Consider the following 55132-nt stretch of genomic DNA (forward strand, 5'->3'; position numbering starts at 1 on the left):
CCGCAGCCAATGAGGTGGTGCCCGGCGACCGGATCCGGGTGCGGCTGGAGGCAGCCGACCCTGCCCGCCGCCTGTTGCGCTTTGCCCGGATTGGATGAATCGGTTGCACAGCGCCGCCCCCCGCGCTAGTGGCGCGCTTCCCCTGCGGTTCGCCAAAGGGGATGGATGGCCCGATGGCGGAGTGGTTACGCACCGGACTGCAAATCCGTTTACGCCGGTTCGATTCCGGCTCGGGCCTCCACCAAACCATTTGATGGGCCGCTTTAGCTCAGTCGGTAGAGCACATCATTCGTAATGATGGGGTCACGTGTTCGAGTCACGTAAGCGGCACCACTTTTCAGCGATCGGCTTGCTTGTTGCCACGGCAGCGCAGCCCGCGCTGGCCACCGCACCTCAATCAGCAGACCTGCCCGAGGCGATTGTCGTCACTGGACGAGCGCTTGATGCGCCAGAAGGCCAGCGGGCCTATGCCGGGGATGAACTGACCCGCGAGGATGCGCGGAGCCTTGCTTCGGGCCGGATCGAGGACTTGCTGGCCCGCGCGCCTGGCGTGCAGCAGTTCCGCCGGTCGGACAGCCGCTCGGCCAACCCTTCTGCCCAGGGGATCACCCTGCGCGGGCTGGGGGGCAATGCTTCCAGTCGCACGCTGGTGCTGCTTGACGGCGTCCCGCTGGTCGATCCCTTTTTCGGTTATGTCCCGCTGTCGGCCCTCCCGCCGGAGCGGTTCGATTCGGTGCGCGTGCTGCGCGGCGGTGGGGCCGGGGCCTTTGCCGCCGGCGCGGTGGCCGGGACAATTGACCTTGCCAGTGCCGGTCCGGATGCGCTTGGACTGTTCTCTGCCGCCGCGCTGGTCAATGACCGGGGTGAGAGCGAGCTTTCGGCCAGCCTCGCCCCGCGCCTTGGCTCGGGGTTTGCCGTGCTTTCAGGCCGGTGGGACCGGGGGCAGGGCTTCTGGACCACGTCCGAGGCGCAGCGTGTGCCCGCCTCGGTCCGGGCGCGGTTCGATAGCTGGTCCACCGCGTTGCGCGCCGTCGCCCCATTGGGGCCGGAGCTGGAATTGCAAGCCCGCGCCAGCCTATTTGACGATAACCGCACGCTGCGCTTTGCCGGGGCCGATAGCGGCGCCAGCGGACAGGACGCCTCGCTGCGACTGGTCGGGCGGGGGGCCTGGCAGTTCGAGGCGCTGGGCTATGTCCAGGCGCGCGATTTTTCCAACGTGGTCATTTCCGCCACCAGTTTCCGCAAGACGCTGGACCAGCGGCGCACTCCGGCCACCGGCCTTGGTGCCAAGTTCGAACTGCGCCCGCCGCTTGGCGAAGCCCATGCCTTGCGACTGGGGATCGACTGGCGCCGCCAAAGCGGGGAAATGCAGGAAGAGGCCTATAGTGCTGTTACCGGCCTGGTCACCGCGCGGCGCAAGGCGGGCGGGGTCAACAGCGACCTGGGGCTCTATGCCGAACATGACTGGCGCTCTGGCCCGCTGCTGCTGACCCTGGCTGCGCGGGTCGATCGCTGGGAAGTGGCCCAAGGCTTTTTCCGCGAGGCTAACGGCGCCGGGACTGTCACCAGCAACCTCACCTTCGCGGCCCGTTCCGGCTGGCAGGAAAGCCTGCGCGGGGGGATCAGGGTGCAGGCCGCGCCGGGGCTGGCGCTGCGCGCGGCAGCCTATTCCGGCATGCGCCAGCCGACGCTTAACGAGCTCTACCGGCCCTTCACGGTTTTCCCCGTTACCACCCGTGCCAATGCCGCGCTGGCGAACGAGCGGCTCGAAGGATTCGAAGGCGGGCTGGACTGGTCGCCGCTGGACGATGTCACCCTGCGTCTCACTGCTTTCGACAACCGGGTGAAGGGGGCAATCGCCAATGTCACGATTGGCCCGAACCTGCGCGAACGGCGCAATGTCGATGCCGTTCGCTCGCGCGGGCTGGAAGCCGCGCTGGCGGTGACGGCGGGTCAGGTCAGTCTGGATACGGCGCTGTCGTGGCTGTCGGCGCGGGTGCAGGCCAGCGGGGCGTCGGCCGCGCTCAATGGCAAGCGCCCGGCGCAGGTGCCCCGGCTGAGCGCAATTGCAACCTTGGCCTGGCAGCCGGCCGAGCGGGCGCTCGTCGCGCTCAGCCTGAAGCACACCGGCGCGCAGTGGGAGGACGATCTCCAGACCGACCGGCTGGCGGCCGCCACCACGCTTGATGCTGTGGCCGAAGTGCCGCTTGGGCAGCGGCTCGCGCTGGTGTTGCGGGCCGAGAACCTGACCGATGCGCAGGTGATCACCCGCAACCAGGCCGGCTCGATCGACCTTGGCGCACCGCGCACCCTATGGGCCGGTTTCCGGATTTCCATGTAGGCGCGAATCGCCTAGGATCGGTTGCAAAGGACAACCGGAGGATAGCGATGGCCACCCAGATCAGGAACGCGCACGCCCGCAATCTCGATTGCAGCGAAGCCGAATGGCAGGCCCGCCAGGAACTGGCCGCTTGCTACCGCGTGTTCGATCACCTGGGCTGGAGCGAATCGATCTACAACCACATCTCGCTTAAGGTGCCGGGCGAGGAGGGAGCCTTTTTGATCAACCCCTATGGTCTGCTCTATTCCGAAGTCTGCGCCAGCAACCTCGTCAAGATCGACATCGACGGCAACACGCTGGATGGCAGCCCGTTCCCGGTGAACAAGGCGGGCTTCACCCAGCACGCCTATTTCCACCGCCATGTCGATTGGGCCCATGCGATCTGCCATACCCACACCACGGCGACGATGGCGGTGTGCAGCCTGGAAGGCGGGCTGCAGCCGGTGAATTTCTATGCCTGCAACTTCATCGGCAAGCTGGCCTATCACGATTTCGAAGGGGTCACTGTCCGCGCTGAAGAGGGCGAACGGCTGCTGCAGAACCTGGGTGACAAGCGCATCCTGATGCTGCGCAACCATGGTCCGGTGATCCTGGGTCGCTCGATCGGCGAGATCTTCATCCAGCACTGGTCGCTCCAGCGCGCCTGCGAGATCCAGCTGGCAACCATGGCGGCCGGTAAGCCGGTGCTGATCCCGGACGAGGTGGTGCAGGTTCACCAGCGCGACGTGGGGCAGGTCCGTCTGCCTGGCGGGCCGGGTAAGGCCGATTTCGACGCCTGGGTGCGGGTGATCGACCGGACCGACCGGAGCTGGCGCGACTAAGCCACCCATGTCGCGCCTGACCATCAACGAACGGCCGCTGGCCTTCGACATGGACCCGCAGACCCCGTTGCTGTGGGCGCTACGCGACGGCGCGAACCTGACCGGCACCAAATATGGCTGTGGGGCGGGCGATTGCGGAGCCTGCATGGTGCTGGTCGATGGCGAGGCGCTGCCCTCCTGCCTGATAACCCTGGCCGAGGCCGAAGGCCGGGTGGTGACCACGATCGAAGGGCTTTCGCCCGACCGTTCGCATCCCGTCCAGCAGGCCCTGGTGGCCGAGCAGGCGATCCAGTGCGGGTTCTGCACCCCCGGGATTGCGATTGCCGCCGCTGCCTTGCTGGCGCGCAATGCCGATCCCTCGCCCGAGGATATCAAGGCCGCCGTGCCCAACCTGTGCCGATGCGGGGTCTATCCGCGCCTGGTCCGGGCGATCCAGCGCGCCGGGCGGGTGATACGGCAGCTCGAAACCATCAGCGCCGCGCCTGCGCCAGGGCTGACCCCCGGCGATGCGGCTGCGGCCGTGCCTGCAATGAAAGCCCCCTGACCTAAGGATACTCCATGCTTGACCAGCCGCTGACCCTGCCCTGCGGGGCCGTATTGCCCAACCGCCTCAGCAAGGCGGCGATGACCGAGGGGCTGGCCGATCCGCTGGGCCGACCAACGGCGGAGCTGGAACGGCTCTATCGCGTCTGGGGTGCGGGCGGGGCGGGCATGCTGCTGTCGGGCAATGTCCAGGTCGATGGCGATCACCTGGAGCGGCCCGGCAATGTGATCCTCGACAAGCCGGCCGACGGGGCGATGATCGACGCGCTGCGCCGCTGGACCGGCGCGGCCAAGGCAGGTGGAGCGCAGTTCTGGGCGCAGATCAGCCATGCCGGGCGGCAGACGATGAAGCCGGTCAACCCGCAGCCCAAGGCGCCATCGGCGGTCAAGCTGGGCCTGCCCGGTGGCCAGTTCGGCGAACCCGTCGCCCTGACTGGAGACGAGATCCGCGACTTGATCGCCCGCTTTGCCAGCACGGCACAGTCCTGCCGCGAGGGCGGCTTCGATGGCGCCCAGATCCATGCCGCGCACGGTTACCTGATCTCGCAGTTCCTCAGCCCGCGATCGAACCAGCGGACCGACGAATGGGGCGGACCGCTTGAAAACCGCGCCCGCTTCCTGCGCGAAGTGGTGCGCGCCACCCGCGCCGCGGTGGGGCCGCAGTTCGCCCTGTCGGTCAAGCTCAACAGCGCCGATTTCCAGAAGGGCGGTTTCGCCTTCGAGGACAGCCAGACCGTGGCTGGCTGGCTGGCCGATGACGGGGTGGACCTGATCGAGATTTCCGGCGGCACCTATGAACAACCGCGCCTGCTGGGGATCGAGGGAATGGAGCCGGTCGAGCAGCCGGGCGTCAAGGCCAGCACACTCGCGCGGGAGGCCTATTTCGTCGACTTCGCCCTGGCGATGAAGGATGCGGTCAAGGTGCCGCTGATGGTCACCGGAGGCTTTCGTACCCGCGCGGCCATGGAGGAAGCGCTGGCGCGCGGCGCGGCCGACGTGATCGGTCTGGGCCGCCCGCTCTGCGTCGAGCCCGATGGCGCGGCGCGGATCCTCGCCGGGACGGAGAGCCTGCCGCGCGCCGAGAACGGCCTGGGCCTGTTTCCGGCCTGGCTATCGTTCCTGAAAAAGGTGCCGATGCTGCGCGCAGTAGACAGCTTTGCCGGGCAATACTGGTTTTATGCCCAGATCACCGCGCTTGGCAAAACCGGCCATACCGCGCCGGAACGCTCGGTCCTGGCCGCATTCCTTGAAGTGGAGCGCGGCAACAAGACCTGGCTGGCCGAGCGGACGAAGCTTACAGCTTGATCTTCAGCCCCAGCCGCGCGTTGAGCGGGGCGCCGAGGCTGATGTTGTGATCGGTATGGGCGCTGGGGAAGTAATCGGTGTCGGTCAGGTTCTCGACATTGACCTGTAGCTGGATGGCGTCCGAAACCTTGTAGAACAGCGCCGCGTCGATCCGGGTATAGCCCGGCATCCGCACGGCATTGCTGATCGTGGCGAACTGGTCGGACTGCTTGACCGCGCCCAACGCGATGCCCAGCCGGTCAGTCACGTCATAGCGGCCCCAGGCCGACAGCTGGTGGCGCGGCAGCTGCGCCAGGGTGCGACCAGCGGGCGCAGCAGTGGTGGTCGCAGTCACTTCACCGTCCTGCAAGGCATACCCAAGCGTCACCTGAAGGCCCTTGGCGAGGGTGCCGACCAGCGCCAGCTCCATCCCCTTGGTGCGGCTCTTGCCAGTCAGCACGGCCACGCCGGTGACCGGGCCGTTGGCGCGGGTGTTGGTGCGGTCAAGCTGGTAGAGCGCGGCGGTGAAGGCCAGGCGTTCGGTCACGTCCCACTTCACCCCGGCTTCGAGGTTGCGAAACTCTTCCGGCGCAAGCGTCGCGGTGGTGGCATCTAGGACCACGAACTGGTCACCCGATTGCGGCAGGAAGCTTCTCGCATAAGAGGCATAGAGCGAGACGTTCTCGCGCGGCTTGATGATCAGGCCGGCGCGCGGGCTCCACTTCGCATCGCTGCGGGTAGCGGTAAAACCGTTGATGCGGTTGGTCGAGGTGATCCGGAAATCGTCATACCGCAGGCCCAGCACCAGCTTGACCACTTCGCCGAGATCGATCTGGTCCTGGATATAGGCCGAGAGCGCGCGAACGTTGGAGGCCGATGAGCGGCTGATCGCCCCATAGCGGGCACCCGGCACAGTGATCTGTCGGCCCAGCGGAACGGTGATCCGGCTCGCGTTGGTCGGGCCGAACAGGGTGAGGGCGCGGGCATCATCGGTGTCCTGGTCGCTCGCCTCGAACCCGATCAGCAACTGGTGGTTCAGCCCGCCGGTTTCACCCTGCCACACCAGGTTAGCCTGTGCGGACCAATTCTGCCGCTTGTTGTAGTTTTCATAGCCTTCGAATTCGACCGTGGTCAGCGTTGCGGCGGCGCGGGGATAGATGTTGCCGTAGTACTTGTCGTAATCGCCGAACTGCACGGCGAGGTTGGCGTTGAGGCTGTCCGAGAACTCGTGGTCCACCTTCACGCGCGCGATATGCGCGGTCACGCTGGCGCGGTTGAGCGTGGTGTCACCGAAGAAGACCTCGTCAAAGCCGCGCAGCGGGCTGCCCGCGAACGAGGGGACGCCGCGATCGGTGATGCGCCGGTCCTCGACATATTCGTACGCCGCGACCAGCCGGGTCGCCTCGCCCAGCTTCCAGCCCAGCGTGGGGGCAATGCCCGTGAAATGGCCGTCGAACCGGTCGCGGTGGTTGTTCAGCGCCTCGTAAGTGGCATTGAGGCGCGCGGCGAAGCTTTCGCCGACGGGCTGATCGAGGTCAGCGGCAATCGACCAGCCGCCAAAACTGTCCACCCCGGCCGAAAAATCGGTCCGCGCCTTTTCGAACTCCGGTGCCTTGGGCACGCGGTTGATCACCCCGCCACCGCCGCCGCGCCCGAAGATCAGGGCATTGGCCCCCTTCAGCACCTCGACGCGGTCGGTATTGTAGAGCGGCCGATAATACTGGGCATCGTCGCGCAGCCCATCGAGGAAGAAATCGGCCGTGGTGTTCTGCCCGCGCAAGGTCACCTGGTCGCGGTGGCCTTCGCCCTGGCCCAGTACGACGCCGGGAACATAGCGCAGCGCCTCGCCCAGCGATTCGACGCCCTGATCGTCGATCTGTTCGCGGCTCAGCACGGTGACCGTCTGCGGCACGTCGATCAGCGGGGTTTCAGTCTTGGTCGCGGTACGGGTCTTCTCGATGTCATAGCCATCGGGACGACCATAGACGATGATCGCCGGGGCATCGGCTGCCTCGGCCGCCAGTTCCGCGCTGGCCGGGGCGCTGCCCAGCAGGGCAGGCGCGGCACAGGAAGCGAGGAAGGCAAGACGCTTGGCAGTAATGCTCACGAGATCCTCATTTTGAGAATGATTTGCAATAACGATTTTGGCGCTAATGCGAATCGGTCGCATTGACAAGCATCAAATTGCCGGGGAGGGCGATTTCGCTATGGCAGAGACGCAACTGCCCAGGAGGAACGACGATGAAGGCAACGATCTGGCACAACCCGGCTTGCGGCACCTCGCGCAAGACCCTGGCGATCCTGCAGGAAACCCCCGGGATAGACCTAACCGTGATCGAATACCTCGTCGATCCGCCGAGTGCCGACCAACTGGCCCGGCTTTATCGCACCGCCGGACTGACCCCGCAGCAGGGGCTGCGCCTGCGGGGCGCCGATGCCGAAGAGCGGGGCTTGCCCCAGGCTGACGATGCCACTGTGCTGGCGGCCATGGCGGCCGAGCCGAAACTGATCGAACGGCCGCTGGTGGAAACCGAAAAGGGCGTCAGGCTCTGCCGCCCGCAGGACAAGGTGCGGGAAATCCTCTAGCTTCCTGCCTGGCGGCGTCCCTCAAGGTCCTCGTCGCTGGCCATGCCCTTGAAGCCCACGACCAGCACGGCCAGGCACAACAGCTCGATCACGGCGAAGCCGATCCACGAGGAATGGCCATAGAGCCAGACCCCGACCGCCGGAGCGACGATATAGGCCGCACCGTTGACCGAGGCGACGATCCCGGCCGATTGCCCCTGTTCCGCCCGGCTCACGGCCAGCGAGGTTCCGGCGGTAAAGCCTGGCCGGAACAGGCCGAAGCCCAGGCAAGCGATTGCCGTGCCAATCGTGATGGCGTGCAGGTCCCCCGCCACGGCCAGCAGCGCCACGCCGACTGCGGCCAGCGCCACACCCCACAGGCTGGAGGCGCGCGGCCCCAGCTTCCACAGCGGGATGATACCCCATTGCGCCAGCAGGGTGGCGGTTGCCCCGGCCATCAGCACCAGGCCGGTTGGCCCGGCCCCCTCCATCGGGGTGGCGCGCAGGCCCAACCGGTCAAGCACCAGGAAGCCGACGATCCCCATGACCATGGCCTGGGCATGGCCACCCAGCAGGCCGGCCAGCAGCCAGGGCCGCAGGCGCGGATCGGTCCATTTCAGGTCAGGCACCTTTGATGGCAAGGCGCTCGCCTCGCCGTTATCGTCCGCTTCGTCGCGCAGCCGCGAGTCCGAATTGGCACTGAAGGGTGCGGCCATCACGTCGCCGCGCGCGGCATAGGCCGGGGCATCGTCTGGCAGGCGCCAGCGCAGTGCCACCAGCACCACCACCGCAATCAGGGTGAAGGCGAAAAAGGGGCTGACCAGGCCGAGGCCGGGCAGGATCAATAGCGGGGCAAGCGCCGGACCCAGCACGGTACCCAGGCCAAAGCTGGACGAGATCAGCGAGAGCGACCGAGTCCGCTCGGCCCGGCTGGTCCGGCTCGCGACATAGGCCTGGACCGCCGGCGGCGCGGCCGATCCGAACCCGCCATAAAGCGAGCGGCAGGCGGCAAACAGCAACAGCGTTGCCAGCGCGCCAAGATAGCCGTGCAGGCCCAGCCACAGCGCCACCCCGCACAGCCCAAAGCTGGTGATGAAGCCCATCAGCCCCAGCGCCATCATCGCCTTGCGGCCGCGCCGGTCGCTGCGCCGCGCCCAGAACGGGGCGCACAGCATCCACAGCAACGCCGACCAGGTGTAGGCCAGGCTGATCCAGAAATCCTCGACCTTCAGCGCGGTGCCGATCGAGGGCATGACCGATTGCATCGCCGTATTGCCCGCAGCCGTCACCAGCATCACCGTGAAGAGCAAGGCCACGCGCGCACGCGGCAGAGTGGCGGTGACCGGGCTGGTCGCGGGCGGATCGGGTTGCGACATGAAACCAGCCCCTAGGTCCGTCGCAACCGCCTTGCAATGGGCCGATAAATTTGTGAAAGGCAGCGTTGTATCCCGATAACACAGGATCGCATCCCCCGCATGACTTCCCCCGAGCTTGCCCGCGAGCCGCTCCCGGCCCGAATCAGGCGTCGAATCAAGCGTGCGCTTGGTCCGTGGGGGGTGTTCCTGCAGGGCTTCATCGAACACCCCGTGATGGTTGGTTCGATCATCCCGTCATCGCGTTTCACGATCCAGCGGATGCTGAAGCCGGTGAAGTGGGATGAATGCCGTCTGTTCGTCGAATATGGCCCCGGGGTTGGCACCTTCTGCCGCCCGGTGTTGCAGCGCCTGCCGCGCGACGGGCGGTTGATCGTGATCGATACCAACCCGCTCTATATCGATTACCTCAAGACCACGATCACCGACAGCCGGTTCATCCCGGTGCTGGGCTCGGCCGCCGATGTCGAAGAGATCGTCCGCGCCCACGGCTTCGATCATGCCGACTATGTCCTGTCGGGCCTGCCGTTTTCGACCCTGCCCGATGGAGTCGGCCCAGCGATTGCGGCGGCCACGCACCGGGTGCTGCGGCCGGGCGGGGCTTTCCTGGTCTATCAGTTCAGCGCCCGGGCGCGCGACTATATGGCCCGGCACTTCACCCGGATCGACCAGGATTTCGAACCGCTCAACGTCCTGCCCTGCAAGCTGTTCTGGGGCTGGAAAGATTGAGCGCGGGGCGGCGCGCGGCCGCCCCGGCGCCTCATCAGGCGAAAGTGGCTTCGACCTCGGCCACCGATTCCCCGCTGAGCTGGCGATGGATCGCGCCAATCAGGGCCATCAGGAAGATGCCCAGGGTCAGCCCGAACAGCACCATCGCCACGAAGAGCGAACCCATCGCCGCCATGCTTGGCACCGCGCCCGGTGCGCCGCCGCCGGCCGCCATGCTGGCCATCATCCCGCCTGCGGTTGCAGACAGGACAGTGAAGCCAACCAGGCCCATCACCACGCCAACGATCACGAACAGGGCCAGCAGGCGCAGCACGTGGCCGCGGGTCATGTCCCATGACCGGCGCAGTGCGGTAATCGGGTTGCGGTGATCCTCGATCGCGATGGCCGGCAGGGTCATCGACAGGCGCAGGGCCAGGTAGATCACGCCCGCCAGCATCGCCAAGCCGGCGATCACGCCTACAGCCGATGATTGGGTGCCCATCGCCGCTCCGCCAATGGCGATGCCGAACACCAGCGCGACGACGAAGCCCGCCACCAGTACCAGCACCAGCACCCCGAACAGCGGCAGGATCGCTCCGAGCCCGGCGGTCATCGCCGCCCCGACCGACGGTTCGTGGCGATCGGAGGTGAGGCGGCACATCGCCGCCTGCTGCCAGAAATTGATCGCGTAGATCGCCAGGTAAAGCAGGATCATCCCGCCCAGCGCGCCCGCGCCCGAGGAGATTGGGTCTCCGCCGCCCATCGCCATCGACCCGATCATGGCCATGCCGACCGTGCCCATGATCGCGAACAGGATCGCGTAATAGATCACGGTCAGGATCGCCATCGGCACGAATCGCGCCTTGAAGATCTCGAACGCGGTGGACAGGGCCTGTCCGACGCTGAACTTCTGCATGTGCTTGTCCTCCCCCCGGTGTTGCGGGGCCGGAGGTTCCGACCCCGACCTTGAAGCCTATTCGAAAGTGCTTGCCTCGGTGCTGGCCGATGGACCGGCCAGCTGGCGATGGGTCGCGGCGTAGACCGCAGTGAAATAGATCGTCATCACCGCCTGTAGCGCCGCGGCCACGAAGGCCCCTAGCGGGGCGCCGACCTGTTCGCCCAGGATGAGCCGCAGCCCCAGGTCGGCCAGCCCGCCCAGCAGCAGGACCGTGATCCAGAAACCCACGAACAGCAGGGCATAGAAGAGCAGCAGCCGACCGGCGTTGCCTTCGGTCAGCCGCCAGGACCGGGTCAGGGCGGCCAGCGGGTTGCGCTGTCCCTCGACCATCACCACCGGTGCCACCATCGAGATCCGCGTGACCCCATAGGCAAAGCCCATCATCGCCAGCACCACGGCCACCACCGTTGCCGCCGGTCCGGCCAGGCTGGCCGGGCCAATCAGGAGCATCGCCGCCAGGAAGAAGGCAAACCCGGCCAGGATCTGCGCCAGGATCGTGGGCAAAAGCCCCTTCACGCCCCGCTGCAACGCTTCGGCCACGGTCGGCCGGGTGCGATCGGTGAACAGCGCCAGCATGGTCAGGGTGCCGATCAGCTGGCACACCGCCATGGCGAGGAACCAGGGCGCGGCCTGGGTGTAATAGGCCCCCATCAGGTCCATCAGCGCGCGCGGATCGGCGCCCTCCGGCACTTCGGGCGGGGGTGCGAGCAGGGTGATTGCAAAGACCGGCAGGGCCAGGAACACCCCGGCCACAGCCCACAGGACCGCGCGATTGGCCCGCACGATCTCGGTGGCTTCGGTCCAGGCACGATTGCTGTCGAACCGCATCGGCAAGTCTCCCCTGTGTCAGGTGGCTGCCGAACCGGTCACGCCCCTGTGCAAGCCCCTTGATAACCACAGCAATTGCCGCCACGCAACGTGCCATGATTCCCGGTCTTGATCCAGCCATCGAATGGCGGCGCGATGAAGCGCAGGTGCCCTATCGCGCGGCGCTCGATTTCATGACCGAGCGCAATGCCGCGATCGCCGCCGGCACCGCGCCCGAGCTGGTCTGGCTGCTGGAGCATCCGCCGGTCTACACCGCCGGAACCAGCGCGGCGGCGGACGAACTGCTCGATCCGCGCTTCGAAGTGGTCGAGGCCGGGCGCGGCGGGCGCTATACCTATCACGGGCCGGGCCAGCGGGTCGGCTATGTCCTGCTCGACCTGAAGCGCCGGGCGCGCGACGTGCGCGGCTTCGTTCACGCGATGGAGGGCTGGGTGATCGCCACGCTGGCCGATTTCGGGGTCGAATCCTGGCGCAGCGAAGGCCGGATCGGCATCTGGACCCGCGACATCGACGGGCGCGAGGCCAAGATTGGCGCGATCGGTGTCCGCATCCGCCGCTGGGTGACGATGCACGGCTTTTCGGTCAACCTGAACCCGGACCTGTCGCACTTTGGCGGGATCGTCCCCTGCGGGATCGACGAATTCGGCGTCACCAGCCTTGCGCGGCTGGGCCATGCGGTGGATATGCCGACATGGGACGAGGCCCTGCTGAAGCGCGCGGGCGAATTCCTCGCCGCGTTGGAGCGGCCCTGTCCGCCGCAGGAGACCATGTGATGCGTCACGCCTTTCCGCTGCTTTCCCTGGCCCTGATGCTCGCCGCCTGCGGGGGCGCCAAGAAGGACGAAGGCGCGGGGACCGCCGCGGGCGAAATCCTGCCGGGTTCGGTCAGCGATGCCATGCTGCCGCTCGATACGGTCCGCAGCCAGGCCCCGCTGGCGCCGAAGGTGGAAAGCACCGGTGCGGCTGATGCGACCGAAGCCAGCGCTGCGGCGAGTGATGCCGCACCCACAGCCGAGGCGCCCGCAGCCGAGGCGCCGGCCACCACCCCGACTGAATGAGCGCCCCGGGCCGTTCAGGTAACGGACGGGTTTGCTGCACGAGTGGACACAGTGGACAGGGTACTGTGCGAAAACTCCACCCCCGGTGACATGGCTGTGAATCCGGATCTCGCCTGCGCCTGCCAACGATGAGAAAGACCGGGCGCGGGGCCCGGGCCTGCCCATCTCATATGCGCGGCAAGTAGGACAGCCGCTTCAGCCCGCGGCGCGCGGCGCGGGTGGTTCGCTGCTGCGGGCCAGCACCAGCCCGGCGGCGACCAGCGCCATGCCGATCAGGTCGGGCAGGGCGAGGACTTCGCCAAACCATAGCCAGCCCACCACGACGGCAATCGTCGGCTGGGTCAGCAGCGCCAGGCCGATCACCAGCGGCGGGAAATGGCGCAGGGCATAGACGAGCAGCCCCTGCCCGATCAGCTGGCTGGTGAAGGCCAGGGCAATGACCGGCGTCCAGTCGGTCGGCCAGAACGGCTCGCCCAGCGCCAGGGCAAAGCCTGCCATTACCGGGAGGCCAATGAGGCTGGACCAGAACAGCAATGCCCAGCCGCCCAGCACGGCCCGCCCGCGCTGGGCGAGCAGGATGTAGAAGGTGTAGAGGAACCCGGCCAGCAGGCAGAGCAGATCGCCGATCAGCGTGGTCCGGTCGATCTCCAGGCTGCGGCCCAGCAGGATGGCAGAACCGGCGATGGCAGCGGCAAAGGCCAGCCATTCAGGCATGCGCGGCGCGCGGCGCAGCGCGATCAGGCCCCAGGCGGCAATCAGGATCGAGCCCGAATTGCCGAACAGCGTGGCATTGCCCAGCCGGGTCAGCTCGATCCCCAGGTGCCAGCTCGACAGGTCCAGCGCGAAGAACACGCCGCCGGCCAGCACCGCCAGCAGCACGCCGCGCGACATCCCGGTCAGCGGCTGGCGGTTCATCCGGGCCAGCAGGACGAAGAACGGGATGGCCAGCGCCAGCCGCCAGAACCCGGCTGAAACCGGCCCCGTATCGGCCAGCCGCACCCACAGCGGCCCCAGCGCCAGGGCGGCATTGCCGCCCAGCAGCGCGGCGAAATGGATCGGGCGTGCGCCACCGGTACCATTGCTGGCCATTGCGTTCGTCATGCCGATGCCTTAGCCGCTCGGTTAAGAAAGCAAAGACAATTGCTGCCAGTTCACTGTGGAGGATCCCTTGCACGAAGCCCTGTTCCAGCCGGTCAGCCTTGGCGCGATCGAATGCCCCAATCGCGTGCTGATGGCTCCGCTGACCCGTGGTCGGTCCGATCCGGGTTCGATCCCCAACGCGATGATGGCCGAATATTACCGCCAGCGCGCCGGGGCTGGGCTGATCATTTCCGAAGCGACCGGGATCAGCGTCGAAGGCCTCGGCTGGCCCGCCGCGCCCGGCATCTGGAGCGAGGCGCAGACCGAAGGCTGGAAGCTGACGACCGAGGCCGTGCACAAGGCTGGCGGCCGCATCATCCTGCAGCTGTGGCACATGGGCCGGCTGGTCCACCCCGATTTCCTGGGCGGCAATCCGCCGGTCTCGGCCTCGGCCACCACGGCCCCGGACCATGCCCACACCCCCACCGGGCGCAAGCCGCATGAGCAGGCCCGCGCCGCAACGAAGGACGATATCGCGCGGATCGTCGACGATTATGGCCGGGCCGCCGCCAATGCCAAGGCCGCCGGGTTCGATGGCGTGCAGCTGCACGGCGCCAACGGCTACCTGATTGACCAGTTCATCCGCAGTTCCTCCAACCTGCGCGACGATGACTATGGCGGCCCGGCGGAAAACCGGGTGCGGCTGATGCGCGAAGTGCTGGAACGGCTGATCGACGTGTGGGGCGCCGGCCGTGTCTCGATCCGGCTTTCGCCCAATGGCGAAACGCAGGGCTGTGACGATGCCACCCCGGCCGAAACCTTCGGCGCGGCGGCCCGGGTGCTGCAGGACCTCGGCGTCGGCTTCCTCGAACTGCGCCAGCCGGGGCCGGACGGCACCTTTGGCGCAACCGAGGTGCCCAAGCAGGGCGCGCACCTGCGCACGATCTTCAAGGGTCCGCTGGTGCTCAACAGCGACTATACCGCTGAACAGGCCGCGGACGATGTGGCCAGCAGGGCCTGCGAGGCGATCAGCTTTGGCCGCCCCTATATCTCCAACCCGGACCTCGCCTGGCGAATCCGCAATGGGGTGGAATGGGCGCCCAACGTCCGGGTTCCGCAAAGCTGGTACCTGCCGGGACCGGAAGGCTACATCGATTACCCGGCGCTTGAGCCGGCGGCATAAGGAAAGGCGATCCCGGCATGGCGATGCGTTCGTGGTTGTTCGTACCCGGTGACAGCGAAAAGAAGCTGGGCAAGGCCGCCGCGACCGGGGCCGACGTGATCATAGTCGACCTGGAGGATTCGGTTGCCCCGGCCAACAAGCCGCGCGCCCGCGAACTGGCGCGGGAATGGCTGGGTGCGCACCGTCATCAGGTCGCCGAGCGCAAGTTCGGCCGCTGGGTGCGGATCAACGCGCTCGACAGCCGGATGTGGCGCGACGACCTTGTCGCCGTGCTGCCCGGTGCGCCGGACGGGATCATGCTGCCCAAGTCGGCCGGGCCGGAATCGGTCCAGGCGCTGGGGGCCGAGCTTTACGAACTGGAACAGCGCAGCGGCCTCGCCACCGGATCGGTCAAGATCCTGCCGCTGGTCAGCGAAACGGCGGCCGCGGCCATCTCGATCCCGGCCTATGCCTCCGCGCCGCTGCCGCGCCTCGCTGGATTGACCTGGGGCGGGGAAGACCTGTCCGCCGCGATCGGCGCCAGCCGCAAGTATGACAAGGATGGCCGCTGGACCGATGCCTTCCGCCTTGTCCGCGCCCAGACCCTGCTGACGGCCCATGCCCGCGGGGTGATCGCGATCGACACGCTCCACGCCGATTTCGCCGATACCAAGGGACTGAAGCGGATCGCCGAGGAAGCCCGCGCCGATGGCTTTACCGGGATGCTGGCAATCCACCCGGCGCAGGTGCCGGTGATCAACGAAGCCTTCACCCCGACCGAGGCCGAACTGGAGGAAGCCCGCGCGATCGTCGCCGCCTTTGCCGGCAGCCCGGACGCCGGAACGCTCCAGATCGACCGCCGGATGATCGACCGCCCGCACCTTACGCTGGCGCGGCGGATGCTGGGGATCGAAGGGTAGCGAGACCGGGCGCTAGGCCCGGTCCAGGTCGCCCTTGCCCACGGTGCCGCCGGCCATGGCCAGCATGGCATCGAGGCTCTTCTTTGCCCTCAGCCGCAAGCCTTCCTCGATCTCGATCCGCGGCTGCAGGTCGCGCAGGGCAACGTAGAGCTTTTCGAGCGTGTTGAGCGCCATGTAGGGGCAGATGTTGCAGTTGCAGTTGCCGTCCGCCCCCGGCGCGCCGATGAAGGTCTTGTTCGGCAGGGCCAGCTGCATCTGGTGGATGATGTGCGGCTCGGTCGCGACGATCAGGGTATCGCCGGGGAAGGTCTTGGCAAAGTTCAGGATGCCGCTGGTGCTGCCGACATAGTCGGCATGGTCGACGATGGTCGGCGGGCATTCCGGGTGCGCGGCGATCGGCGCCCCGGGGTGCTGGGCCTTGAGCTTCAGGAGCTCGGTCTCGCTGAAGGCCTCGTGAACGATGCAGACCCCCGGCCAGAGCAGCATGTCGCGCCCGAACTTGCGGTTGAGATAGCCGCCGAGGTGCCGGTCAGGCCCGAAGATGATCTTCTGTTCGGGCGGGATCTGGGCGAGGATCGTCTCGGCGCTGGAGCTGGTGACGATCACGTCCGACAGCGCCTTCACCTCGGTCGAACAGTTGATGTAGGTCAGCGCGATGTGATCGGGGTGCGCCTCGCGGAAAGCCCTGAACTTTTCCGGCGGGCAGGAGTCCTCAAGGCTGCACCCGGCGTCCAGGTCGGGCAGGATCACGATCTTGTCGGGGGAGAGGATCTTGGCCGTGTCGGCCATGAACTTCACCCCGCAGAAGGCGATCACATCGGCATCGGTGGCTGCCGCCTTTTTCGACAGCTCCAGCGAATCGCCCACGAAATCGGCCAGGTCCTGGATTTCCGGCTTCTGGTAGTAATGCGCCAGGATCACCGCGTTGCGCTCCTTGCGCAGGCGTTCGATCTCGGCGCGGACGTCGATTCCGGAAAGGTTGGTCGGCTGGGCGGTCATCTGGGGGTCCCTTTGCGAAGCGGGTCCCAGATGGCCCTTTAGGCCGGGCTAATCAAGCCGCGCAATTACGGGACATAGGCCTGCATCGGCCGCGCCGCGCCGGGGTGCCCGGCCATGATCTGCTCGGTCAGCGCGATGCCCCAGTCGGTATAGGCCAGGAACTCACCCAGGGCGAGCGAGCCGACCCCTGCCAACAGCGCCACGAACCAGGCCGGGTGGGCATGACCCAGGTGCTTTCTGTCGCGCAGTATTCCAGCCACGACGAAGACCAGGCCGACAAGGTTGGTGATCTCCCAGGCCCAGGCTCCGAACAGCGGTGCGGGCAGGATCCGCCCGAAGCCGGGGCCCAGGATCGTCGCCATCCCACCCAGCATCAGGCGCCGGTGCCAGTCAGTCCGCTTGCGCATCGCCACAGCGCCCAGCGAAAGCGCGGCAAAGGTGATCATGCTGATCGGATTGCTGATCATGAATTCATTGGCATCGAAGAAGAATGGGCCGCCGGTGCGCCGCAGCGAAGTGACCGTAATGGCCACGCCCAGCGCTACCATCAGCGGAATCCACAGCACCGAGATCCAGCCGAGCCGCCGGTGCAGCGCCACATTGCCGCCCGCGACCAATGCCGATTGCGTGACCAGCAGGGCGACCCAGCCAAAGAACACCACGCCGTGGACATGATAGATCAGCGGCACGGCGAAGGTGCTACGCCCCATGGCCAGGTGCAGGCTGAACCCGGCCACGATCACCGCCCCCATCAGGCAGGCCATCTTGAAGAAAAAGCGCTCTTCGGCGCGCGCGGCCATGCCGCCCTGGTCGAATGTCGTGGCCATTGGCTCTCCCCATCCCATGGCGCGACCCACTGGGCCGACTCTTGCCATGGTTTCGATTGGGACGAAAGCGGTGATTGCTGGCGCGGCTAGGCGCTGACTGCCCAGATTTCGTCGCGGCAGGCCACCCGCCCCTGGCGCTCCAGGTCAACCAGATGCGCCAGCACCGATCGGCCCGCCGCGCCGGTGAGCCGGGGGTCGAGCCCCTTGTACATCACGGCAACCATGTCCGGGATCTGCTGCGGCCCGGTGGCCAGCAGCTTGAGGATCTGCGCCTCGCGGCTGCGGCGGTGGCCCAGCATGCCGCGCACCAGCTGGCGCGGCTTGTCCACCGCAGGGCCATGGGCCGGGTAAAGCCGCTTGTCGTCGCGGTCATAAAGCTTTTGCAGGCTCGCCATATAGGCGCTCATGTCACCATCGGGGGGCGAGACGACGCTGGTCGACCAGGCCATCACGTGATCGCCGGTGAACAATGCCCCGCTTTCAACCAGGCCATAGCACAGGTGGTTGCTGGTATGGCCCGGCGTGGCGACAGCCTCGATCGTCCAGTCGGGGCCGGAAATGCGCTCGCCATCGCTCAGCACCCGGTCGGGCGCATAGCTGTGGTCAAAGGCGCTGTCGGCGCGCGGGCCATCGTCGCTCAGCACCAAGGGCGCGCAGCCGATGATGGCCGCGCCGGTCAGCGCCTTCAAAGGGGCGGCGGCGGGAGAGTGGTCGCGGTGGGTGTGGGTGCACAGGATCGCGGTGATCCGGGCCGTGCCGACCGCCGCCAGGATCGCCTCGACATGGCCGACGCCATTGGTATCCGCGCCCTTGAACGGGCTGGGCTCGCTGCCGATGCTGCCGTCCGCCGGGCCGGGATCGATCACCGCCACTTCATCCCCCGCGCCGACGATATAGGTCTGCGTGCCGGTGAAGGTATAGGGCGAGGGATTGGGGGCCAGCACGCGCCGCACCAGCGGTTCGCATTGCTCGCTCAGGCCAGTGGGCCAGGGTTTGGGCGGGGCATCCATGCCTACCCATATGGTAACTACAGGCGTTTGTGTCGAGCAAAGTCGAGATACGGGTGCGCATGGTGTCTCGACTTCGCTCGATGTGAACGGCAAGAAGGCAAGCATGACTGACCTGATCCTCGTTCTCGATGCGGGCACCACGTCCACCCGCGCCATGCTGTTCACGCCCGAAGGCGCGCTAAAGGGCGTGGCCCAGCAGGAACTGACCCAGCACTATCCCCAGCCCGGCTGGGTCGAGCACGACGCGGGCGAGATCTGGGACAAGACCCTGGCCTGCGCCCGCGAAGTGGTGAGCGCCGCCGGCGGGGCCAGCCGGGTGGCGGCAATCGGGATCACCAACCAGCGCGAAACCGTCGTGGCCTGGGACAAGGCCACCGGCCAGCCCTTGCACCACGCGCTGGTCTGGCAGGATCGCCGCACCGCCGAATTCTGCGCAGCCCTGCGCGATGCCGGGCAGGAGCCGGTGGTCCAGGCGGCAACCGGCCTGCTGCTCGATCCCTATTTCTCCGGCACCAAGATGCGCTGGCTGATCGACCATGTGCCCGCCGTGGCCGAAGCGGCGGCCGCCGGGCGCCTGGCGCTGGGAACGGTCGAAGCCTGGCTCACGTGGAAACTGTCGGGCGGGGCGCATGTCACCGATGCCAGCAATGCCAGCCGCACCCTGCTGCTGCCGCTGGCCGGGGCGAGCTGGGATGAAGGCCTGTGCGACCTCCTCGGCGTGCCGCGCGGCGCCTTGCCCGAAGTGGTCGACAACGCGGGGCGGTTCGCCGCCACCACGCCCGACCTGTTCGGCGGGGCAATCCCGATTGCCGGGCTGGTGGGTGACCAGCAGAGCGCCACGATCGGCCAGGGTTGCCTTTCCCCTGGCGAGACCAAGGCGACTTACGGCACCGGGGCCTTCGTGCTGGCCAACATGGGCGGCGAAGTGCCGCGATCGGGCCACCGCCTGCTCGGCACGGTGCTGTGCCAGATCGGCGGACAGCGGTCCTATGCGCTGGAAGGCTCGGTCTTTGTCGCGGGCAGCCTGGTCAAGTGGCTGCGCGACAGTCTGGGAATCATTGCCTCCGCGCCCGAGACCGAGGAACTGGCCCGCTCGGTGCCGGACAGCGGCGGGGTGACGATCGTGCCCGCGCTATCGGGCCTTGGCGCGCCGCACTGGCAGCCGGATGCGCGCGCGGTGATCACCGGCATGAGCTTTTCGACCAGCCGCGCGCACCTGGCTCGCGCCGCGCTGGAAGCGATGGCGATGCAGACGGCCGACCTGGCCGCTGCCTTTGCCGCCGATGGCGCGGCCTGGACTTCGCTCCGCATCGACGGCGGGATGAGCGCGAACGACTGGATGGCGCAGGATCTGGCCGACGTGCTGCGGGTCCCGGTCGAGCGGCCGCACTTCGTGGAAACCACTGCGCTCGGCGCAGCGATGCTGGCGGCGGTCGGCGTTGGGCTGCACAGCTCGCTGGGCGATGCGGCAGCGGCGATGCGCGGCGAGATCCAGCGGTTCCTGCCCGGTGCCGAACCCGGCGCGGCGCGGCGCAGCGGCTGGGACGCGGCGCTGCGGGCGGCGATGCCCTAGGCTTTTCGCGCTGGCGCCTTCGTGAAGGTCCAGCCTTCGGGCATGGCCCGGGCGACAAGATTGCCGACCGACATCGGCTGGCGTGCGACCAGGCTGTCGAACAGCCGCGCCACGGCGCTGCCGCGCGGCTCTGCCCCGTCCAGTTCCTGCACGATCCGGGCAAGGACGCGCATGGCAATCGCGCGCGGGGCCTGCGGGCGATAGGTCAGCCCCATCGGCCCGCGCGTCACCGCCTCGTCCCATTCGCGCCGGGCCGCCCAGTCCAGCGCGGTATCGGCATCGGCGAGGTGCGCGGCGCTGGCGGCCAACGCAGGGACATCGATCCAGTCGGCCTGGGCCAGCGCCTTGCGCAGCCGCGCGCGGTCGAAGCGATCGTCGGTGTTGGAGGGATCCTCGGCGGCGGTCAGCCCGGCGGCGCGGACTACTTCGGCCAGCTCGGCCCGCCGCCAGTCGAGCAGCGGGCGCAGCAGCGGCAGGCGCGTGCCCGGCACCGGGCCCAGCGCGCGCACCCCGGCCAGGCCCGCAACGCCGCTCGCCCGGTTCAATCGCAGCAACAGGGTTTCGGCCTGATCGTCGGCATGGTGCGCGGTGGCAAGGGCGGCAAGATCCTCTTCCGCCATCCACCCGGCCAGCGCCGCATAGCGCGCGGCGCGAGCCTCGGCCTGAACGTTGCCCGGATCGAGCTGAACCTTCAGCGTGCGGTGCGGTACGCCCAGCGCGGCGCAGATTGCCGCCACCATCTCTGCCTCGGCCGCGCTTTCCGCGCGCAGGCCGTGATCGACCGTCGCCGCCGCGATCCGGCCGGGCAGGGCGGCCTGGGCCAGCAGCAGCAGGGCCAGGCTGTCGGGCCCGCCCGATACGGCGAGCGCAAGGCGTGCGGCGGGATCGGCATGAGCCGACCAGAGCCGCGCCAGAGCGGCGGCGAAGCTTTCGATCAAAGCGGGCGAAAGCGCCCTATCAATCGCACTTGAGCCCGGCGCGGGTGGCATCGTACTGGGTCTTCAGGCGGCCGGCGGCTTCGCGTGGAAACTCGTCGACGAACTGGGCCAGCGCGATGCAAGCACGGTTGGTGTCCTTCTGGCGCTTGGTCGCTTCGGCCAGGAACAAGACCGAATCCGCCGCGCGATCGCGGAACTGGCGATCCTTGTAGTTTTCCAGGAACCACTTCTGCGCCTCGACCGGCTTGCCATCGTCGAGATAGGCGCGGCCGAGCAGGTTGCGCGCAAACGAGCGGCGCGCGTGGCGCGGATACTTGTCGAGGAACAGGATCAGCTGCTGCTGTGCCTCGGGATAGAACTTGGCCTCCCACAGGCGGAAGCCATAGCTGTACTCGTCGTCACCCGCGTCGTCGGTCTTGGGCTTCTCGATCGCGCGGACCGCGGCGAGGCGCTGGGCGGAAGGCGCGGCCGGGCGAGCAGCCGGACGCCCGCTGGCCGCAGTCGGCGTCGCAGTCGGGCGCGGGGCCGGTGCGGTTGCGGTGGGGCGCGGCGCGGGGCCAGTCATCGCGGTCAGGTTGGAGCCGGTGGCCGCACCGGTGGTCGGCGCGGATGCAGGCGTGGTGGCTGCCGTAGTGGCCGCTGCCGCGGGCGTTGTCGCCGCCACGCTCGCAGCCGGAGCCGGGGCCGGGGCCGGAGCAGGGCTGGGGGTGGCAAGCGCGGTCAGCCGCGCTTCCAGCTGCGCCAGCTTGTTGCTGTTCTCTTCCTGCTGGGCGGTCAGCCGCGCCAGCTGGGCCTCGATCGCATCGACCCGGGTCAGCAGGTCGGACACGGGATTGCTGGCCGGCGTGCCGCTGGGGCTGGCGGTCGGGGTGCCGGGCTGGGCCAGCGGGGGGAAGAACTTGCCATCACCGCCGGGGAAGACCTGCCGCTGCAAGGCGCGGACTTCGGCTTCCAGCTTGCGGATCCGTGTTTCGGCGCCCTGGTCGGTCGCGTTGCTTTGCGCGATTACCGGCGCGGCCAGCGCCACGGCCAGGGCTGCCAGCAGGGGGCGGCGCAGGGCGGCAAATCGGTTCATCGGGTCAGTCCCATCCAGTCAGTCAGCCCGCCGGGCATGGCTGGCAGGCATGTGAAACATAGTATCGCGGGTGTTAACCTGTCGAGCGGCCAGGGCTAACTATCCGCAGTTCCGGCATTTGTGGTCGTGGCAGGCGCTGTAGTCGGCTCCGTTGCCGGGGCCGCGGTCGGCACGGCCTCGGTCGGGGCGGCCAGTGGCGTCGCCGCGCGCTGCGCCGCCGGGCGGGCGGCAGGGCGGGCCGGGAGGAGGGCAGTGGCGGCCGCAGCGGCGGCATCGCTCGCCGCCGGGCTGGCATTGCCCCGTGCCAGCAGGGCGGCGCCGGTTACCGGGACATCGCGCATCAGCTGCTGGCTGGCCGAAAGCGGCGCCACGGCGCGCCCGCCCACCGTGATTGCCAGGCCATCGGGCCGCGCGGTGGTCAGCGTCACGCCGGGCAGTCCGGTCGGCAGGGTCCAGCTTTCGCCCAGTGCCAGTTCCTTTTGCAGCAATTGCTGGCCCTGGGCATCGGCGAAGCGCACCCAGACCTTGTCGCGCGTGGCGGTAAACACCACCGGGCCATCGGCGGGCATTGCGACCGGTGCGGGCGCGGGGCTGGCCTTGGCGACCGCGACCGGGGTTTCCCGCGGCAGCAACGAGGGCAGCGATCCGCCCGGTGCAAACAGGTTGGGCCAGAAGGCAAAACCGGCCAGCAGCACCAGCGCCAGGCCGGCAGCAGCAAACCAGGCCACGCGGCTGCCGGGCAGCCGGGCCGGATCGCCAGGCTCGAAAGCCTGGGTCGGGCGGCTGACATATTCCGGTTGCTGGCGGCCCAGCTCGTCGCGGACCATCGCGGTGATGGCATTGCCATCCAGGCCAACGGCCTTGGCGTAAGTGCGCGAGAAGCCGATCGCATAGGTTCGCGAGGGCAGGTCGGCAAAGCGATCCTGCTCGATCGCCTCGATCTGGCGTTCGGAAATCCGGGTTTGCGCGGCGATCTGGGCGCGGGTCTTGCCCGCAGCTTCGCGCGCGCGGGCCAGCAGCACGCCGGGGCTTTCGAGCGGGAGCTCGGCTTCGTGTTCTTCGTCAGTTACCATCGCGACCTCGGAAGCGGCCCTTTTCGTTCTGAACCTGCCCCTCGGGCCGCGACCATCCCGTTTTGCGCCGCGCTGTCAACGACAAAAGCCGCTGGCGGGGTGCGTCATGCGACAGGTTGGCAATGCCCTGCGCCGAATGGCCGCACGGTCAATCGCAATCGATCCCGCGTTCCTGGGCCCAGGCCAGCAAGGCCTCGCGCAGGCTGGGCGGCGGGGAGTGCAGCCAGCCGGTCATTGCCTTGCCGATTTCGCCGAGGTCGACCTTGCGGACCAGCTCCTTGATCGGGCCGACCGAGGCCGGGGTGATCGACAGGCGGTGGATGCCGATGCCCAGCAGGGCCAGGGCCTCAAGCCGTCGCCCACCCATTTCGCCGCAGACGGTCACGTCCACATCATGCCCGGCCACGCCCTGCATCACGCGCTTGAGGAAGCGCAGGATCGCCGGGCTGAGCCAGTCATAGCGCTCCGCCAGCTTGGGATTGGCGCGATCGGCCGCGAACAGGAACTGGGTCAGGTCATTCGTGCCGATCGACAGGAACGACAGCTTGGGGGCCAGCACGTCGAGCTGTTCGGCCAGTGCCGGGACTTCCAGCATCGCGCCATAGCGGATCGCATCGGGCAGCAGTTTCTTCTGGCCCTTGAGATAGGCCCGCTGGTTTTCGAACACCTGGCGTGCGGCATCGAATTCCCACGGTTCGGTGACCATCGGGAACATGACATTGAGCGTCCGCCCCGCGGCTGCCTCAAGCAGGGCGCGGGCCTGGACCTTGAGCAGCCCGTCGCGCTCCAGCGCCACGCGCAGCGCGCGCCAGCCCATCGCCGGGTTCTCCTCCTGCTCGCCATCGTTGTGGCGTAGGTAGGGCAGCACCTTGTCGCCGCCGATATCGACCGTGCGGAACACCACCGGCTTGTCGCCAGCGGCCTCCAGCACGTCGCGATAGAGCCGGGTCTGGCGTTCGCGCGCGGGCAGGGTGGCGGAAACCAGGAACTGGAATTCGGTGCGGAACAGGCCCACCCCGTCGGCCCCGGTCAGCGCCAGGCTTGGCATGTCATCGCGCAGGCCCGCGTTCATCATCACCGTGATGCGCGTGCCGCAGCGGGTAAAGGGTTCGACATCGCGCAGCTTGGCATAGGCGGCCTGGCGCTCGCGACTCTTGGCGAAGCGGGCGTCGAAGGCCTCCAGCATCGGCTGGTTGGGCCGCACCGTGACCTTGCCCTGATCGCCATCGAGCAGCAGCTGGTCGCCCTCGCGCACCGCCCCGCGCAGCGAGCGCAGCCGGCCCAGCACCGGAATGCCCATGGCCCGCGCCACGATCACCACGTGGGCGGTCAGCGAGCCTTCTTCCAGCAGCACGCCCTTGAGGCGGCGCTTGTCATATTCCAGCAGCTCGGCCGGGCCGAGGTTGCGGGCAATCAGGATCGCATCCTGCTTCAGCCCCATCGAGGCCGCCGTGCCCATCTGGCCGGAAACGATCCGCAGCAGCCGGTTGGAGAGGTCCTCCAAGTCGTGCATCCGGTCGGCCAGCAATGGGTCATCGATCTGGCGCATCCGCATCCGGGTGCGCTGCTGGACGCGTTCGATCGCCGCTTCGGCGGTAAGCCCGGAATCGATCGCCTCGATGATCCGGCGGCTCCAGCCTTCGTCATAAGCGAACATCTTGTAGGTCTGGAGCACTTCCTCGTGCTCGCCGCCAACGCCGAATTCGGCCTGGCTGGCCATCCGGTCGATCTGTTCGCGCATCTTGTCAAAGGCCAGGTAGACGCGCTGCAGTTCGGCATCGCGATCCTCAGCCATGGTGTGTTCGATGGTGATGCGTGGCTGGTGGAACACCGCCACCCCGCTGGCCAGCCCCTTGACCAGGCTGAGCCCGGTCAGGTGCTGCGGCCCGGTCTGCGCGGGGCCGAGTAGGGCCTGCTCCTCGTCCACCAGATCGGCATTGGCGATCAGTTCGGACAGGACCATCGCCACGGTCTGCAGCGCCTCGATCTCCACTTCCTCGTAGCGGCGGGGCTCGGCATGCTGGACGCAGAGTACGCCCACCGCCCGTTCGCGCCGCACGATCGGCACCCCGGCAAAGGAATGGAATTTTTCCTCACCCGTTTCCGGGCGATAGGAAAAGTCCGGATGGGCCGTCGCTTCGGCCAGGTTCAGCATGTCGATGTTCTGGGCGATCGTGCCGACCAGCCCTTCGCCCACGGCCATGCGGGTCACGTGGACCGCCTCCTGCGCGAGGCCGCGGGTGGCGAACAGTTCCAGCATGCCTTCGCGCAGCAGGTAGATCGAGCAGACCTCGCTATCGAGGCCTTCACCGATGATCTCGACCACGTTGTTGAGCTTGGCCTGGGCATGGCTGCGCGAAGCCATGACATCGTGCAGGCGGGTCAGGATCGTGCGGGCGGCCGAAGCGGCAGAGCTGGGCATAGGCAAGGTGCTAGCCCAAAGCGCGGCGCTTGGGAACGCGCCTGTGCTGTTGCGCAATCGCATTCAGTCCGACGCCGGGAACTGCCGGTCGTGGCGATTGGTTGATAGCGAGGTGTTCGGTGCCGTTCGCCCGGGCCGGGGGGAATGATCCCCCGCCCGGGGCGGCGTTGGGGCTGGCTAGATGTGCGCCAGCTCTTCCTTGATGCGCAGCTTGCGGCGCTTCAGGGCCTGGATCGTCGCCAGGTCAGGCAGGGGACGGTTCAGTTCGTCCTGGATCTGGCGTTCCAGACCCGCGTGCTTGAGTTGCAAAGCGCTGACATGCGGTTGGTCCATCGGGGATACTCCTTTCGTTTGCCCCCAGGGGCGCAGGAGCCACCGCGCGGCACCGGATCGAAAGGACCGACTCGCTATCCGGCGGGGTCGCTGCAATTGTCATGGAAGCATATTCCGCCTATCTTGCGAAGCACCTGTTTCGATGGCTGCGACGATCGGTGCGACAGGGCGATTTTGTCGCGCGACGGGCGGGGCAGCGGGAGGACCGGGTGACTGAGGACGAGCTGAAGAAACGGCTGGAAATCCTGCGGATCGAGCATCGCGATCTCGACGCGGCCATCGATGCCCTGTCGGGTGCGGGCAGCACCGACCAGCTCCAGATCGCCCGCCTGAAAAAGCGCAAGCTGCGGTTGAAGGACCAGATCGCGCTGATCGAGGATTACCTGATCCCCGACATCATCGCCTGAAGCCGCCGGGTGCGGCGGCTGTTTACCCGATCTTGACCAAATCCGTCCCCGTGCGGGACAGTGCGAAAATGGGGCGGGGTAATCCCGTCCACCCGCTTGGCAAGGGCCGCCTGCCCGGCCTATCGCGGCGGCAATGGCTAATCCGGCAAGCATCAATCCACGGATCGTGGAAGGATTCTATTGCGAGGCGCTGGTCCTCTCGGACGAGGTGCGCGCCACTTTCGCGCTGTCCGGACGGCTCGACCTGGCGGCCGGTGACGAGGACGAGACGCAGGTTGCGCTTTCGTGCGAGGCGCTGCGCACCACCACGCGGATGATGCACGCCGTGGCCTGGCTGCTCAATCACCGGGCCTATTTCAACGGCGAGCTGAGCGAGTTCCAGCTGCGCCGCTATGGCAAGCTGGCCGACTTTCCGGAAAGCGACCCGCGCCGTCTCGCCATGCTAGAGCCCAAGGTGCGCGGGCTGATCCAGGCTACAGAGCGGTTTCACGCCCGGCTCAAGCGGCTCGACAACGGCTGGCGCGAGCGCGATCCCAATGCGCCCAGCGCGATCGCCACGCTGCGCGCAAGGCTGAGCGTGGTGCCGGGCGGGCGGATCTAGCTCCGCGCCGTCATCCCGTTCTGCTGCATCCGCCAGACCAGCTGGTCATAGCGATCCTGCCCGAAGAACGGCTCACCCTGATAGACCATCAGCGGCACGCCATAGTGCCCGCCCAGCCGCTGGTCGGCCTCGTTGGCCTTGATCACTGCGTCGAGCCGCTCGGCCTCGGCTTCCTGGCGGGCGTCGAGTTCGGCGAGGTCGAGGCCAGCCGAGGCGACGGCGCGGGCCAGGTGATCGCCCTCGTGCCAGCCCTCGGTCTCGCCCGACCAGATCAGGTGGCTGACCGCGCGCAGCAGCGCCAGTCCCTGGCCAGCCTCTGCCGCCAGCACGCCCAGCCGCGTCAGGCGGTGAATATAGGGCTGCTCCTTGGGATAGGTCCGCGTGGCATAGTCCATCACGACCGGATCGGGGCGGGGCCAGCGCAGCGGCAGGCCGGCGAATTCGGCGCTGCGCACGCAGTCGCGCATCAGGTAGCTGAACCACAGCGGATCGGCCTGGGCGAAGAAATCCGGTTGGCGCACCGCAATGGGGAGAACGGGCCGCACATTGACCTGCGCGTCCCAGTCCCGCTCCAGCTCGATCAGCTTGGGTACGACGATATAGGAATAGGGCGAGCGGAACGACCAGTAGAGGTCGACACTATGCGTCATGGGTTCAGTGCTCCAGCGTGCTCATGTCGATGACGAAGCGGTACTTCACGTCGGCCCGCTCCATCCGTTCGAAGGCGTGGTTGATCTGGTTGACCGGGATCACCTCGATCTCCGCCAGAATGCCTTTCTCGGCGCAGAGGTCCAGCATTTCCTGGGTCTGGGCAATCCCGCCGACGCCCGATCCCGATACCGCCTTCTGCCCGCCGAGCAGGAGACCGGAATGGAACGGTTCGATCGGCTCGATCATGCCGACGATGCACAGCGTGCCCTTGCGATCGAGCAGGAACAGGTAGCGGGTCAGGTCGTGCTTCACGGGGATCGTGTCGAGCAGGAAGTCGAAGCTTGCCGCAGCCGCGCGCATCGCCGCCTTGTCGGTGGAGAGTAGCACGTGATCGGCGCCGAGCTTTCGTGCATCCTCGCCTTTCGCGGGGCTGGTGGTGATCATGGTCACTTCCGCGCCCAGCGCCTTGGCGAACTTCACCCCCATATGGCCCAGGCCACCGAGGCCGATCACCCCGACGCGGCTGCCGGGGCCGACGTTCCAGTTCTTCAGCGGGCTGTAAGTGGTGATCCCGGCGCAGAGCAGCGGCGCGGCAGCGGCCATGTCGAGGCTGTCGGGCAGGCGCAGCACATAGGGTTCGGCCACGACAATGCTGGCCGAATAGCCGCCATAGGTGGGAGAGCCGTCGATCCGGTCCTTGCCGTTATAGGTGCCGGTCGAGCCTTCGCGGCAATAGTTATCCTCGCCATCGTGGCAGGCATCGCAGTGGCGGCAGCTGTCGACCACGGTGCCCACGGCAACCCGGTCGCCCAGCTTGAAGCGGGTCACGCCCGCGCCCACCGCGCTGACCGTGCCGACAATCTCGTGCCCTGGCACGAAGGGATAGGTCGTGCGGCCCCAGTCATTGCGCGCGACGTGGAGGTCGGAATGGCAGACCCCGCAAAAGGCGATGTCGATCGCCACGTCCTCGTCGCGCAGGGTCCGGCGCTCGATGGTCAGGGCATTCAGCCCGGAATCCGGGGCGGTTGCGCCCCATGCGGCAGTTGCGGTCATTTCCCCTCTCCCTCGGCTGGCCGTCTGGTCTTTCTGCGGGGCTTGCCGCCTCGCTGCCGAAAGGTCATTAATCGCGCGATTAAAGGGAGAGTCAAATGAAGATCGATTCGAGCACTGCGGCCGTCGTCACCGGCGGCGCATCGGGCCTGGGCCGGGCGACGGCAGAGGCGCTGGCCGCCGCCGGGGCCAAGGTCGCGATTTTCGATGTGAACACCGAAAAGGGCGAGGAAGTGGCCAAGGCGATCGGCGGGCTGTTCTGCCATGTCGACATCACGTCTGAGGAATCGGTGCTGGCCGGTTTCGCCCAGGCGCGCGCCGCCCACGGGCAGGAGCGGATCACCGTCCACTGCGCGATGACCAGCCGCCGCGGCAAGACGCTGGCCTTTGACAAGGAAGCCGGCCGACTGCGCCGGACCCCGACCGAGGACTATGAATATGGCGTCCAGGGCATCCTGGTCGCGTCCTACCGGATCGCCTCGATCTCGGCTGAAGGCATGGCGAGCCTTGAACCGCTGGAAGATGGCGAGCGCGGCTGCATCACGCTGACCGCCTCGGTCGCGGCGCAGGACGGGCAGATCGGCCAGGTGATCTATGGCTCGGCCAAGGCCGGGGTGAACGGCCTGGTCCTGCCAATGGCGCGCGACCTGTCGGATGTGGGCATCCGGGTCAATTCGATCATGCCGGGGATCTTCGCCACGCCGCTGATGCTGGGGGCAAAGCCGCAGGTGCTGGAAAGCCTGGCCGCCTCGGTGCCGTTCCCCAAGCGGCTCGGCAAGCCGGAGGAATTCGGCAGCCTGGCGCTGGAACTGGCGCGCAATACCTATTTCAACGGCCAGTGCATCCGCCTTGACGGCGCGATCCGCATGGCCCCGCGCTAAGGAGCGAGCGACATGACCCAATCACCATTCCGCGACGGTATTCTCGACTGCAAGGTGGCCTTCGTCGCCGGGGGCACTTCGGGCATCAACCTGGGGATCGCCAAGCGCTATGCCGAACTGGGCGCGAAAGTTGCGGTCTGTGGCCGCAATCCGGAAAAGGCCGCCAATGCCGCCGCCGAGATCGGCCACGGGGCAATCGGCCTCTCCGCCGACGTGCGCGATTACGGCGCGATCCGCAGCGCGATGGAGCACGTCCGCAATGAATTCGGGCTGCTGGACATCGTTGTCTCCGGCGCGGCAGGGAACTTCCTGGCGCCGGTGCTCGGGATGAGCGCCAATGCCTTCAAGACCGTGGTCGATATCGACCTCAACGGCACCTTCAACGTGTTCCGTGGCTGTCATGACCTGCTCAACGTCCCGGGTGCCTCGCTGATCGCGATCACGGCCGGGCAAGCGGTGAATCCGATGCAGCTTCAGGCCCACGCCTGCGCGGCCAAGGCCGGGATCAACCAGCTGATCCGCGTGCTGGCGCTGGAGTGGGGTTCGGACGTGCGGGTCAACGGCATTTCGCCCGGCCCGATCGCCAATACCGAAGGCATGGCCCGGCTCGCGCCCGATGCCGATACCCGGGAGAAGCACTATGACCGGATCGCGATGAAGCGCTGGGGCGAGATCGAGGAAATCGCCGAGGGTGCGGTGTTCCTCTGCTCGAATGCCGCGCGCTATATCACGGGGACGATCCTCGATATCGACGGTGGCAGCCAGCTTGGCGATGCCACGCCGCGCTCGCTGGGCAAGGGGCTGGCCTGAGGTTTCGGTCGTCCCGGGTCAGGCCCGGGGCGACCTACCCCTCGACCAGCGAGTCGCCCTTGCCGATCCGCTTGCCCCTGGTGATGTAGACCACATCGCCCAGCTTGGTTGCGGCGAACAGCTTCTTGCCGAACTCGTTCGGCACGCCGATGCAGCCACGGCTGGCATAGCCCTTTTCCACCTTGGTGCCGTGGATGGCGATGCCGTCGTTGGTCAGCCGGTGGGTGAAGGGCATGGGTGCGCTGTCGTAGATGCTGGAATAGTGATCGGCCTTCTTCCAGATGATCGGAAACTTGCCCAGCGGCGTGGGCTTTTCCTGGGTGCCGAGCAGCACCGCCGTGGCACCGATTTCGTAACCACCTCGGAACACCGAGAGGACCCGCGCTTCGAGGTCCACGGTCATCACCAGCGGGCCACCGGCCGGGACGCCGTCTTCGTTCCAGTGCCATTCGCCGTACTTGATCGGCCCGGTGATCGGCAGGATCCGCTTGATCACGAAGCGTTCGTCGCGGGGCTTGGTCACGGGGGTGGCGATCGGGGTGGCGGGGGCGGCCTTGGCAAAGTCTGCCGAAGATGAAGGTGCCGGGGCTGCTTCGCTGAGGACAGTTGCCTCGGCCACCGGCTGGCGCACCAGCATGTAACCGGCCGCGCCCACCAGCCCGACAAAGGCCACCAGCATCGCCGCCATCGCATTGAATTTCATCGACCCGCTTCCTCGCGCCAGACTTCGGCCAGGCCACAGTGCCGCAAACGCGCCATTGCTGCCAGCACCCGCCGCCACCTGTCCCTGGGTGGGACTGGCGGGTGCGCGAGTGTTACCCGCAACGGGTTAACAGACGCTGGTTATCGCGCCGAGACCGGGGCGAATTCCTCGAACAGGGCGGCGTACTGTTCGACCATGGCCCCGATCGCGAAGCGCTGGACCCGGACAAAGCCGGCTTCGCGCATGGCGGCGCGGCGTTCCGGCGCGGCGATCAGGTCGGACATGCCGCGCGCCAGGGCCTCGACATCGTCGACCGGGACCAGCTCGCCGCTGACCCCCGGTTCGATCACGTCGCGCGGGCCGAACTTGCAGTCGGTCAGCAGCAGCGGCGCGCCGCAGGCCAGTGCCTCGGCCGCGACGGTCGGGAAGCCTTCCCACCGCGATGGCAGCACGAACAGGTCGGCCCGCGCCATCCAGGCATAGGGGTTGGCAACGAAGCCGATGAAGCGAACATGTTCGCCGATGCCTAGCTGGGCGGCCAGCCGGTGCAGGTGGTTGAGCCGGCTACCCTTGCCCAGGATCACCAGCGCATGGGTGCGCCACAGCCCGCTCTTGGCAAAGGCGCGCAGCAGTACGCCATGGGCTTTCTGGAACTCCAGCCGCCCGGCGGTGAGGATGAATGGCCGATTCGGCGCCCCCGGCACCGGCTGGTCCTTGGCCGCAGTGATCGTGCCAAGGTCGATCGGGTTGTTGATCATCCGCATCTTGGCGGGATCGAGCGACAGGTCGGTCAGCAGCGTTTCGGCCATGTCGGTGGCATTGGCCAGCACGGCATCGGCGCGACGGTAGGCGCGGCGGGTCAGCCCGACCGAGACCTTGCGCACGAATTCGTTGGGAGCTTCCTCGTTGACCACGGCCAGCACGTTGTTCCCCTCGCGCGCGATCCAGCGCGGGCGGCGGCGGCCAAGCCCCATCAGTGAGAGCCAGGCGAGCAGATTGGTGCCCTTCAGGAAGCTCATCACCACGTCCGGGCGGGTCTGGGTGATCATGTGCCGGAACGCCAGCGGCGCGCGCACGGCGCTGCCGATCAGCTTGCCAGGTGCATATTGATCCGAGTTCGGCCCGTCATAATTGAAATGGGTTTCCCCGTCGGTCGCGACCAGCAGGCGGTCCTGGTCCTTGATCAGGTCGACATAGGGTCCGGCCTTGCGCAGCAGGCCCATGCGCGCGTCAATCCGCCGGGGATCGAGGCCGTTGAGCAGGTGGGCGGCCACGCGTTCAGCCCCGCCGCCGTGCAGCGAAGAGAGCAGCAAGAGGACTTTCACGGGACGGCCCAACGCCAGGTGCGGAGGAGCAGGGGCGTGCATGATCTACCTTCCTCGCGACCGGGACTGGCCTTGCCATCGCCGCAGGTCGCTGGCAAGGGCCAGCCCCGATGGGCGAAGGTAGCTTGCCAGACGATGAACCGCTTCAGGCGGAGCTGCTGGTCGGCTCGGCGGCGTTCTGGGCACGCTGCTCGGGCGATATTGCCGAGGCCCGTCAACGGGTTCTGGTCCAGGCGATGACCTTCGAAGGCGATGGTGCAGGCCTGGCGGTGGCCGGGGTGATCGCCGCCAGTCGGGCGGCCGACCGCCGTGTGCTGGTCGATGATTACACCCGCCACGTCGTCAACGACACCTTCCTGGCCCTGACCCGCGATCCGGCGATCCATGCCGAGGCGGCGGAAACAGCGGCCATGTTCGCCCGGCTGCAGGCGGCGGGGGCGGGGGTGCGGGTAACCAACCCGATCGGTCGCAATCCGCTGCGCTATGCGCTGCGCAATCACAAGAAGCTGCTGGTGATCGACGATGTCGCCTGGCTGGGCGGGATCAACTTTTCCGACCACAACTTTGCCTGGCACGACATGATGGTGCGGGTGACGCACCCCGGCATCGCCGACTGGCTGGCGGGCGAGTTCGACCACGACTGGCAAGGCCATGGCGGCAGCCGGACGGCGCAGATTGGCGGAGCGACGCTGCTCAGCATGGACGGGGCGGATAATCCGGCCGGCTTCGCCCCGCTGATCGCGGCCTTTGCCGGGGCGCGCCGCTCGCTCGAGGTGGTGAGCGCCTATCCGACCTTTCCCTTCGTCGCGGCGATGGGCGAGGCCGCCCGCGCCGGGGCCGAGGTGACGCTTTACACCCCGCGCCCCAACAACAAGCCGATCATCCGGGATTACCTGCTGGGCGTGGCCGAAAGCGCGGGCATCCGGATCCGGCTGACCCCGATGATGACGCATGCCAAGGCGGCGCTGATCGATGGCGAGGCGCTGGTGGTGGGATCGAGCAATTTCGATTTCGTCAGCTACCGCGCCAATGCCGAATATGTTGCCGTGCTGCGCGATGCCGGGCTGATCCAGGCTTTCCGCGACCATGTGTTGACCCCCCTGCAGGCCGGCAGCAGCGCCCCCGCGCCGGGGGACCGCTCGGCCTTGCGGTCATGGCGGGCTCGGCTGGGGCTGGGGCTGGCCGACCGCGCGATCGCGCGGCTGAGCCACGGCCCGCGCATTGCCGAATGGCCGGTGCGGCCCTAGGCTGGAGTTCAAAGGAGAACGTTCGATGTCGCCCAAGGCCTTCTTGCTTGCTGCTGCTGCCCTGTCAGTCCCCGCGCTGGCTGCTCCCCCGAAGGCCCCCAGTGCGGCGGCCGAGGGGCAGGTTCTGGACCTGTCGAAGCAGGTGATCGCGCTGCGTTCGGTCCGCGGGGAAGGCAACAAGACGGCCGATGTCGCGCGCGCCTACAAGGCTGCGCTGCTCCAGGCCGGCTGGGCCGAGAGCGATTTCGAGATCGTGCCGGTGGATGACACCGCCTATTTCATCGCCACCTGGCGGGGCAGCGATCCCAAGCTCAAGCCGATCGTGATTTCCGGCCACATGGACGTGGTCGAGGCCAAGCCCGCCGACTGGGAGCGCGATCCCTTCATCCCGGTGGTCGAAAACGGCCTGCTTTATGGCCGCGGGGCCAGCGACCAGAAGGTCTCGCAAGTGCTGGCAATGGTCGCGCTGATGGAACTGCGCAAGAGCGGCTTCAAGCCGAAGCGGACCATCGTGATCGCCTTCTCGGGTGACGAGGAAACCACGATGAAGACCAGCCGCATCCTGGCCGAACGCTTTGCCGGGGCGGAAATGATGCTCAACACCGATGGCATCGGCGGCACCTATGACGATGCCACCGGCAAGCCGCTCTACTGGACCTGGCAGGGGGCGGAGAAGACCTATCTCGACGTCAAGCTGGAGGTGACCAATCCCGGCGGCCACAGTTCCGCCCCGCGCCCGGAAAACGCGATTACCCAGCTGGCCACCGCGCTCCAGCGGATCGGCAATTACACCTTAAAGGCCGAGCAGAGCCCGCTGACTAAGGCCTATTTCGAAAAGGCCGCCCAGTTCGAAAGCGACCCGAAGATCGCTGCCGCGATGCGGGCCTTTGCCGTCAACCCGGCGGACGAGGCCGCGCTGGCCGTCCTGCGCGCCAGCCCCAGCCATGTCGGCAAGGTGGGGACCACCTGCGTGCCGACCATGGTCAGCGGCGGCCATGCCGAAAACGCCCTGCCGCAGCGCGCCACAGCCAACGTCAACTGCCGGATCTTCCCCGGCCATGGGCGCGAGGAGATCATCGCCGAGCTGGCCCGGGTGGCCAATGTGCCGGAGGTGAAGTTCAGCGATTTCACCGGCGGGGATTCGACCGAAAGCCCCGCTTCGCCGATGCGCGCCGATTTCATCGGGGCGGTGGAAAAGGCGATGAAGCTGGCCCGCCCCGGCGTGCCGGTGTTCCCGGCGCAAAGCTCGGGCGCAACCGACGCGATGTGGTACCGCGCCAAGGGCGTACCGAGCTATACGGTCAGCCCGCTGTTCATCAAGGACAGCGACTCCTATTCGCACGGCCTCAACGAGCGTATTCCGCTGAGCGGCATCCGCCCCGGCCTGGTCTATTACTTCAGCCTGTTGCCCGATCTGGCGAAATGATCCGCGCCAGGGCCGCGCGGGCGATGGCAGCCGCCTCGTCCGCGCTGAAGGCCTGAGGCGACAGGCACAGTTCCAGCCACAGCCCGTCGACCAGCGCGGTCAGCTCGATCGCGCGCGGGCGCAGCTCGGGCCGGGCGACCCCGGCGGCGGCCAGCAAGGCTTCCAGTTGGGCGCGAAAGCCGCCGTACTGCTCGTCATGCAGGGCGGCGATTTCCGGGCGGGCGCGGACCAGGCTCCAGAAGGCGATCCAGGTGGCGAGCAGTTCGGGATCGGCGATCGGGGCGGTGAAGCTGGCGGTAACGAAGGCCTCCAGCCGCGCGCGCGGATCATCGCCCGCCGCCGCCACGGCCGCTTCCAGCGCGGCATCGACCCGCGCCCCGGTGTGGCCATAGGTCGCCGCGATCAGCGCGTCGACGCCGGGGAAGTAGTGCCCGACCAGCCCCGGCGATACGCCCGCCTCGACCGCGATGGTCCGCACGCTCGCCCCGGCGATCCCCGCGCGGGCCAGCACGCGGGCGCAGGCCTCGATCAGGCTGAGGCGGCGGGCATCGGGTTCAGACCGGCGAAAGGCGGGCGCGGTGCTCACTTGCGGCATCCTACCACTTGTTGTACGACTGTCCAACAAGGTTTGAAGGAGTCGCCGTGGGCAAGCTGGGAGCCATCGTTGCCGAAATCGACGGGCCGGACGTCGATCCCGACGCCGATTTCAGCCTGCCCGGCTGGATCTATCACGACCGCGAGTTCTTCGACCTGGAGATGGAGCGGGTGATCCGCCCGTCGTGGCAGATCGTCTGCCACGTGAACGAGATTCCCAATCCCGGCGATTACCAGACGATCGACTACCTCGGCGAAAGCGTGGTGGTGATCCGGGGCGATGATGGCGTCATCCGGGCCTTCACCAATGTCTGCCGCCACCGGGCGATGCGGCTGGTCGAAGGGCCGATGGGCTGTGCCAAGAAGCTGGTCTGCCCCTATCACGCCTGGGTCTATGAAACCGACGGGCGGCTGACCGGCGTGCCAATGAAGGGTGAGTACCCGGCGCTGAAGCTGGAGGAAAACGGCCTGGCTCCGGTCGCGACCGAAGTCTGGCACGGCTTCATCTTCGTCAACCTGTCCCCCGGCGCCTTCCCTTCGGTGGGCGAGATGATGGCCCCCTTCGAGGCCGAGGTCAGCCAGTACCGGTTTGAAGATATGGAGCGGATGGCCCCGGTTCGCCTGCGCCCGCGCGGGGTGAACTGGAAGAATGTCGGCGATAACTACTCAGACAACCTTCACATCCCGGTGGCGCACGATGGCCTGTCGCGACTGGTCGGCAAGACCTATCGGATCGAGGCGCATGGCTGGGCCGACCGGCTTTATGGCGATGTGGTGAAGGGCGAAAAGCAGAACTTCTGGGAGAAGTTCTATCGCACCCATCTGCCCCGGGTGGACCACCTGCCCGAGGAAGCGCACGGCCGCTGGCTCTATTACAAGCTGTGGCCGAACATGGCCTTTGATATCTACGCCGACCAGATCGACTTCATGCAATGGCTGCCGATCAGCCCGACCGAGTGCCTGCTGCGCGAAGTGGCCTATGCCCTGCCTGATGGGCGCCGCGAAATGAAGCTGGCGCGCTATGCCAACTGGCGGATCAACCGGGTGGTCAATGCCGAGGATACCTGGCTGATCAGCCGGGTCCAGCAGGGGATGCAAAGCAAGTCCTATGGCACCGGCCCGATCGCCCGCAGCGAGGTCTGCCTGCGCAGCTTCGCCCGCAAGATCCGGGCACTGATTCCGGCGGCCCGCCAACCCTTCGCGCCCGCACCGGGCTGGAGCAAGCAATGACCAAGACTTACGACGCGCTGATCATCGGCGGTGGCCACAATGGCCTGACCTGCGCCTTCTACCTGGCCCGCGCCGGGATGCGCGTGCGGGTGCTGGAGCGGCGGCACATTGTCGGCGGTGCGGCGGTGACCGAGGAATTCCACCCCGGATTCCGCAATTCGACCGCCAGCTACACGGTCAGCCTGCTGCGCCCCAAGGTGATCCAGGACATGCGCCTGCACGACCATGGCTACCGCGTGATCGAACGCACGATCAGCAACTTCTTCCCGTTCGAGAACGATTACGTGAAGCTGGGCGGCGGGCCGGGCCGGACCGAGGCAGAATTCGCGCGCTTTTCGAAAAAGGATGCCGAGGCTTACCCGAAGTACGATGCGGCGCTGGAAAAGGTCGCCAACGTGCTGCGCGACCTGTCGCTCCAGATTCCGCCCAATGTTGGCGGGGGCCTGTCCTCACTGGTCGCGGCGGCGAAGCAGGGCTGGCCGATGGCCAACCTTGACCTCTCCACCCAGCGCGACCTGCTCGACATCTTCACCAAGTCGGCCCGCCAGTTCCTCGATGGCTGGTTCGAGCATGACTATGTCCAGTCGGCCTTCGCCTTCGATGCGGTGGTCGGCAATTATGCCGGGGTTTCAACCCCTGGCTCGGCCTATGTCCTGCTGCACCACGTCTTCGGCGAGGTAAACGGCAAGTTGGGCGCCTGGGGGCATGCGGTTGGCGGGATGGGGGCAATCACCCAGGCCATGGCCCGCGCCTGCGAGGATCAGGGCGTCGAGATCAGCCTTGAGGCGCCGGTCGCCAAGGTGCTGGTGAACAATGGCAAGGTCCAGGGCGTGAAGCTGGAAAGCGGCGAGGAACTGATCGCCCCGATCGTCGCCTCCAACGCCGGCCCCGCGCTGCTCTATCGCCAGCTGGTCGATTCCAGCGATCTCGATGAGGACTTCAACCGCCGGATCAAGGGCTACAAGACCTGCTCGGGCACCTTCCGGATGAACGTCGCCCTGTCGGAACTGCCGGACTTCTCGGTGCTGCCGGGCAAGGAACAGGCCGAACACCACACTGCCGGGATCATCATTGCGCCGGGCATGGACTACATGGACCAGGCCTTCATCGATGCCCAGCAGCATGGCTGGTCGAAGAAGCCGATCGTCGAGATCAAGATCCCCAGCACGGTCGATGACAGCCTGGCCCCGCCGGGCTGCCATGTCGCCTCGCTGTTCTGCCAGCAGTTTGATCCGACCGTCGACTGGGATGCCAACCGCGAGAAGGTGGCCGACCTGATCATCGACACGGTCAACGATCATGCACCCAACTTCACGAAGAGCGTGATCGCCACCCAGATCCACTCCCCCTGGGACCTCGAGCGCAAGTTCGGGCTGATCGGCGGCGATATCATGCACGGCACGATGGGCATCGATCAGCTGTGGGCCGCGCGCCCGGTGCTGGGCCACGGCGACTATCGCGGGCCGATCAAGGGGCTCTACATGTGCGGCGCGGGCACTCATCCCGGCGGGGGCGTGACCGGCGCGCCGGGCCACAACGCGGCCCACGCGATCCTCGCCGACCGCCCGCTGATCAGGAAGCTGTTGCGGTCCTGACCGAAAGGTAGACCGGCAGGCCGGCACCGATCAGCAGCGCAGCATAAAGCATCGCTTCGGTGCCAAGCCCGTATTCAGCCCAGAAGAAGAAGGCCACGGCCACCAGTGCTGCCAGCACGGTCAACGCCTGGCCGCGCGCCAGCTTCAGCGCGGCCAGTGCAGCCATCAGGTAAGCGACCAGCCCCGCCGCCAGGCTGACCGAGGCAATGAAGCCGAACAGGTCGGTCATGCCCTTCTGGTAGTTGAGCAGGGTGATCCCGCTCAGCAGGCCGCTGGATACCAGGTGCGAGCGGACCGGGGTGCCATGCCTGCCTTCCTGCGCGAACCAGGCCGGAAAGACCCCGCCCTTGGCCATGGCCCAAGGCATTTCGGCCTGGACCAGGACCCAGCCGTTGAGCGTACCGAAGGCGCTGATCGCTGCAAACAGAGCGACGGCGATCGCTACGTCGCCGCCCAGGTAACGTCCCAGATAACTGGCAATTGGAGCCGGGCTGGCGGCCGCTTCATCGATGGGCATGTATAGAGCAAACGCGGCGGAAATGCCGAAGTAGACCAGGCCGGTCAGCGCCACGCCCAACATCGTTGCCCGGGCAATGTTGCGCCCCGGATTCTCAACCTTGTCGGCCGGAACGGTGGCCGCCTCCAGCCCCAAGAAGCCCCAGAACGTCAGCCCGGCGGCCAGTGCGATGTTGTCGACCGTGAACGGTACGCCGGGATCCGGCGCACGCGGTGCACCGGTCGCGAACAAGTAGACCGCAATGCCGATCAGGCCGACCAGCGGCAGCAGTTTCAGCACTACGGTCACTTCCTGCAGCCGCCCCGCCTCGCGTACCCCGCGGATATTGATCAGGGTTACGGTCCACACGCAGGCCACGGCCAGCACGGCCGGCAGGCCCTGCGTTTCGCCCAACACGGGCCAGATCAGCGCAAGGGCGCTGACCACGGCCACTGCGACCGCCGCATTGCCCACCCAGCTCATCACCCAATAGGCCCAGGCTGTGGTGAACCCTGCCAGCGGCCCGAAGGCGGCAGTGGCATAAGCGTAAGGCCCCCCGGCGAGTGGCAGCTTGCGGCCCAGCGCGGAGAAGACCTGCGCAAGCGCAAGCGCGCCGATGATGGTGATGCCCCAGCCAGCAAACTGGTTCCAGCCGAGCGGGGCGAGTTGGGCGGGCAGGACATAGATGCCCGATCCCACCATGTTGCCAATGACCAGCGCGAGCAGCGCCCAGAATCCCAGTTTGCGTTCCATTGGCGTTTTCCCCCTTGCAGGGCAGACTACCGCTTGATCGCGCGGCGTCACCATGTTTCTTGGGGCCCGCATGAACACCCTGACCACCCAATCCTGGCTGGCCCGCGCGGGCGCCTATCATCCGCGGCTGATCCGCGCCGCCATGGCGATGAACGAGAACGACCTGCCGGTGGCCGAGCCGCTGCTGCGCCAGCACCTCAAGGAGGATCCGTTCGATGTCCAGGCGATCCGCCTGTTCGCGGAACTGGCCGGGCGGATCGGGCGCTATCGCGATGCGGAAAACCTGCTGCGCCGCGCGGTCGAGCTGGCCCCTGGCTTCACCCCGGCGCGGGCCAACCTGGCGCTGGTGCTTTACCGCCAGAACCGCCCGGCCGAAGCCATTGCCGAGCTGAACCTGGTGCTGGAGGAAGAGCCGGACAATCCCGGCCATGCCAATCTCCAGGCCGCCGCGATGGGCCGCATCGGCGAATTCGACGAGGCGATCCAGCTTTATGAGCGAGTGCTGGAACAGGCCCCCAACCAGCCGCGCGTGTGGATGAGCTTTGGCCACATGCTGAAGACCGTCGGCCGGCTGGCCGAGGGGATCGCCGCCTATCGCAAGGCGATCGAGGTTATGCCGACCCTGGGCGAGGCCTGGTGGAGCCTCGCCAACCTCAAGACCGTGAAGTTCGACGATGCCGATATCGCGGCGATGCGCGCCGCGCTGGAGCAGGGCGGGGTGGCCAAGGAAGACCACTTCCACCTCGACTTCGCGCTGGGCAAGGCGCTTGAGGACCGGGGCGAGGCAGCGGCAAGCTTTGCGCACTACGCCGCCGCCAATGCCTTGCGCCGCACCGAGTTGAACTATGACGCCGATGACACCACCCGCCTGGTCGACCGGCTGATCGAGATCGCCACGCCCGAATTCTTCGCCGCCCGCGCCGGGCAGGGCTGCGATGCGCCCGATCCGATCTTCGTGCTGGGCATGCCGCGCGCCGGATCGACCCTGGTCGAACAGATCCTGTCGAGCCACAGCCTGGTCGAAGGGACCAGCGAACTGCCCGACATTCCGGCCCTGACCCGCGAAGTGAGCGCCTATCCGCTCGGCCTGCCGGAGCTTGCGGCCCCGGATCTGGCGCGGCTGGGCGAGGATTTCCTGAAGCGTAGCCGGATCCAGCGCAAGACCGACCGGCCGTTCTTCATCGACAAGCTGCCCAACAACTGGCTGCACGCGGTCTTCATCATGATGATCCTGCCGGGTGCGAAGATCGTCGATGCCCGCCGCCATCCGCTGGGCTGCTGCTTCTCGAACTTCAAGCAGCACTTCGCGCGTGGCCAGGCCTTCAGCTATGGCCTGGAGGACATGGGACGCTACTATGCCGACTATGTGCGGCTGATGGCGCACCTCGACCGGGTCCAGCCGGGGCGGGTCCACCGGGTGATCTACGAGAACATGGTCGACCATACCGAGCACGAGGTTCGCGCCCTGCTCGACTATTGCGGGCTGGCGTTCGAACCGGCCTGCCTTGAATTCCACCGCACCGAACGCGCGGTGCGCACGCCCAGTTCCGAACAGGTCCGCCGTCCGATCTTCCGCGAAGGGACCGAGGCGCACGTGCCGTTCGAACCCTGGCTTGGCCCGCTCAAGGCGGCGCTCGGCGAAGTATTGACCGCCTATCCGCAGGCCCCGGCAGCGTGGTAATTCTACCACGCTTTCGTGGCGATTAGGGGATTCTTTACGGGCGATGCTTGACCAGAGCGCCGTCTGGAATCAGGGATGTCTTTGAACACCTTCAAGATGGGGTACCCATGAAACTTGCAATTCGCCGTGCAGCCGGTTCCGCTCTGCTTGCCACCACTGCGCTCACTGCCCTCCCGGCTCTGGCGCAGGACGCCGCCGACGAGGTCGATGCCAACGAAATCGTGGTGACGGCGCAGAAGCGCACCGAAAACCTGCAGAACGTTCCGATTTCGATCCAAGCGCTCGGCACCGCCAAGCTTGAGCAGCTCAACATCACCGATTTCAAGGGCTATGCCCAGCAGCTTCCCTCGGTCTCGTTCCAGGGCGGCGGCGTTCCCGGTTCGAACGTGGTCTACATGCGCGGCGTCGCCTCGGGCGGTGACGGCAACCACTCCGGTTCGCTGCCTTCGGTCGGTGTCTACCTCGACGAACAGCCGGTCACCACGATCGGTGGCAACCTCGATGTCCACATCTATGACATCGCCCGCATCGAAAGCCTCTCGGGCCCGCAGGGCACGCTCTATGGCGCCTCGTCGCAGGCCGGTACGCTGCGCATCATCACCAACAAGCCCACCACCGCCGGGTTCGAAGGTTCGATCGATGGCGAGCTCAACACGGTCAAGAACGGTGCGATCGGCGGCAAGCTCGATGCCATGGTCAACGCGCCGATCAATGACCGGATGGCCCTGCGCGTTGTCGGCTTCTACCAGCGCGATGCCGGTTATATCGACAACGTGGCCGGCCAGCGCTGCTTCCTGCCCCGTCCGGGCGGGATCTGCATCAACAACGCGGCTTTCGTTGAGAACAACTACAACGAGACCGAAATCTTCGGTGGCCGCGCCGCGCTGAAGGTCGATCTGGACGATAACTGGACGGTCACCCCGTCGGTCGCTTACCAGAAGATGCTGGGTGAAGGGTCCTATGCCTTCGACCAGCGCGTCGGCGATCTCAAGATCCAGCGCTTCGGCCCGGAAACCCGCACCGACAAGTGGATCCAGGCCGCGCTGACCATCGAAGGCAAGATCGGCAGCTGGGACGTGACCTATGCCGGCGCCTACCTTGATCGCAAGGTGTCCGGCGAAAGCGATTACACCGACTACGCCGAAGCCTATGACCAGCTCTATGCCGCCTACAACGGCCTCGCAGGTTACTTCTACTTCCAGGATTCGCTCGGCAACACGATCAACCCGCAGCAGCGCATCCGCGGCGGCGATCACTTCAAGAAGCTGAGCCAGGAACTGCGGGTCGCCTCGCCGGCCGATCAGCCGCTCCGCTTTGTGGGCGGCGTGTTCTTCCAGCGTCAGTCGAACGACATCCTGCAGGATTACTACATCACCAACCTGGGCCCGCTGGTTTCGGTCAACGGCCGCCCGGGCACGCTGTGGCTGACCAAGCAGGAGCGCGTCGACAAGGACTATGCCGTGTTCGGCGAACTCAGCTATGACGTGCTGGAGAACCTGACCTTCACCGCCGGGGTGCGCGGTTATCGGTTCGACAACACGCTGATCGGGTTCTTCGGCTTTGGCCGCAACCCGAATGACAACTTCAATGCTACTCCGCGCAACGGGGCCGGCAGCTCGCGCACCGGCGTTGCCCAGTGCTTCACCACCACCGGCTCGCGCCTGCGCCCGGTGGCGGGTACCCCGGGCGTTCGCCTGCTGCCGGGCGTGGTCCCTGACACGCCCTGCACCAACCTCGGCGTCTGGAACGGTTCGGGTGTCGATCCGGTCCGCGTCAAGGACGATGGCCTGACCTGGCGCTTCAACCTGAGCTGGAAGGCGACCAGCGACGTGCTGCTTTATGCCACGGCCTCGAAGGGCTTCCGTCCGGGCGGCGTGAACCGCCGCGCCGACGTTGGTCCCTATGATGCGGACTTCCTGATCAACTACGAATTCGGCTGGAAGACCACCATCATGCCGGGCCTGCGCTTCAATGGCGCGGTCTATCAGCAGAACTGGAACGACTTCCAGTTCTCCTACCTCGGCGCGAACAGCTTCACCGAGATCAAGAACGGTCCGGATGCTCGCATCCGCGGCGTTGAAATGGACCTGTCCTACAATCGCGAAGGAATCTTCCTGCAGCTGGCGGGCTCGTACACCGATGCGAAGACCATCCAGAACCTCTGCGCCGTGGCTGATCCGACCTATGCCTGCACCGGTGCCGGCAACAGCGTCGTTTCACCGGTTGGCACCCGCCTGCCGGTTACCCCGATGTGGAAGCTGAACGGGACGGCCCGCTATACCTTCGAAACGAACGGTTCGGCCCGGCCCTATGGCCAGCTGAACTGGGCCTACCAGAGCTCGGCCAGCAGCGACATCCGCGTGGCTGACGCCTTCCAGCTGGGCCGCCTGCTCGATTACGGCACGGTCAACCTGGCCGTCGGGATTGAGTGGGACAGCTTCAATCTGGAGCTGTTCGCCTCGAACCTGTTCGACGAGCGTGGTCAGGCTTCGCGCTTTGTCCAGTGCGGCCAGTGCTACCAGCGTCCCTACATCGTGCCGATCACTCCGCGCACGATCGGTCTGCGCGCCGGCTCGAAGTTCTAAGGTTGGAGAGGAGGCCCGGGGGTCTTCGGGCCCCCAGAAGGCTGACTTGATCGAGGGCGGTAGGGGCAAACCCTGCCGCCCTCTTTTCATCCCCTCGGGGTTATTCCGGCAGCTTGCAGATCTCGACCCAGCGGGCGCCGACCAGTTCGGCGAGGCGCGCCGGTTCAAGCTCGACCGAGGACGTGCGCGATCCCGCCGCGGGGAAAACGGTCGGAAAGGCCAGCAGTGACCGGTCGGCGAGGATCGGCAGCGGGGTGGCGAGGCCAAAGGGGCAGACCCCGCCCACGGCATGGCCGGTCAGCGCCAGGGTCTCGTCCGGACCCAGCATCCGCGGGCGCCCGCCCAGTTCCGCCTTGCAGCGGGCATTGTCCAGCCGGGCATCGCCGCGCGCGACCAGCAGATAGGGCGCCTCGCCCACGCGAAAGGCCAGGGTCTTGGCGATCCGGCCGGGTTCCACGCCCAGCGTCGCGGCGGCTTCGACAACGGTGGCGGTCGATTGCGCCTGGTCGATCAGCCGCACCTCGGGGGCGTGCTCGGCCAGCCAGGCGACCGCGCTTTCGTGGCTCATCCTTGCAAGGCCCTGACCAGCTCCGCTGCCGCGCGGCTCACATCGGCCCAGGTATCCTCGAAATGCTCCTCGCCGCCGTAATAGGGATCGGCCACCGCCGCGCCCTCGCGCCCCGGCACCAGGTCAAGCAGCAGCTGCGGCTGGCTGATCGCATCGTCCGGCACGATCGCCAAGGCGTTGGCGAGGTTGGCATGGTCCATGACCAAGACATGGGTGAACCGCCGGAAATCCTCGGCCACCAGCTGCCGCCCGCGCAAAGACCCGATCTCGGCGCCATAGCTGCGCGCCGTTTCCTGGGCGCGCGGATCGGGCGGATCGCCCACGTGATAGGCTGCGGTTCCGGCGCTATCGATGATCACGTCCAGCCCGGCGGTTTCCGCCGCCTGGCGGAATGCCCCCTCGGCCATCGGCGAGCGGCAGATGTTGCCCAGGCAGACGAACAGCACGGCGGGTCTAGTCATCGCTGTCTCCAAAGCGTTCCAGCCGGAACGCGGCCTTCAGGTAATCCTCCGCCGCGGCCTTGAGCATCGGCTCCTTGGCAAAGGCTTCGGCCGGGAGCGGGGCGATCCCCAGCGCATCCATCAGCGTCCACAGGGCGAACCTGCGGCCCGGCTCACGCTCCACCCCGAAGCCGATCTTCAGCTTTTCGAGCGCGCGCTCATAGTCCGCCTCGGTCAGTTCGGCGGGGTCCTCGGTCCCGAAGAAGTGCAGGATCAGCGCGTCGAGGTCCATGGTCTAGTCCTGTCCGAAGGTTGCCGCCGGAACCTCGCGCGTCAGGCGGCGGAAGGTCAGCGCGGCGAAGATGCCGATGGTGGCGAAATAGGCCAGCATCGGCGGGGAAGTCCCCGCACGGTCCAGGTCGAGCACGGCGTGGACAATCGCCCCGCACGCCGCGCCCACGGCGGCATGAACCCAGCCGCTCGCCAGCACGGTCCAGCGCCGGGCAGCCTGCTGCAATGTCCAGCCGACCACGGTGATCGGCAACCAGGCAACCATGGTCGCGATAGGCACGGCCCAGATCGCGCCGATGAACAGGAAGGCGATCATTCCGGGCAGATCGTCCAGCGAGGCGCCCCGTAACTCGGTTGGATCGGCGATCACCATGGCAACAGGCATCAGCACCAGCGCAAACAGGCCGGTCAGCGCCGCGGTCGCCAGAGCCCAGCCCAAGGCCTGCGGTGTCGTCACCGCCGTGCCTGGGCTGTCCGTCAGCTCCATAACCGCATGGCAGCCCAGGTCAGTCCGCCGCCCGCCAGCAGTGTCAGCAGATAGCCGCCCCAGCCGCGCCCTGTTGTCCGCCGGCGGTCCCACACCAGTTCGACTTCGGGCAGAGGCGGGGCTTCCGGCGCGCCGCCCTTGGGCGGGAACTTCTCTTCCAGCCGCCGGATCAGGCCGGGCAGGCGCAGCAGGGTTTCGGTGTCTTCTTTGAGCCGGTCGGCCAGCGCGGCTTCCGGCCCCAGCTCGTCACGGATCCAGTTCTTCACGAAGGGTCCGGACACGTCCCACATGTTGATGCCGGGGTTCAGCGCGGTCGCCAGCCCCTCGACCATCACCATGGTCTTTTGCAGCAGCAGCAGGTGCGGCTGGGTCTGCATGTCGAAATCGCGGGTGATCGCGAACAGCCCGTCGAGCATCTGCCCCACGGAAAGCTCGGCCACGGGCTTGCCGCGCATCGGCTCGCCCACGGCGCGCAGCGCGGTCGCGAACTCATCGACCGAGTGATAGCTCGGCACATATTGCGCCTCGAAATGGATCTCGGCGACGCGGCGGTAATTGCCGGTGGTCAGGCCATAAAGGATTTCGGCCAGCCAGTAGCGGGCGCGGCGGTCAATCCGGCCCATGATGCCGAAATCGATCGCCACGATGGTGCCATCGTCCTGCACGAACAGGTTGCCCTGGTGCATGTCGGCATGAAAATAGCCGTGGCTGATCGCCTGGGTGAGGAAGGCGATGACCAGTCGGCTGGCGAGGTCCGGCAAGTCGACCCCGCTGGCTTCCAGCGCCGCGCGATTGCTGATCTTGATGCCGTCGATCCATTCGATCGTCATCACCCGGCCATTGGTGCGGTCCCAGTCAATTTCGGGAATGCGATAGCCTTCGAAGCCCTTCATCGCCTCGGCCAGTTCCGAGGCGGAGGCCGCCTCGCGCCGCAGGTCCAGCTCGCGCATGGTCCAGCGCTTCAGGTTGGCGATGACCAGGCGCGGGCGCAGCCGCGCCGCTTCGCCGCCCAGCGCCTCGAGATGGGCGGCGGCCCATTCGTAGGTCTCGATATCGGCGGCAAATTTTTCGCGGATGCCTGGGCGCAGCACCTTGATCGCCACGGTGCGGCCATCGCTGGTCACGCCCTTGTGAACCTGCGCGATCGAGGCCGCGCCGACGGGCACGGGATCGACGCTGGCGAACAGGTCCTCCAGCGGCTTGCCGAAGCTGGCCTCGATCTCCGCCCGGATCGCGGCGAAGGGGACGGGGGGCAGGCTGTCCTGCAGGCTCAATAGGTTGTGGGCCGCTTCCTCGCCCACCAGGTCGGGCCGGGTGGCGAGCGTCTGGCCCAGCTTGATCGCAGCCGGGCCGATCGCCTGGAAGGCCCCGGCATAGTCCGGCACGCGCGGCTGGAACGTGCCCAGCCGGGCCAGCCTGAACAGCCGCTTGACCGGCGCGGGCGTGTTGCGATCCTGCTCGATCCCGCGCAGTGCGCCATGCTTCGCCAGGATGCGGCCCCAGCGCAGCAGACGGATCAGGTGGGTCGTGGGGCCGGTCATGCGATCACCCTGTCCAAACCATAAGTGTCATCCCCGCGAAAGCGGGGACCCATGGCCCAGCCGTTGCACCATGGGTCCCCGCTTTCGCGGGGATGACAACCTTGGGAGCAAGTGCGCGCATCGTTGCTCAAATCTTCCAACCGCTGTGAATGGCCACCAGCCCGCCCAGGATGGGCTCAACCCGCGTGCGGGAGAACCCGGCGGCGCGGATCATGCCTTCGAATTCGGGCATGGTCGGGAAGCGGCGGATCGATTCGATCAGGTAGCGATAGGAATCGGCATCGCCCGCGATGGCCTGGCCGATCTTCGGCACCAGCTGGTGCGAATAGAGATCGTAGACCTCCTTGAACCCCGGCCACTCGGTGGTGGAGAATTCGAGGCAATAGAACCGCCCGCCATGCTTCAGCACGCGGTGCGCCTCGGCCAGAGCCTTGTCGATCCGGGTCACGTTGCGGATGCCGAAAGCGATCGTATAGGCATCGAAGAAGCGGCTCGGAAAGCTCAGCTCCTCGGCATTTTGGCGCGACCAGACCAGGCTATCGAAGCCCCGTTCCATGGCCCGCTCGATCCCGACGTCCAGCATGTCCTGGTTGATGTCGGACACGGTTACCGTCGCGCCGCGCGCCGCCATCCGGAAAGCGATGTCGCCCGTGCCGCCGGCCATGTCGAGGATCTGTTCGCCCGGCTGGGGCTTCACACGGCGGACGAACTTGTCCTTCCACAACCGGTGCATGCCGACCGACATGGCATCGTTCATCACGTCGTACTTGCGCGCGACGCTGGAGAAGACGGCGCCGACGCGCTCGGTCTTTTCCTCGGGAGTGACCTCTTCGTAGCCGAAGGAAACCTGTTCGCTCATAGGCCTCGCGCCTTACGCGGGTTTGTGGCCTGCGCAAAGGGGGACGTCATCCCGGGCTTGACCCGGGATCGCTGACCGATAGGGCATGGGCAACCTGCCAGCGATCCCGGCACAGGGCCGGGATGACGAGAGCTTGCCAATGCCAGAACTTCCCGAAGTCGAAACCACCGTTCGCGGCTTGGCGCGCTACCTTGATGGCGCGCGACTGGCGCGGGTCACGCCGCGCCGCGCCGACCTGCGCCGCCCTTTTCCTGCCGACCTCGCCCAGGCCCTCACCGGGGCAACCGTGACCGGCCTGTCACGCCGGGCCAAGTATGGCCTGATCCATACCGACCGGGGGCGGACCATGGTGTTTCACCTCGGCATGTCAGGCCGGTGGCGAATCGATCCGGAGGACCTGGCCTTGCACGATCACCTGGTGCTGGAAACGGCATCGGGCCATGTGCTGGCGCTCAACGATCCACGCCGGTTCGGTTCGGTGGACCTGGTGGACGAGGGCGCGCTGGCCGCCTGGCCGGCCTTTGCCGCGCTGGGGCCGGAGCCACTGGGCGATGACCTGACCCCGACGCATCTTAAATCCGCGCTGGCCGGACGCAGCGCGGCGATCAAGCTGATGCTGCTTGACCAGCGGATCGTCGCCGGCCTTGGCAACATCTATGTCTGCGAGGCGCTGTTCCGGGCCGGAATCGACCCGCGCAAGGCGGCGGGCCGGGTTTCCGCTACGGCGCTGGCGCGGCTGGTCCCCGCGATCAAGGCCGTGATTGCCGAGGCGATCGAGGCGGGCGGGAGCACGCTGCGCGACTATGCCCAGCCCGATGGGCAACTGGGCTATTTTTCCAAGCAGTTCGATGTCTATGATCGCACCGGCCAGCCCTGCACCCGGTGCGGCGCACCGGTTCAGCGCTTTGCCCAGGGCGGACGCAGCACCTGGCACTGCGCGAAGTGCCAAAGATAGCCGGGAATGCTTGACGATTCGCCCTCCCATGGCTAAGGGCCGCGCTTTCCTGCGGGTCGACTCCGCACAACTGAACGATATTCAAGGACGAACATGGCCAATACGCCGCAAGCCAAGAAGCGCATCCGCCGCAACGAACGCCGGGCAGAAATCAACGGCAACCGCCTGGGTCGCATCCGCACCTTCGTGAAGAAGGTTGAGGCTGCGCTGGCCGGTGGGGACAAGGCTGCTGCTGCCGAAGCGTTGCAGGCTGCCCAGCCGGAACTGGCCCGCGGCGTGGCCCGCGGCGTGCTCCACAAGAACACTGCCTCGCGCAAGCTGTCGCGTCTCACGAAGCGCGTCGCCGCGCTCTGATTCGCGCGTCCGGCGGCCTGTCTTGGGCCAGCCAGCGGGACGAAAACAGAACGTTCTCCTGCAATCGGCCGACGGGTTTCCTGTCGGCCGATTTCGCATGGGCCGAACCTGACCCTGCTGCATTGCGGCAATGTCAGGAAATCCCGCGATTCGGTTGTAGTAATTCAAGGAAATGTAACCTTAACAAGGCCTTGCACGCGATCGACGGGATTGTGGCAGGTCCCACAGAGTCAAGGCCATTTATTTCACTTTTTTTGCAGTCGGCGCCTTGCTCTGGCCGGTGGGCGGGGCATAACTAGCGACAAGCCCGGCGCGAGAATCGCCTCGGGACTTGCAAACAGAATTGAATGACGGCGCCGGCAATTTGGGGGTCGGCGACCGGGTTCCTTGTGTCAAATGCGGCATGGGGTGGGGTAGTTTTTTGGGGGCCGCAGGGGTGTCGGGACCGAACATGAACAATTCGCGCGGATCCGCCGCGCATGGCGGAGCAGACGTAGAGCGCATGCAACAAGAACAAGAAGCGCTCGATCTTGCCGCCGACTGGGCTGACATCAGTCAGGGCCTGCGCAAGGACCTGGGGCATCAGCTGCACAGCCAGTGGATCAAGCCGATCCAGCTCGGCTCCTTCTGCAAGGAGACCGGGACACTTGACCTGTTCCTGCCGACGGAGTTCTCGGCCAACTGGGTCGCGGACCGCTTTGCCGACCGGCTTTCGCTGGCCTGGAAGATTGCCCGGCCCGATATCCGCAACGTGCGGATCGCGGTGCTGCCCGGTCGCCGGGCGATGCCGGGCCTGCGCCTTGGCCGCGAGGACGGCCGCCGCGCCGCCAATGATGGTGTGCAGCTGGCCCAGCCGGGCGATGCCCTGGGCATGGGCAATGCCGATTTCGGCGGGATCGGTGGGGGCGGCATCGGTGGCCCGGTCGGGCTTGACCCCTCGCTGACCTTCGCCAGCTTCGTGACCGGCGCCGCCAATGTGCTCGCCAGCAATGCCGCGCAGCGCATGGCGGCCACTGAAACGCCGCAGTTTGCGCCGCTCTATCTCAAGGCGGCGACTGGCCAGGGCAAGACCCACCTGCTGCACTCGATCGGCCATGCCTATCTGGCCAATCATCCGCGGGCGCGTATCTTCTACTGCTCGGCCGAGCGCTTCATGGTCGAATTCGTCCAGGCGCTCCGCCAGAACCAGACGATCGAATTCAAGGCCCGGCTGCGCGGCTTCGACCTGCTGCTGGTGGACGATATCCAGTTCATCATCGGCAAGGCCAGCGCCCAGGAAGAACTGCTCTACACGATCGATGCCCTGCTGGCCGAAGGCAAGCGGCTGGTCTTCGCCGCCGACCGTGCGCCCCAGGCGCTCGACGGGGTGGAACAGCGCCTGCTCTCGCGCCTCAGCATGGGCCTGGTCGCGGACATCCAGCCGGCCGATATCGAACTGCGCCGCGCGATCCTGGAACACCGGCTGCAGCGTTTCGCGCCCAGCCACGTGCCGGGTGATGTGGTCGAATTCCTCGCCCGCACGATCAACCGCAACGTACGCGAACTGGTTGGCGGCCTCAACAAGCTGATCGCCTACGCCCAGCTGACCGGCCAGGCCGTGTCGCTCCAGCTGGCCGAGGAACAGCTGACCGATATCCTCTCGGCCAACCGCCGCCGCATCACGATCGACGAGATCCAGCGCACTGTCTGCCAGTTCTACCGGGTCGACCGGACCGAAATGGCATCGAAGCGCCGGGCCCGCGCCGTGGTGCGTCCGCGCCAGGTGGCGATGTACCTCGCCAAGGTGCTGACGCCGCGCTCCTATCCGGAAATCGGCCGCAAGTTCGGCGGGCGCGATCACTCGACCGTGATCCACGCTGTGCGCCTGATCGAGGACCTGCGCACCCGCGATGCCGATATGGACGGCGATGTGCGCAGCCTGCTGCGCCAGCTGGAAAGCTGAGCCTCTTCCGCCGCGTATGAACTGATAATCCGCTACCCTGTGCACAGGCTTGTGCACAGGGTTGGCGGTCTTGTGCTGCGCGGGTTCAGTCGGCCAGCAGGCCCGACAGTGCCGCCGCCATGCGCGGGGCGATCTCGTCCTCGCTGCAGATATCGACCAGGGCCAGCCCGTCGATTACCGCGATGATCGCGGCGGCCGTGCCTTCGCGATCTGCGCCAGCAGGCAGATCGAGCCGGGCATCGACCCATTGCCGGAAGCCCGCCATGACCTGGGCGACGATGGCGGGGAAGGGGGCCTCGCCGCGCGCGGCGGCGGCCACCACTTCCACCCATAGCCGCATGAAGCGGCGCATTTCGGGCCCGGTGGTGAATTCGGCCGCGCGGCGCACGAGCTCGGCGGGCTTCAGCGGCGCGCCATCGGGGATCGCCACGGCCAGCCGCATGGCCAGCTCGCCCGCCACCCGCGCCATCACCGCGGCCAGCACCTCGGCCTTGTCGGCAAAGTAATAGAGCAGCATCCGGTCGCTCACCCCGGCCGCCTGGGCCAGCTGGCGCAGACTGGTGCGCGCGAGGCCATGCTCGAGCAGGTGCCCGGCCAGCCGTTCGACCACCACTTCGCGCTGTGTGTCCCTGACGCTCATTTCGCCCTTGTAGCACTCATTACATTCAGATACCATGTAGCAGTTGCTACAAGGAGTCGCCGCCGATGACTTCTCTCTATCCGATTCTGCCGGTGGCCGCGCTGGTGCTGTTCGTCCTGACCACAGTTGGTGAAGGCCTGCGCCCTTCGCGGGGCTGGCTCTTTGCCGGCCTGATCTGCGCCCTGTTCGCCGCCTTCTCGCTTTACGCCGTGGCAAGCGAGGGTCCGTTCGGCTTCTGGCCCAACCACACCCAGAACGCCTGGGGCAACCAGGTCTGGTTCGATCTGCTGATCGCCATTGCCATCGGCTGGACCCTGCTGCTGCCCCGCGCGCGGGCGGTGGGGATGAACCCGTGGCCCTGGCTGGCGCTCATCTGCACCACCGGCTGCATCGGCCTCGCTGCCATGTTCGCGCGCTGCCGCTACCTTGAAACCCGCCAGACCAATTGAAAAAGGAGCCAGACCATGACCCTGTTTCGCCTGTTCCTCGCCACCTGCCTGGTTGCGATCGTGGCCTATACTTCGGTGACCATCACCAACCACGGCTTCAACCTGCTGCCCGTCTTTTTCGGCGACATGGCCGAAATGGGCTGGCCGGGTCAGTTCAACCTCGATTTCATGTGCTTCCTCGCCCTCTCGGCGATCTGGGTGGCCTGGCGCCACCAGTTCAGCGCGGGTGGCCTGGGGCTGGCCGTGCTGGCCTTCTTTGGCGGGATGCTGTTCCTGTCGATCTACCTGCTGCTCCACATCCAGCGGACAGGCGGCGACATCAAGGTGCTGCTGCTGGGTGAGGGGCGCGCCGCATGAGCGCGATGCCCGGCGAGATCGCCCGGGCCTTCCTCAAGGCGATGGAGCGGCTCGACTATGATCGGGCGACCGCGCTGGTTGCGCCCGATTGCACTTACACCAATCCCCCACCGATAGGCACGGTGCGCGGGCCGCAAGGCATTCGCGCTGTCCTTGAACCGTTCTTTGCCCCGACGCTGGAAAACGAATTCCGGATCCTGCGGTCAGCCGAGAACGGCCCGGTGGTGATCCTTGAGCGGCTCGACCGGCACCGGCTGGCGGACAAATGGGTCGAACTGCCGGTGACCGGCGTGTTCGAGGTCCACGATGGCCTGATCACCTATTGGCGCGACTATTTCGATGCCGCGACGATCCTGTCACAGTGGCCGGGCCGGTAAACGCGATCAGGGGGATTCGCAGAATGTCGACCATCGCAGCCCTGCGGACACCGGATGACCGCTTCGCCAACCTGCCGGGCTATGCCTTTGAGCCGCACTACCGCGACGACCTGACCGGATACGAAGGTCTGCGAGTCCATTACCTTGATGAAGGTCCGCGCGATGCGGCGGTGACCTTCCTGTGCCTGCATGGCCAGCCGGCCTGGTCCTATCTCTATCGCAAGATGATCCCGGTCTTTGCCGCGGCAGGCCACCGGGTCATTGCGCCGGACCTGCTTGGCTTCGGGCGCTCGGACAAGCCGGTCGATGAGGCGGTCTATACCTTCGATTTCCATCGCGGCATGCTGCGCGCCTTCATCGCCGCGCTCGATCTGCGTAACATTGCCCTGGTCTGCCAGGATTGGGGCGGGATCCTGGGCCTGACCATTCCGCCCGAGATGCCCGATCGGTTCACCCGCCTGCTGGTGATGAACACCACGATCCCGGTCGGCGAGCCGGTGAGCGAGGGGTTCGATCGCTGGCGCACGTTCAATCGCGGCCAGCCCGATCTAGATATTGCTGGCCTGTTCCGGCGCAGCCAGCCCGACCTGTCGGCGGAGGAAGCCGAGGCCTATGCGGCGCCGTTTCCCGATGCCCGCTTCAAGGCCGGGGTGCGGCGCTTCCCCGAACTGGTGATGACCGATCCCGGCATGCCCGGCATTGCCGAGGCGCGGCGGGCCCGCGACTGGTGGCGCAACGAATGGCGCGGGGCGACCTTCATGGCCGTGGGGATGGCCGATCCGGTGCTCGGGCCCGATGTCATGGCTACCCTGCGGGGCTGGATAAACGGCTGCCCACCACCGCTCGAAGTGGCTGATGGCGGCCATTTCGTGCAGGAGAAGGGCGGGCCGATCGCCCGCGCTGCCCTGGCCGCTTTCGCGCTCTGACCGCCGCCCCCGCCGCCGCGTCAGGCCGAAAGGCCGCCGTCGACGATCAGCTCGCTGCCCGTGGTAAAGGCGGCCCGGTCACTGGCCAGGAACACCACGGCATCGGCCACGTTCTGCGGCTCGCCCAGGTGGCCCAGCGGGTGCATGGCCGAAACACTGGCCATGACCTCGTTATTGCCCACGCCCTGCGCGGCGGCGAAATCGTCGATCAGGTGGCGGCCCATGTCGGTATCGATCACGCCGGGGTGGACCGAATTGACCCGGATGCGCGCCGCGGCCAGTTCCTTGGCGCAGCCCTTGGTGAACAGGCGGACCGCCCCCTTGGTGCTGTTGTAGCAGGTCGCCCCGGCTGCCCCTTCGATCCCCGCCACGGATGACAGGTTCACGATCGCCGTGCCGCCCCGCCAGAGATAGGCGCGCTCGGCCAGCAGCGGCGCGGCAGCGCGCGTCCCCAGGAACACCCCTTCGACATTGACCGCGTGGAGCCGCCGCCAATCATCCAGGGTGGTGGCCAGGATCGGCTTGAACAGCCACAGCCCGGCATTGTTGACCAGCACGTCGAGCCCGCCCGTCTCGGCGCGCAGCCAGTCCATCGTCATCTCCCAGTCGGATTCGCTGGTCACGTCCTGGGCGCGGGCGATCCCGCCGATCTCGGTTGCCAGTTCGGTGGGGGCGACCAGATCGGTCACCGCCACTTTCGCTCCCGCCGCAGCCAATGCCCGCGCGGTGGCGGCACCCAGGCCTTTGCCCGCTCCGGTGACGAGAGCGATCCGTCCATCAAGGTCAGCCATCGGTCACGCTCCCACTGGTTGCTGGAACAGCTGCTCGCGCAGTTCGCGCCGCAGGAACTTGCCACTGGCGTTGCGTGGCAGCGCCTGGTCCATGAACCAGACGTAGCGTGGCACCTTGTGCTTCGCCATGACCGTGGCGCAATGCGCCTTGAGGCCCGCTTCATCCAGGCTTTCGCCCGGCTTCAGCACCACAGCCACGGCCACTTCCTCGCCCAGCCGCTCGTCCGGCA

57 protein-coding genes and 2 tRNA genes (2 of these 59 cut by a window edge) are annotated in these 55132 nt (G+C 67.1%); 31 read left to right on the forward strand and 28 right to left on the reverse strand.

Features of this window, described 5'->3' with window-relative positions:
- The 7 genes from O9281_RS06830 to O9281_RS06860 all read left to right on the forward strand — a co-directional run.
- Positions 1-98, forward strand: partial view of an RNB domain-containing ribonuclease gene (locus tag O9281_RS06830; RefSeq protein ID WP_298184032.1) — the final stretch only. It extends 1288 nt beyond the left edge of the window; only the last 98 of its 1386 coding nucleotides appear in the window; the start codon falls outside the window, past its left edge; it ends in the stop codon at positions 96-98.
- 69 nt (positions 99-167) lie between these two features.
- Positions 168-241: transfer RNA gene (locus O9281_RS06835), tRNA-Cys, on the forward strand.
- 16 nt (positions 242-257) lie between these two features.
- Positions 258-333: transfer RNA gene (locus tag O9281_RS06840), tRNA-Thr, on the forward strand.
- Positions 308-2341 (forward strand): TonB-dependent siderophore receptor, encoded by a 2034-nt coding sequence (locus O9281_RS06845; RefSeq protein WP_298184033.1) that lies wholly within the window; start codon positions 308-310, stop codon positions 2339-2341. Before O9281_RS06840 ends, O9281_RS06845 begins: the two co-directional genes overlap by 26 nt.
- Before the next feature lie 47 nt (positions 2342-2388).
- A complete protein-coding gene (locus tag O9281_RS06850; protein ID WP_298184034.1) occupies positions 2389-3162 on the forward strand; it encodes a class II aldolase/adducin family protein in 774 nt (257 codons plus the stop codon).
- Between the two features lie 7 nt (positions 3163-3169).
- Entirely contained in the window at positions 3170-3706 is a 537-nt protein-coding gene (locus O9281_RS06855) for a (2Fe-2S)-binding protein (protein WP_298184036.1), read from the forward strand.
- A gap of 14 nt (positions 3707-3720) precedes the next feature.
- Positions 3721-5010 (forward strand): NADH:flavin oxidoreductase/NADH oxidase family protein, encoded by a 1290-nt coding sequence (locus tag O9281_RS06860; RefSeq protein ID WP_298184037.1) that lies wholly within the window; start codon positions 3721-3723, stop codon positions 5008-5010.
- Here the strand turns inward: O9281_RS06860 and O9281_RS06865 are convergent.
- Positions 5000-7096, reverse strand: coding sequence for a TonB-dependent siderophore receptor (locus tag O9281_RS06865; protein ID WP_298184039.1), 2097 nt, complete (start codon positions 7094-7096; stop codon positions 5000-5002). The genes O9281_RS06860 and O9281_RS06865 overlap by 11 nt on opposite strands.
- A 134-nt stretch (positions 7097-7230) precedes the next feature.
- On the opposite strand from O9281_RS06865, the gene O9281_RS06870 reads away from it, so the two are divergent.
- Positions 7231-7575: an arsenate reductase family protein gene (locus O9281_RS06870; RefSeq protein ID WP_298184041.1), complete on the forward strand. Its 345-nt coding sequence runs from the start codon at positions 7231-7233 to the stop codon at positions 7573-7575.
- On the opposite strand, the gene O9281_RS06875 is transcribed toward O9281_RS06870, so the two are convergent.
- Complete coding sequence (locus O9281_RS06875; protein ID WP_298184043.1) at positions 7572-8930, reverse strand: MFS transporter; 1359 nt, start codon at positions 8928-8930, stop codon at positions 7572-7574. The two genes, O9281_RS06870 and O9281_RS06875, sit on opposite strands and share 4 nt — an antisense overlap.
- Positions 8931-9029: 99 nt before the next feature.
- Here O9281_RS06875 and O9281_RS06880 point away from each other — a divergent pair, with 99 nt between their 5' ends.
- A complete protein-coding gene (locus O9281_RS06880; RefSeq protein ID WP_298184045.1) occupies positions 9030-9656 on the forward strand; it encodes a methyltransferase domain-containing protein in 627 nt (208 codons plus the stop codon).
- A 34-nt stretch (positions 9657-9690) separates the two neighbouring features.
- On the opposite strand, the gene O9281_RS06885 is transcribed toward O9281_RS06880, so the two are convergent.
- Positions 9691-10551 (reverse strand): glycerophosphoryl diester phosphodiesterase membrane domain-containing protein, encoded by an 861-nt coding sequence (locus O9281_RS06885; RefSeq protein ID WP_298184047.1) that lies wholly within the window; start codon positions 10549-10551, stop codon positions 9691-9693.
- A gap of 57 nt (positions 10552-10608) precedes the next feature.
- Positions 10609-11421 (reverse strand): hypothetical protein, encoded by an 813-nt coding sequence (locus tag O9281_RS06890; protein ID WP_298184048.1) that lies wholly within the window; start codon positions 11419-11421, stop codon positions 10609-10611.
- 95 nt (positions 11422-11516) lie between these two features.
- Between O9281_RS06890 and lipB the strand changes: the two genes are divergently transcribed.
- Both lipB and O9281_RS06900 read left to right on the forward strand, forming a co-directional pair.
- Positions 11517-12194, forward strand: coding sequence for a lipoyl(octanoyl) transferase LipB (lipB, locus tag O9281_RS06895; RefSeq protein ID WP_298184050.1), 678 nt, complete (start codon positions 11517-11519; stop codon positions 12192-12194).
- Positions 12194-12478, forward strand: a complete 285-nt coding sequence (locus O9281_RS06900; RefSeq protein WP_298184053.1) for a hypothetical protein — start codon at positions 12194-12196, stop codon at positions 12476-12478. Before lipB ends, O9281_RS06900 begins: the two co-directional genes overlap by 1 nt.
- Positions 12479-12673: 195 nt before the next feature.
- Here O9281_RS06900 and O9281_RS06905 read toward each other — a convergent pair whose 3' ends face one another.
- Positions 12674-13579: a DMT family transporter gene (locus O9281_RS06905; protein ID WP_298184055.1), complete on the reverse strand. Its 906-nt coding sequence runs from the start codon at positions 13577-13579 to the stop codon at positions 12674-12676.
- Between the two features lie 67 nt (positions 13580-13646).
- Here O9281_RS06905 and O9281_RS06910 point away from each other — a divergent pair, with 67 nt between their 5' ends.
- Positions 13647-14741 carry an alkene reductase gene (locus tag O9281_RS06910; protein ID WP_298184056.1) on the forward strand — a complete coding sequence of 365 codons (1095 nt, stop codon included), beginning with the start codon at positions 13647-13649 and terminating at the stop codon, positions 14739-14741.
- 17 nt (positions 14742-14758) lie between these two features.
- Positions 14759-15640: a CoA ester lyase gene (locus O9281_RS06915; protein ID WP_298184057.1), complete on the forward strand. Its 882-nt coding sequence runs from the start codon at positions 14759-14761 to the stop codon at positions 15638-15640.
- A 12-nt stretch (positions 15641-15652) separates the two neighbouring features.
- Here O9281_RS06915 and nadA read toward each other — a convergent pair whose 3' ends face one another.
- The 3 genes from nadA to O9281_RS06930 form a co-directional block, all read right to left on the reverse strand.
- A complete protein-coding gene (gene nadA / locus O9281_RS06920; protein WP_298184058.1) occupies positions 15653-16639 on the reverse strand; it encodes a quinolinate synthase NadA in 987 nt (328 codons plus the stop codon).
- Between the two features lie 65 nt (positions 16640-16704).
- Entirely contained in the window at positions 16705-17466 is a 762-nt protein-coding gene (locus O9281_RS06925) for a hypothetical protein (protein ID WP_298184059.1), read from the reverse strand.
- Positions 17467-17552: 86 nt separating this feature from the next.
- Positions 17553-18476: an MBL fold metallo-hydrolase gene (locus O9281_RS06930; RefSeq protein ID WP_298184061.1), complete on the reverse strand. Its 924-nt coding sequence runs from the start codon at positions 18474-18476 to the stop codon at positions 17553-17555.
- 103 nt (positions 18477-18579) lie between these two features.
- Here O9281_RS06930 and glpK point away from each other — a divergent pair, with 103 nt between their 5' ends.
- Positions 18580-20049: a glycerol kinase GlpK gene (gene glpK / locus O9281_RS06935; protein WP_298184062.1), complete on the forward strand. Its 1470-nt coding sequence runs from the start codon at positions 18580-18582 to the stop codon at positions 20047-20049.
- On the opposite strand, the gene tilS is transcribed toward glpK, so the two are convergent.
- The 5 genes from tilS to O9281_RS06960 all read right to left on the reverse strand — a co-directional run bounded on the left by tilS (position 20046) and on the right by O9281_RS06960 (position 25890).
- Positions 20046-20987: a tRNA lysidine(34) synthetase TilS gene (tilS, locus tag O9281_RS06940; RefSeq protein WP_298184063.1), complete on the reverse strand. Its 942-nt coding sequence runs from the start codon at positions 20985-20987 to the stop codon at positions 20046-20048. The genes glpK and tilS overlap by 4 nt on opposite strands.
- A 19-nt stretch (positions 20988-21006) precedes the next feature.
- On the reverse strand, positions 21007-22062 hold the full coding sequence (locus O9281_RS06945) for a hypothetical protein (RefSeq protein ID WP_298184064.1): 1056 nt from the start codon (positions 22060-22062) through the stop codon (positions 21007-21009).
- 95 nt (positions 22063-22157) lie between these two features.
- On the reverse strand, positions 22158-23135 hold the full coding sequence (locus O9281_RS06950; protein WP_298184065.1) for a helix-turn-helix domain-containing protein: 978 nt from the start codon (positions 23133-23135) through the stop codon (positions 22158-22160).
- Positions 23136-23283: 148 nt separating this feature from the next.
- Entirely contained in the window at positions 23284-25557 is a 2274-nt protein-coding gene (gene ptsP, locus O9281_RS06955) for a phosphoenolpyruvate--protein phosphotransferase (protein ID WP_298184066.1), read from the reverse strand.
- A 177-nt stretch (positions 25558-25734) separates the two neighbouring features.
- Positions 25735-25890 carry a DUF465 domain-containing protein gene (locus tag O9281_RS06960; RefSeq protein WP_298184067.1) on the reverse strand — a complete coding sequence of 52 codons (156 nt, stop codon included), beginning with the start codon at positions 25888-25890 and terminating at the stop codon, positions 25735-25737.
- A gap of 209 nt (positions 25891-26099) precedes the next feature.
- On the opposite strand from O9281_RS06960, the gene O9281_RS06965 reads away from it, so the two are divergent.
- Both O9281_RS06965 and O9281_RS06970 read left to right on the forward strand, forming a co-directional pair.
- Entirely contained in the window at positions 26100-26297 is a 198-nt protein-coding gene (locus tag O9281_RS06965) for a DUF465 domain-containing protein (RefSeq protein ID WP_298184635.1), read from the forward strand.
- 133 nt (positions 26298-26430) lie between these two features.
- A complete protein-coding gene (locus tag O9281_RS06970; protein WP_298184069.1) occupies positions 26431-26898 on the forward strand; it encodes a DUF1465 family protein in 468 nt (155 codons plus the stop codon).
- Here the strand turns inward: O9281_RS06970 and O9281_RS06975 are convergent.
- Complete coding sequence (locus O9281_RS06975) at positions 26895-27548, reverse strand: 2-hydroxychromene-2-carboxylate isomerase (RefSeq protein WP_298184070.1); 654 nt, start codon at positions 27546-27548, stop codon at positions 26895-26897. The two genes, O9281_RS06970 and O9281_RS06975, sit on opposite strands and share 4 nt — an antisense overlap.
- Before the next feature lie 4 nt (positions 27549-27552).
- Entirely contained in the window at positions 27553-28602 is a 1050-nt protein-coding gene (locus O9281_RS06980) for an NAD(P)-dependent alcohol dehydrogenase (protein ID WP_298184071.1), read from the reverse strand.
- Between the two features lie 95 nt (positions 28603-28697).
- Between O9281_RS06980 and O9281_RS06985 the strand changes: the two genes are divergently transcribed.
- Both O9281_RS06985 and O9281_RS06990 read left to right on the forward strand, forming a co-directional pair.
- Entirely contained in the window at positions 28698-29480 is a 783-nt protein-coding gene (locus O9281_RS06985) for an SDR family oxidoreductase (protein ID WP_298184072.1), read from the forward strand.
- Between the two features lie 12 nt (positions 29481-29492).
- Positions 29493-30290, forward strand: a complete 798-nt coding sequence (locus O9281_RS06990; RefSeq protein ID WP_298184073.1) for an SDR family oxidoreductase — start codon at positions 29493-29495, stop codon at positions 30288-30290.
- Between the two features lie 34 nt (positions 30291-30324).
- Here the strand turns inward: O9281_RS06990 and O9281_RS06995 are convergent, their stop codons facing one another.
- Together O9281_RS06995 and O9281_RS07000 are read right to left on the reverse strand one after the other, a co-directional pair.
- Positions 30325-30993 carry a L,D-transpeptidase family protein gene (locus tag O9281_RS06995; protein ID WP_298184074.1) on the reverse strand — a complete coding sequence of 223 codons (669 nt, stop codon included), beginning with the start codon at positions 30991-30993 and terminating at the stop codon, positions 30325-30327.
- A gap of 140 nt (positions 30994-31133) precedes the next feature.
- Entirely contained in the window at positions 31134-32360 is a 1227-nt protein-coding gene (locus O9281_RS07000) for a glycosyltransferase (RefSeq protein WP_298184075.1), read from the reverse strand.
- Between the two features lie 68 nt (positions 32361-32428).
- Between O9281_RS07000 and O9281_RS07005 the strand changes: the two genes are divergently transcribed.
- On the forward strand, positions 32429-33565 hold the full coding sequence (locus tag O9281_RS07005; protein WP_298184076.1) for a phosphatidylserine/phosphatidylglycerophosphate/cardiolipin synthase family protein: 1137 nt from the start codon (positions 32429-32431) through the stop codon (positions 33563-33565).
- 25 nt (positions 33566-33590) lie between these two features.
- A complete protein-coding gene (locus O9281_RS07010) occupies positions 33591-34991 on the forward strand; it encodes a M20/M25/M40 family metallo-hydrolase (RefSeq protein ID WP_298184078.1) in 1401 nt (466 codons plus the stop codon).
- Here the strand turns inward: O9281_RS07010 and O9281_RS07015 are convergent.
- Entirely contained in the window at positions 34963-35577 is a 615-nt protein-coding gene (locus O9281_RS07015; protein ID WP_298184079.1) for a TetR family transcriptional regulator C-terminal domain-containing protein, read from the reverse strand. The genes O9281_RS07010 and O9281_RS07015 overlap by 29 nt on opposite strands.
- Before the next feature lie 65 nt (positions 35578-35642).
- On the opposite strand from O9281_RS07015, the gene O9281_RS07020 reads away from it, so the two are divergent.
- On the forward strand, positions 35643-36815 hold the full coding sequence (locus tag O9281_RS07020) for an aromatic ring-hydroxylating dioxygenase subunit alpha (protein ID WP_298184637.1): 1173 nt from the start codon (positions 35643-35645) through the stop codon (positions 36813-36815).
- Positions 36812-38410 (forward strand): NAD(P)/FAD-dependent oxidoreductase, encoded by a 1599-nt coding sequence (locus O9281_RS07025; RefSeq protein WP_298184080.1) that lies wholly within the window; start codon positions 36812-36814, stop codon positions 38408-38410. The genes O9281_RS07020 and O9281_RS07025 overlap by 4 nt, the downstream gene beginning before the upstream one ends.
- Here O9281_RS07025 and O9281_RS07030 read toward each other — a convergent pair.
- Positions 38388-39659 (reverse strand): amino acid permease, encoded by a 1272-nt coding sequence (locus O9281_RS07030; RefSeq protein ID WP_298184081.1) that lies wholly within the window; start codon positions 39657-39659, stop codon positions 38388-38390. The two genes, O9281_RS07025 and O9281_RS07030, sit on opposite strands and share 23 nt — an antisense overlap.
- Before the next feature lie 70 nt (positions 39660-39729).
- On the opposite strand from O9281_RS07030, the gene O9281_RS07035 reads away from it, so the two are divergent.
- Together O9281_RS07035 and O9281_RS07040 are read left to right on the forward strand one after the other, a co-directional pair.
- Positions 39730-41340: a tetratricopeptide repeat-containing sulfotransferase family protein gene (locus tag O9281_RS07035; RefSeq protein ID WP_298184082.1), complete on the forward strand. Its 1611-nt coding sequence runs from the start codon at positions 39730-39732 to the stop codon at positions 41338-41340.
- 107 nt (positions 41341-41447) lie between these two features.
- The gene (locus tag O9281_RS07040) at positions 41448-43925 is read left to right on the forward strand and encodes a TonB-dependent receptor (RefSeq protein WP_298184083.1); all 2478 of its coding nucleotides are present in this window, start codon (positions 41448-41450) and stop codon (positions 43923-43925) included.
- A 100-nt stretch (positions 43926-44025) separates the two neighbouring features.
- Here O9281_RS07040 and O9281_RS07045 read toward each other — a convergent pair whose 3' ends face one another.
- From O9281_RS07045 to O9281_RS07070, 6 genes are all read right to left on the reverse strand, one after another.
- Positions 44026-44493, reverse strand: a complete 468-nt coding sequence (locus tag O9281_RS07045) for a YbaK/EbsC family protein (protein WP_298184084.1) — start codon at positions 44491-44493, stop codon at positions 44026-44028.
- Positions 44490-44954: a low molecular weight protein-tyrosine-phosphatase gene (locus O9281_RS07050; RefSeq protein WP_298184085.1), complete on the reverse strand. Its 465-nt coding sequence runs from the start codon at positions 44952-44954 to the stop codon at positions 44490-44492. The genes O9281_RS07045 and O9281_RS07050 overlap by 4 nt, the downstream gene beginning before the upstream one ends.
- Positions 44947-45225 (reverse strand): hypothetical protein, encoded by a 279-nt coding sequence (locus O9281_RS07055; RefSeq protein WP_298184086.1) that lies wholly within the window; start codon positions 45223-45225, stop codon positions 44947-44949. The genes O9281_RS07050 and O9281_RS07055 overlap by 8 nt, the downstream gene beginning before the upstream one ends.
- Positions 45226-45228: 3 nt before the next feature.
- Positions 45229-45681, reverse strand: coding sequence for a hypothetical protein (locus O9281_RS07060; RefSeq protein ID WP_298184087.1), 453 nt, complete (start codon positions 45679-45681; stop codon positions 45229-45231).
- A gap of 20 nt (positions 45682-45701) precedes the next feature.
- Positions 45702-47252, reverse strand: a complete 1551-nt coding sequence (gene ubiB / locus O9281_RS07065) for a 2-polyprenylphenol 6-hydroxylase (RefSeq protein ID WP_298184088.1) — start codon at positions 47250-47252, stop codon at positions 45702-45704.
- 127 nt (positions 47253-47379) lie between these two features.
- Complete coding sequence (locus O9281_RS07070; protein WP_298184089.1) at positions 47380-48111, reverse strand: class I SAM-dependent methyltransferase; 732 nt, start codon at positions 48109-48111, stop codon at positions 47380-47382.
- A gap of 139 nt (positions 48112-48250) precedes the next feature.
- On the opposite strand from O9281_RS07070, the gene mutM reads away from it, so the two are divergent.
- The 3 genes from mutM to dnaA all read left to right on the forward strand — a co-directional run bounded on the left by mutM (position 48251) and on the right by dnaA (position 51362).
- Entirely contained in the window at positions 48251-49066 is an 816-nt protein-coding gene (mutM, locus tag O9281_RS07075; RefSeq protein WP_298184639.1) for a bifunctional DNA-formamidopyrimidine glycosylase/DNA-(apurinic or apyrimidinic site) lyase, read from the forward strand.
- Positions 49067-49159: 93 nt separating this feature from the next.
- A complete protein-coding gene (rpsT, locus tag O9281_RS07080; protein WP_298184090.1) occupies positions 49160-49420 on the forward strand; it encodes a 30S ribosomal protein S20 in 261 nt (86 codons plus the stop codon).
- 502 nt (positions 49421-49922) lie between these two features.
- Positions 49923-51362 (forward strand): chromosomal replication initiator protein DnaA, encoded by a 1440-nt coding sequence (gene dnaA / locus O9281_RS07085; protein ID WP_298184091.1) that lies wholly within the window; start codon positions 49923-49925, stop codon positions 51360-51362.
- Between the two features lie 85 nt (positions 51363-51447).
- On the opposite strand, the gene O9281_RS07090 is transcribed toward dnaA, so the two are convergent.
- The gene (locus O9281_RS07090; RefSeq protein ID WP_298184092.1) at positions 51448-52002 is read right to left on the reverse strand and encodes a TetR/AcrR family transcriptional regulator; all 555 of its coding nucleotides are present in this window, start codon (positions 52000-52002) and stop codon (positions 51448-51450) included.
- Between the two features lie 65 nt (positions 52003-52067).
- Here O9281_RS07090 and O9281_RS07095 point away from each other — a divergent pair, with 65 nt between their 5' ends.
- Genes O9281_RS07095 through O9281_RS07110 form a run of 4 tightly spaced genes read left to right on the forward strand, consistent with a single transcriptional unit; the run spans position 52068 to position 54111 of the window.
- Positions 52068-52451 (forward strand): hypothetical protein, encoded by a 384-nt coding sequence (locus O9281_RS07095; RefSeq protein WP_298184093.1) that lies wholly within the window; start codon positions 52068-52070, stop codon positions 52449-52451.
- 15 nt (positions 52452-52466) lie between these two features.
- Positions 52467-52808 (forward strand): hypothetical protein, encoded by a 342-nt coding sequence (locus O9281_RS07100; protein ID WP_298184095.1) that lies wholly within the window; start codon positions 52467-52469, stop codon positions 52806-52808.
- Entirely contained in the window at positions 52805-53185 is a 381-nt protein-coding gene (locus tag O9281_RS07105; protein WP_298184097.1) for a limonene-1,2-epoxide hydrolase family protein, read from the forward strand. Before O9281_RS07100 ends, O9281_RS07105 begins: the two co-directional genes overlap by 4 nt.
- Positions 53186-53208: 23 nt before the next feature.
- On the forward strand, positions 53209-54111 hold the full coding sequence (locus O9281_RS07110) for a haloalkane dehalogenase (protein ID WP_298184099.1): 903 nt from the start codon (positions 53209-53211) through the stop codon (positions 54109-54111).
- Positions 54112-54131: 20 nt separating this feature from the next.
- On the opposite strand, the gene O9281_RS07115 is transcribed toward O9281_RS07110, so the two are convergent.
- Positions 54132-54902: an SDR family oxidoreductase gene (locus tag O9281_RS07115; RefSeq protein ID WP_298184100.1), complete on the reverse strand. Its 771-nt coding sequence runs from the start codon at positions 54900-54902 to the stop codon at positions 54132-54134.
- Positions 54903-54905: 3 nt separating this feature from the next.
- Positions 54906-55132, reverse strand: the final stretch of a protein-coding gene (locus O9281_RS07120) for a class I adenylate-forming enzyme family protein (RefSeq protein ID WP_298184102.1). The gene runs 1468 nt beyond the window's last position; only the last 227 of its 1695 coding nucleotides appear in the window; its start codon lies off the right edge, out of view — the gene reads right to left on this strand; the stop codon is at positions 54906-54908.

It is taken from the genome of Novosphingobium sp., assembly GCF_027531025.1.
Classification (GTDB): domain Bacteria; phylum Pseudomonadota; class Alphaproteobacteria; order Sphingomonadales; family Sphingomonadaceae; genus Novosphingobium.

Coding starts and splice junctions, on each gene's coding strand:
- O9281_RS06975 (WP_298184070.1), bottom strand. CDS start 27,548: ATGACGCATAGTGTCGACCTCTACTGGTCGTTCCGCTCGCCCTATTCC.
- O9281_RS06850 (WP_298184034.1), top strand. CDS start 2,389: ATGGCCACCCAGATCAGGAACGCGCACGCCCGCAATCTCGATTGCAGC.
- O9281_RS06980 (WP_298184071.1), bottom strand. CDS start 28,602: ATGACCGCAACTGCCGCATGGGGCGCAACCGCCCCGGATTCCGGGCTG.
- O9281_RS06885 (WP_298184047.1), bottom strand. CDS start 10,551: ATGCAGAAGTTCAGCGTCGGACAGGCCCTGTCCACCGCGTTCGAGATC.
- rpsT (WP_298184090.1), top strand. CDS start 49,160: ATGGCCAATACGCCGCAAGCCAAGAAGCGCATCCGCCGCAACGAACGC.
- O9281_RS07045 (WP_298184084.1), bottom strand. CDS start 44,493: ATGAGCCACGAAAGCGCGGTCGCCTGGCTGGCCGAGCACGCCCCCGAG.
- O9281_RS07025 (WP_298184080.1), top strand. CDS start 36,812: ATGACCAAGACTTACGACGCGCTGATCATCGGCGGTGGCCACAATGGC.
- O9281_RS07110 (WP_298184099.1), top strand. CDS start 53,209: ATGTCGACCATCGCAGCCCTGCGGACACCGGATGACCGCTTCGCCAAC.
- O9281_RS06915 (WP_298184057.1), top strand. CDS start 14,759: ATGGCGATGCGTTCGTGGTTGTTCGTACCCGGTGACAGCGAAAAGAAG.
- O9281_RS06905 (WP_298184055.1), bottom strand. CDS start 13,579: ATGACGAACGCAATGGCCAGCAATGGTACCGGTGGCGCACGCCCGATC.
- O9281_RS07090 (WP_298184092.1), bottom strand. CDS start 52,002: ATGAGCGTCAGGGACACACAGCGCGAAGTGGTGGTCGAACGGCTGGCC.
- O9281_RS07005 (WP_298184076.1), top strand. CDS start 32,429: ATGGGCGAAGGTAGCTTGCCAGACGATGAACCGCTTCAGGCGGAGCTG.
- O9281_RS07040 (WP_298184083.1), top strand. CDS start 41,448: ATGAAACTTGCAATTCGCCGTGCAGCCGGTTCCGCTCTGCTTGCCACC.
- O9281_RS06890 (WP_298184048.1), bottom strand. CDS start 11,421: ATGCGGTTCGACAGCAATCGTGCCTGGACCGAAGCCACCGAGATCGTG.
- nadA (WP_298184058.1), bottom strand. CDS start 16,639: ATGACCGCCCAGCCGACCAACCTTTCCGGAATCGACGTCCGCGCCGAG.
- O9281_RS06925 (WP_298184059.1), bottom strand. CDS start 17,466: ATGGCCACGACATTCGACCAGGGCGGCATGGCCGCGCGCGCCGAAGAG.
- O9281_RS07035 (WP_298184082.1), top strand. CDS start 39,730: ATGAACACCCTGACCACCCAATCCTGGCTGGCCCGCGCGGGCGCCTAT.
- O9281_RS07100 (WP_298184095.1), top strand. CDS start 52,467: ATGACCCTGTTTCGCCTGTTCCTCGCCACCTGCCTGGTTGCGATCGTG.
- O9281_RS07115 (WP_298184100.1), bottom strand. CDS start 54,902: ATGGCTGACCTTGATGGACGGATCGCTCTCGTCACCGGAGCGGGCAAA.
- ubiB (WP_298184088.1), bottom strand. CDS start 47,252: ATGACCGGCCCCACGACCCACCTGATCCGTCTGCTGCGCTGGGGCCGC.
- mutM (WP_298184639.1), top strand. CDS start 48,251: ATGCCAGAACTTCCCGAAGTCGAAACCACCGTTCGCGGCTTGGCGCGC.
- O9281_RS06970 (WP_298184069.1), top strand. CDS start 26,431: ATGGCTAATCCGGCAAGCATCAATCCACGGATCGTGGAAGGATTCTAT.
- O9281_RS06930 (WP_298184061.1), bottom strand. CDS start 18,476: ATGGATGCCCCGCCCAAACCCTGGCCCACTGGCCTGAGCGAGCAATGC.
- O9281_RS06960 (WP_298184067.1), bottom strand. CDS start 25,890: ATGGACCAACCGCATGTCAGCGCTTTGCAACTCAAGCACGCGGGTCTG.
- O9281_RS06900 (WP_298184053.1), top strand. CDS start 12,194: ATGCGTCACGCCTTTCCGCTGCTTTCCCTGGCCCTGATGCTCGCCGCC.
- O9281_RS06860 (WP_298184037.1), top strand. CDS start 3,721: ATGCTTGACCAGCCGCTGACCCTGCCCTGCGGGGCCGTATTGCCCAAC.
- O9281_RS07000 (WP_298184075.1), bottom strand. CDS start 32,360: ATGCACGCCCCTGCTCCTCCGCACCTGGCGTTGGGCCGTCCCGTGAAA.
- ptsP (WP_298184066.1), bottom strand. CDS start 25,557: ATGCCCAGCTCTGCCGCTTCGGCCGCCCGCACGATCCTGACCCGCCTG.
- O9281_RS06855 (WP_298184036.1), top strand. CDS start 3,170: ATGTCGCGCCTGACCATCAACGAACGGCCGCTGGCCTTCGACATGGAC.
- dnaA (WP_298184091.1), top strand. CDS start 49,923: ATGCAACAAGAACAAGAAGCGCTCGATCTTGCCGCCGACTGGGCTGAC.
- O9281_RS07105 (WP_298184097.1), top strand. CDS start 52,805: ATGAGCGCGATGCCCGGCGAGATCGCCCGGGCCTTCCTCAAGGCGATG.
- O9281_RS06985 (WP_298184072.1), top strand. CDS start 28,698: ATGAAGATCGATTCGAGCACTGCGGCCGTCGTCACCGGCGGCGCATCG.
- lipB (WP_298184050.1), top strand. CDS start 11,517: ATGATTCCCGGTCTTGATCCAGCCATCGAATGGCGGCGCGATGAAGCG.
- O9281_RS06945 (WP_298184064.1), bottom strand. CDS start 22,062: ATGAACCGATTTGCCGCCCTGCGCCGCCCCCTGCTGGCAGCCCTGGCC.
- O9281_RS06870 (WP_298184041.1), top strand. CDS start 7,231: ATGAAGGCAACGATCTGGCACAACCCGGCTTGCGGCACCTCGCGCAAG.
- O9281_RS07070 (WP_298184089.1), bottom strand. CDS start 48,111: ATGAGCGAACAGGTTTCCTTCGGCTACGAAGAGGTCACTCCCGAGGAA.
- O9281_RS06995 (WP_298184074.1), bottom strand. CDS start 30,993: ATGAAATTCAATGCGATGGCGGCGATGCTGGTGGCCTTTGTCGGGCTG.
- O9281_RS07010 (WP_298184078.1), top strand. CDS start 33,591: ATGTCGCCCAAGGCCTTCTTGCTTGCTGCTGCTGCCCTGTCAGTCCCC.
- glpK (WP_298184062.1), top strand. CDS start 18,580: ATGACTGACCTGATCCTCGTTCTCGATGCGGGCACCACGTCCACCCGC.
- O9281_RS07030 (WP_298184081.1), bottom strand. CDS start 39,659: ATGGAACGCAAACTGGGATTCTGGGCGCTGCTCGCGCTGGTCATTGGC.
- O9281_RS07050 (WP_298184085.1), bottom strand. CDS start 44,954: ATGACTAGACCCGCCGTGCTGTTCGTCTGCCTGGGCAACATCTGCCGC.
- O9281_RS06875 (WP_298184043.1), bottom strand. CDS start 8,930: ATGTCGCAACCCGATCCGCCCGCGACCAGCCCGGTCACCGCCACTCTG.
- O9281_RS06990 (WP_298184073.1), top strand. CDS start 29,493: ATGACCCAATCACCATTCCGCGACGGTATTCTCGACTGCAAGGTGGCC.
- O9281_RS07095 (WP_298184093.1), top strand. CDS start 52,068: ATGACTTCTCTCTATCCGATTCTGCCGGTGGCCGCGCTGGTGCTGTTC.
- O9281_RS07055 (WP_298184086.1), bottom strand. CDS start 45,225: ATGGACCTCGACGCGCTGATCCTGCACTTCTTCGGGACCGAGGACCCC.
- O9281_RS06880 (WP_298184045.1), top strand. CDS start 9,030: ATGACTTCCCCCGAGCTTGCCCGCGAGCCGCTCCCGGCCCGAATCAGG.
- O9281_RS06950 (WP_298184065.1), bottom strand. CDS start 23,135: ATGGTAACTGACGAAGAACACGAAGCCGAGCTCCCGCTCGAAAGCCCC.